Annotated in this window: 30 protein-coding genes, 6 tRNA genes, 1 rRNA gene and 1 other RNA gene; 32 read left to right on the forward strand and 6 right to left on the reverse strand. The window is 71.8% G+C overall.

The genetic code is table 11. The annotated features are described in order from the left end of the window. Positions 1-1,299 (forward strand): 16S ribosomal RNA (locus VGR37_02275); the annotation flags it as partial. Positions 1,300-1,380: 81 nt separating this feature from the next. Then, a tRNA-Ile gene (locus VGR37_02280) sits at positions 1,381-1,454 on the forward strand. Positions 1,455-1,666: 212 nt separating this feature from the next. On the opposite strand, the gene VGR37_02285 is transcribed toward VGR37_02280, so the two are convergent. Next, a complete protein-coding gene (locus VGR37_02285) occupies positions 1,667-4,228 on the reverse strand; it encodes a BamA/TamA family outer membrane protein (protein ID HEV2146224.1) in 2,562 nt (853 codons plus the stop codon). Between the two features lie 157 nt (positions 4,229-4,385). Continuing rightward, positions 4,386-8,483 carry an MEDS domain-containing protein gene (locus tag VGR37_02290; GenBank protein ID HEV2146225.1) on the reverse strand — a complete coding sequence of 1,366 codons (4,098 nt, stop codon included), beginning with the start codon at positions 8,481-8,483 and terminating at the stop codon, positions 4,386-4,388. A 471-nt stretch (positions 8,484-8,954) separates the two neighbouring features. Here VGR37_02290 and VGR37_02295 point away from each other — a divergent pair, with 471 nt between their 5' ends. From VGR37_02295 to VGR37_02305, 3 genes are all read left to right on the forward strand, one after another. Beyond that, on the forward strand, positions 8,955-9,527 hold the full coding sequence (locus VGR37_02295) for a hypothetical protein (GenBank protein HEV2146226.1): 573 nt from the start codon (positions 8,955-8,957) through the stop codon (positions 9,525-9,527). Positions 9,528-10,241: 714 nt separating this feature from the next. Then, positions 10,242-13,388: a hypothetical protein gene (locus VGR37_02300; GenBank protein HEV2146227.1), complete on the forward strand. Its 3,147-nt coding sequence runs from the start codon at positions 10,242-10,244 to the stop codon at positions 13,386-13,388. Between the two features lie 11 nt (positions 13,389-13,399). Beyond that, the gene (locus VGR37_02305) at positions 13,400-15,118 is read left to right on the forward strand and encodes a hypothetical protein (protein ID HEV2146228.1); all 1,719 of its coding nucleotides are present in this window, start codon (positions 13,400-13,402) and stop codon (positions 15,116-15,118) included. Positions 15,119-15,148: 30 nt separating this feature from the next. On the opposite strand, the gene mrdA is transcribed toward VGR37_02305, so the two are convergent. Then, positions 15,149-16,990, reverse strand: a complete 1,842-nt coding sequence (gene mrdA / locus VGR37_02310) for a penicillin-binding protein 2 (protein HEV2146229.1) — start codon at positions 16,988-16,990, stop codon at positions 15,149-15,151. Positions 16,991-17,271: 281 nt separating this feature from the next. Here mrdA and VGR37_02315 point away from each other — a divergent pair, with 281 nt between their 5' ends. Continuing rightward, positions 17,272-17,697 (forward strand): hypothetical protein, encoded by a 426-nt coding sequence (locus VGR37_02315; GenBank protein HEV2146230.1) that lies wholly within the window; start codon positions 17,272-17,274, stop codon positions 17,695-17,697. Between the two features lie 109 nt (positions 17,698-17,806). Here VGR37_02315 and VGR37_02320 read toward each other — a convergent pair whose 3' ends face one another. Further along, positions 17,807-20,107, reverse strand: a complete 2,301-nt coding sequence (locus VGR37_02320) for a CDC48 family AAA ATPase (protein ID HEV2146231.1) — start codon at positions 20,105-20,107, stop codon at positions 17,807-17,809. A 161-nt stretch (positions 20,108-20,268) separates the two neighbouring features. Between VGR37_02320 and VGR37_02325 the strand changes: the two genes are divergently transcribed. The 6 genes from VGR37_02325 (at position 20,269) to VGR37_02350 (ending at position 23,956) form a co-directional block, all read left to right on the forward strand. Beyond that, positions 20,269-20,931 carry a dienelactone hydrolase family protein gene (locus VGR37_02325; protein ID HEV2146232.1) on the forward strand — a complete coding sequence of 221 codons (663 nt, stop codon included), beginning with the start codon at positions 20,269-20,271 and terminating at the stop codon, positions 20,929-20,931. A gap of 110 nt (positions 20,932-21,041) precedes the next feature. Beyond that, positions 21,042-22,067 carry a trypsin-like peptidase domain-containing protein gene (locus tag VGR37_02330; protein ID HEV2146233.1) on the forward strand — a complete coding sequence of 342 codons (1,026 nt, stop codon included), beginning with the start codon at positions 21,042-21,044 and terminating at the stop codon, positions 22,065-22,067. 151 nt (positions 22,068-22,218) lie between these two features. After that, positions 22,219-22,626 carry a hypothetical protein gene (locus VGR37_02335; GenBank protein ID HEV2146234.1) on the forward strand — a complete coding sequence of 136 codons (408 nt, stop codon included), beginning with the start codon at positions 22,219-22,221 and terminating at the stop codon, positions 22,624-22,626. Then, on the forward strand, positions 22,623-23,357 hold the full coding sequence (locus tag VGR37_02340) for an ABC transporter ATP-binding protein (GenBank protein HEV2146235.1): 735 nt from the start codon (positions 22,623-22,625) through the stop codon (positions 23,355-23,357). Before VGR37_02335 ends, VGR37_02340 begins: the two co-directional genes overlap by 4 nt. Before the next feature lie 114 nt (positions 23,358-23,471). Further along, complete coding sequence (locus tag VGR37_02345) at positions 23,472-23,660, forward strand: hypothetical protein (protein ID HEV2146236.1); 189 nt, start codon at positions 23,472-23,474, stop codon at positions 23,658-23,660. Continuing rightward, positions 23,645-23,956 carry a type II toxin-antitoxin system RelE/ParE family toxin gene (locus VGR37_02350; GenBank protein HEV2146237.1) on the forward strand — a complete coding sequence of 104 codons (312 nt, stop codon included), beginning with the start codon at positions 23,645-23,647 and terminating at the stop codon, positions 23,954-23,956. The genes VGR37_02345 and VGR37_02350 overlap by 16 nt, the downstream gene beginning before the upstream one ends. Positions 23,957-24,093: 137 nt before the next feature. On the opposite strand, the gene VGR37_02355 is transcribed toward VGR37_02350, so the two are convergent. Further along, positions 24,094-27,726: an ABC transporter permease gene (locus tag VGR37_02355; GenBank protein ID HEV2146238.1), complete on the reverse strand. Its 3,633-nt coding sequence runs from the start codon at positions 27,724-27,726 to the stop codon at positions 24,094-24,096. Positions 27,727-28,109: 383 nt separating this feature from the next. Further along, on the reverse strand, positions 28,110-31,835 hold the full coding sequence (locus tag VGR37_02360; GenBank protein HEV2146239.1) for a carboxypeptidase regulatory-like domain-containing protein: 3,726 nt from the start codon (positions 31,833-31,835) through the stop codon (positions 28,110-28,112). Between the two features lie 237 nt (positions 31,836-32,072). Between VGR37_02360 and VGR37_02365 the strand changes: the two genes are divergently transcribed. The 20 genes from VGR37_02365 (at position 32,073) to VGR37_02460 (ending at position 46,160) form a co-directional block, all read left to right on the forward strand. Further along, the gene (locus VGR37_02365; protein HEV2146240.1) at positions 32,073-32,780 is read left to right on the forward strand and encodes a response regulator transcription factor; all 708 of its coding nucleotides are present in this window, start codon (positions 32,073-32,075) and stop codon (positions 32,778-32,780) included. Further along, positions 32,777-34,540, forward strand: coding sequence for an ATP-binding protein (locus VGR37_02370; protein ID HEV2146241.1), 1,764 nt, complete (start codon positions 32,777-32,779; stop codon positions 34,538-34,540). Before VGR37_02365 ends, VGR37_02370 begins: the two co-directional genes overlap by 4 nt. Positions 34,541-34,651: 111 nt before the next feature. Continuing rightward, entirely contained in the window at positions 34,652-35,734 is a 1,083-nt protein-coding gene (locus VGR37_02375; GenBank protein HEV2146242.1) for a porin, read from the forward strand. Between the two features lie 121 nt (positions 35,735-35,855). Then, positions 35,856-36,965: a phosphate ABC transporter substrate-binding protein PstS gene (gene pstS, locus VGR37_02380; protein ID HEV2146243.1), complete on the forward strand. Its 1,110-nt coding sequence runs from the start codon at positions 35,856-35,858 to the stop codon at positions 36,963-36,965. 7 nt (positions 36,966-36,972) lie between these two features. Continuing rightward, a complete protein-coding gene (pstC, locus tag VGR37_02385) occupies positions 36,973-37,968 on the forward strand; it encodes a phosphate ABC transporter permease subunit PstC (GenBank protein HEV2146244.1) in 996 nt (331 codons plus the stop codon). Next, positions 37,965-38,828, forward strand: a complete 864-nt coding sequence (gene pstA / locus VGR37_02390; GenBank protein HEV2146245.1) for a phosphate ABC transporter permease PstA — start codon at positions 37,965-37,967, stop codon at positions 38,826-38,828. Before pstC ends, pstA begins: the two co-directional genes overlap by 4 nt. Position 38,829: 1 nt before the next feature. Continuing rightward, a complete protein-coding gene (pstB, locus tag VGR37_02395) occupies positions 38,830-39,687 on the forward strand; it encodes a phosphate ABC transporter ATP-binding protein PstB (GenBank protein HEV2146246.1) in 858 nt (285 codons plus the stop codon). Continuing rightward, entirely contained in the window at positions 39,684-40,367 is a 684-nt protein-coding gene (phoU, locus tag VGR37_02400; GenBank protein HEV2146247.1) for a phosphate signaling complex protein PhoU, read from the forward strand. The genes pstB and phoU overlap by 4 nt, the downstream gene beginning before the upstream one ends. 209 nt (positions 40,368-40,576) lie before the next feature. Beyond that, positions 40,577-41,518, forward strand: a complete 942-nt coding sequence (locus VGR37_02405; protein HEV2146248.1) for an SDR family NAD(P)-dependent oxidoreductase — start codon at positions 40,577-40,579, stop codon at positions 41,516-41,518. Continuing rightward, positions 41,515-42,168, forward strand: coding sequence for a hypothetical protein (locus VGR37_02410; protein HEV2146249.1), 654 nt, complete (start codon positions 41,515-41,517; stop codon positions 42,166-42,168). The genes VGR37_02405 and VGR37_02410 overlap by 4 nt, the downstream gene beginning before the upstream one ends. Positions 42,169-42,259: 91 nt before the next feature. Next, on the forward strand, positions 42,260-43,273 hold the full coding sequence (locus VGR37_02415) for an isocitrate/isopropylmalate family dehydrogenase (GenBank protein HEV2146250.1): 1,014 nt from the start codon (positions 42,260-42,262) through the stop codon (positions 43,271-43,273). 101 nt (positions 43,274-43,374) lie between these two features. Beyond that, positions 43,375-43,590, forward strand: coding sequence for a hypothetical protein (locus VGR37_02420; GenBank protein HEV2146251.1), 216 nt, complete (start codon positions 43,375-43,377; stop codon positions 43,588-43,590). 1 nt (position 43,591) lies between these two features. Continuing rightward, complete coding sequence (locus tag VGR37_02425) at positions 43,592-43,816, forward strand: hypothetical protein (GenBank protein ID HEV2146252.1); 225 nt, start codon at positions 43,592-43,594, stop codon at positions 43,814-43,816. Positions 43,817-43,916: 100 nt separating this feature from the next. Continuing rightward, the gene (locus VGR37_02430) at positions 43,917-45,101 is read left to right on the forward strand and encodes an acyl-CoA dehydrogenase family protein (protein HEV2146253.1); all 1,185 of its coding nucleotides are present in this window, start codon (positions 43,917-43,919) and stop codon (positions 45,099-45,101) included. A gap of 201 nt (positions 45,102-45,302) precedes the next feature. Beyond that, positions 45,303-45,375, forward strand: a tRNA-Lys gene (locus VGR37_02435). A 21-nt stretch (positions 45,376-45,396) separates the two neighbouring features. Next, positions 45,397-45,470: transfer RNA gene (locus tag VGR37_02440), tRNA-Arg, on the forward strand. A gap of 28 nt (positions 45,471-45,498) precedes the next feature. Next, a tRNA-Leu gene (locus VGR37_02445) sits at positions 45,499-45,582 on the forward strand. Between the two features lie 29 nt (positions 45,583-45,611). Next, a tRNA-Leu gene (locus VGR37_02450) sits at positions 45,612-45,695 on the forward strand. A gap of 17 nt (positions 45,696-45,712) precedes the next feature. Continuing rightward, an RNA gene (rnpB, locus tag VGR37_02455) (RNase P RNA component class A) lies at positions 45,713-46,082 on the forward strand. 4 nt (positions 46,083-46,086) lie between these two features. After that, a tRNA-Arg gene (locus VGR37_02460) sits at positions 46,087-46,160 on the forward strand. Positions 46,161-46,313 lie beyond the last annotated feature (153 nt).

A 46,313-nucleotide genomic window follows, 5' to 3' on the forward strand; every position in this document is an offset into this window, starting at 1 on the left:
GTTGGCGGGGTAACGGCCCACCAAGGCAACGACGCGTAGCCGGTCTGAGAGGACGACCGGCCACATTGGGACTGAGATACGGCCCAGACTCCTACGGGAGGCAGCAGTGGGGAATCTTGCGCAATGGACGAAAGTCTGACGCAGCGACGCCGCGTGCGGGAGGAAGCCCTTCGGGGTGTAAACCGCTGTCACCGGGGAAGAATGCCCAGGGGAGGAAATGCCTTCTGGAGTGACGGTACCCGGGGAGGAAGCACCGGCTAACTCTGTGCCAGCAGCCGCGGTAATACAGAGGGTGCGAGCGTTGTTCGGAATTACTGGGCGTAAAGCGCGCGCAGGCGGCCTTTTAAGTCTCACCGTTCAAGCCCGGAGCTCAACTCCGGTCCGCGGGGGATACTGGACGGCTGGGGACATGTAGGGGCGAGCGGAATTCCGGGTGTAGCGGTGGAATGCGTAGAGATCCGGAAGAACACCGGGGGCGAAGGCGGCTCGCTGGGCATGGTCCGACGCTGAGGCGCGAAAGCGTGGGGAGCGAACAGGATTAGATACCCTGGTAGTCCACGCCGTAAACGATGGGCACTGGGCGCGGGGGGGATCGGCCCTCTCCGTGCCGTAGCTAACGCGATAAGTGCCCCGCCTGGGGAGTACGGCCGCAAGGCTGAAACTCAAAGGAATTGACGGGGGCCCGCACAAGCGGTGGAGCATGTGGTTTAATTCGAAGCAACGCGAAGAACCTTACCTGGGCTTGACATGCTAGAGAAAGCTCCGTGAAAGCGGAGCCCCTCTTCGGAGCTCTAGCACAGGTGCTGCATGGCTGTCGTCAGCTCGTGTCGTGAGATGTTGGGTTAAGTCCCGCAACGAGCGCAACCCCTATCTGCTGTTGCTAACGGGTAGAGCCGAGGACTCTGCAGAGACTGCCGGTAACAAACCGGAGGAGGGTGGGGACGACGTCAAGTCATCATGGTCCTTACGCCCAGGGCCACACACGTGCTACAATGGCCGGGACAAACCGCAGCGAGCCCGCGAGGGGGAGCGAATCGGAGAAACCCGGTCCAAGTTCGGATCGCAGTCTGCAACTCGACTGCGTGAAGCCGGAATCGCTAGTAATCGTGGGTCAGCTACACCACGGTGAATACGTTCCCGGGCCTTGTACACACCGCCCGTCACGCCATGGAAGTCGGGAGCGCCCGAAGCCCGTGACCTAACCCGCAAGGGGAGGAGCGGTCGAAGGCGAGTTCGGTGACTGGGGCGAAGTCGTAACAAGGTAGCCGTAGGGGAACCTGCGGCTGGATCACCTCCTTTCAGAGTATGCCGAGTAAGCTCCTTCGGGAGCAGAAAGGTCACTCGTAAGTCGATCCCACAGACATCCAGATCTTGGTTTCAGGGCCTGTAGCTCAGGTGGTTAGAGCGCACGCCTGATAAGCGTGAGGTCGGTAGTTCGACTCTACCCAGGCCCACTGGCTAAAGCACGGTCACTCCGCGAACTGCGGGTGGCCGTGCTTTTTTTGTTTTCCGACCCTCCCGCGGGTGGAGGAGGCGATCCTCTCGCACCCGCTGGAGCACCCGGGACACGGTGTATAGGCCCACCTTAATTTGCGTTCCACACTTTCGAGGGCGACGGCTTTCCGCGATCTCGCAGTAACGCGCCGCCGCCGGGGAGCACGCTCGTTCAGTTCGGGAGCGCGAGTCCGGCGTAGAGGATCCCCCGCTCCCCGCGGGCGTAGGTGACGGTGAGCGTCCGGCCCAGGGAGGAGAAGAACACCCCCCCGCCCAGCGCGGTGTGCCACCCGCCCTCCGACCGGCCGTCGTGCCAGACGCGCCCCGCGTCCGCGAGCGCGACGACGCCCAGGTCTCCCCGCGTAACGAGCTCCAGGCGGGTGAGCACCTGTCGCAGCTCCGCCGTGCCGTGGAGCGCGGCGTCCCCCGCGAAGCGGTGCCGCGAGTACCCGCGCAGCGTCTCCGACCCGCCGACGAAGGCGGCGTACTGGAAGGGGAACCGGCCCCACAGCTTCTCGCCCCCGGCGCGCAGCGCCAGCGTGGGCCCGCCCTCCAGGGGCGAAAGGTACCCGGAGGCGACCGCCCCCACCCTGCCGAACCCGGCCGCCGTTCCCCCATCCGCCTCCGCGACCAGCGGGAACACCGCGCCCCCCAGCTCCGCGCGGAATCCCTCCCGCGCCAGCGCCGGGTCGTCCACCTGCTCCACGACGACGCCCGCCCGCGCTCCCGCGGCGGCGAAGGCGCGTGCGCCCGGGGGAGAGAGGCTCGCGGCCGGGGTGCCCTCGTCCACCTCCGGGTCGGTGTAGCGCGCCTCGCCGCCCAGGGTGAGCGCCACCGCGTCGCCGAGCGGGAGCACGAGACCGGGCTGCAGGAGGAGCTGTCGCGACCACACCACGTAGTCTTCTGGCTCCAGCCGGGCCCCGGTGCGGTTGCCGAAGCCGTAGAAGGCCGCCGCCTCCAGCCCGGTGGCGGACGCGAGAAGCCCGGCCACCGCGTCGCTTCCCGTGCGGCGGAAGCGGCCCAGGTACTCGACCCCGAAGCGGGAAGAGTGGAGCGGCGCCCAGAGCGCCCGCACGGACTGCAGGGATGCCCAGGGGTGGCGCCGGAAGCCGTAGCGCGTCCGGGTGGGTCCGCCCCCCACCACCAGCTCCGCGAACGGGCGCCAGCTCACGAACGGGGTGAAAGGCGAGAACTCCGCGCCCCAGTCGCGCAGCGGGTCGGCGCGCGGGTCCAGGCTCTTTTCGGGCCCGCGGTACTCGCGCGTGTCCACCGCCGTCCCGGGGCCGCGGGCGAACCGGTTGTCCCCCCTCGCGTCGTGGAACACGGTGCGGCCGCTCCGTCCGCGGTCCACCAGCCGGTCGTCGCCCCCGCCGCCGACGATCCGCACCAGGATGTCCGACCCATCTCCCTCCACCACCGCCTGGTCGTCCCCGCCGTGTAGGAAGAGGCGGACCTCCTCCGTCTCGCCGGGGAGAAGGAGGCGCTCCCGGTACGGCTCCCCCCGGGGCTCCGCTCCCGCCCAGATGCGCACCCGCACGGCACCGCCGGGGAGCCGTTCGACGAGGGCGTAGTCCTGCTCGTCGGTCCCCCGGATCTCGGGTGCGACGGCGAGGCGCGCGTAGAGAGTGCGCGCGGCTTCGGGGAGGGCGTCGCGGCGGGCGCGGAGGATGCGCCGGAGGTCGGCTCCAACGATCCCCTCGTACTCCGGCGGGAGCCGGTCCACCGCCTCGTCGATCACCAGGTCGGTGAGCGTGCCCCGGAGCGCGAGCGCCGCGGAGTCCCAGGCGCTCCCGGGAAGCGCCCCCAGAAGCAGGCGGTCCAGCACCTCCGCGTTGTACACCAGGCCGGAGATGGTCCCCCTGTACTGCTCCGTGAAGCGGTTGGCCTGTGGGACGAACCTGCCGGCCGGGCGGACCAGCAGCCCGTCGTAGTCCACCAGGACGTAGTCCCGGTCGCGGGGGATGGGGCGCCAGAGGTGGCGGTCGCCGCCCAGCTCGAAGCGCGCCCAGCGCCACTGGTCGGCGTGGCGGTCCCAGTCGCCCAGGAAGAGGTCCACGAGGCGGGCCGTCAGGTACTCGCGCTCGGCGAAGCGGTGCCGCGGCGTTTCCTCCAGCGCCTCCAGGAAGTCCTCCGTGCCTTCCACCTCCACCGCCCCCGGAATGCCCGGAACGCGCCCCTCCACCTCGTCGGGACGCTCCTCCAGGAGCCCCAGCTTCCCCGCGAAGAGCGCGCGGTGCTCCCCCAGTGCGGGGGCGTCCGGCATGACGTACAGGCGCGGGGACGCGTGCAGGAGCCCCGCCGCGTCCAGGATCCGGTCCGCCACCAGCGCCCCGGCCGGGTTGAGCGAGGAGACCTGGTCCTGCATGACGTCGTGGACGAGCGTGTGCTTGAGGTCCGGGCCGTAGCTGCGGCCCGGGTCCTTGTCCACCAGGCGGAAGCGGTACTCGCGTCCGCCCGGCGCCATCAGCACGAGCGAGATCGTCTGGTTGCCGCCGCCCAGCTCCGTGGGCGTGAGCCCCCCGAGGGTGTCGAGCGGGAGGACCGGTATGCGGACCGGCGTGGTCCAGAGGTCCCGGTACGAGCGGCCCAGGAGCGCCTCCTCGAGACTGCCGGCCGCGTATCGCGCCCCGGCCACCACGGTGGCGGTGTCGGCGCGGGCCCCCTGCGCCGCGAGGGACGGTCCGCCGGCCAGGACGAGCGCCAGGCCGCAGGACAGGGCTCGATCTAGTCTCATGATCGCAGTGTCTCCTCCCAGGCCGCGCACGCAGGTGGACGTTTCGTCTAGCCGGAAAAGCCCCGTGGCGGGCGTACGGGAGGGGTGCAACACGCGTTCCCGGCCCCGCCCGGCGCATGGACAGCGGAGGTCCGCGCGGGGATCTGTGACGCCGGCCTCATCTGCGCTCGCTCTCCAGGTTCAGCCGGACGACCAGCCGTCCGAGTGCGTGCGCGCACTCGGTGGAGAACGGCGGGGCGAACGGGACCAGCAGGCGCAGGTCGGAGCGGGTCAGGACCTCGCGGGCTGCACGGGTGAGCAGCACCGGCTCTGCCGGATCGAGCTTTTCGACCGCTGCCCGGTCTTCCGCGAGGGCCACGCGGATCCGCTCGCGGTACATTCCTCCCCGCAACGCCCGGATCCGCTCCCCGAAGCGTCCATCCCTGCAGACGACGGCGAGCGCCCCCTCCCGCGCCTTCTTTTCCGCCGCCGCAACGTGTTCCGGGTTCGCCCGCGTCACGACGTAGGGCTTCCCGAGCGCGGCGGCCACGGCCCGGACGGACGGCCCGTGGTACGTGGTCGTGACCAGCAGGTCCGCCTCCCGGATCTCCGGGGGGAGGCTCCGGAGGTCCAGGAGAGAGTCCGGGCGGTGCGGGGGCAGGCTCTCCAGCGGCACGGCGCGGCATTCCAGGCCGAAGTGCTGCGAGAGCTCGGTGCACAGCTCCAGCAGCGTGTCCTCGTCCGAATCCAGGCACGCGCAGCGGAGCTGCGTCTCGCCCGTGTAGCGCCGGAGCACGTCCGGAAGGCGGGGGATCTTGATGCGGTGCGACCAGGCTTCCACGAGCACAGCGGAGAGCCACTCGGCCGTCTCCCCGAGCGGCGCCGCCGCCCCACGGTGCTGCTCCGCCACGTACATCCCGGAGCGCTCGCGCTTCTCCACCCATTCCTGCTCCGCGAGCCGCGCATAGGACGACACCACGGCGTGCCGGCTGGCGCCGAACTGGTCCGCGATCTCGCGGATGCTGGGGAGGCGGTCTCCGGGGCGGAGAAGGCCGGCGTACACCGAGTGCGCGATCAGCTCCCGCAGCGATCCGACCAGCCCCTCGGCGGACGCATCGCCGGATCCGCTGGCCAGCTCCAGGAGGTCCGTACCTCCTTCCGCTGCCTCGCCCTGCCGGCGTTCCCGCGGAGGTTCCGCCTTCAGCCGCGCCCGGTCGCGCTCCGTCGGAGCGGAGAGTACGGCGATCCGGGCGAGGCGCTCGTACACGGCCTCGTCGGGGTCCTCCGGGCTTTCGGGGGCGACGGGAGCGGTCGCCGGGACGGTGAAGGAGAACTCCGAGCCTTCTCCGAGACGGCTCTTTACCCAGATCCTCCCTCCGTGCGCCTCCACGATCCCCTTCGCGATCGCGAGGCCGAATCCCAGCCCCCCGTCGTGCCTCTCCGTCCAGGAACGCTCGAAGACGTGCGGCAGGCTCTCCGCCGCGATCCCGGTCCCGGTATCCCGCACGGAGAGGCGAACCTCATCGCCGGCCGCCTCCGCGGCGAGGGTGACGCTCCCTCCCTCCGGCGTGTGCCGGACGGCGTTCCCGAGGAGGTTGGAGAGGACCTGCAGCAGCCGCTGCCGGTCTCCGCGGACCAGGGGGAGCTGGGCGGGAACACGCGCTTCCAGCCGGAGGGAGCGGACGCTCGCGAGGGGGCCGACGATGCCGAGCGCTTCGTCGACGAGAGGAGCGACCTCCTGGGGAGAGGGGCGCACCGTGAAGTGCCCCGCCTCGATCCGGGTAACGTCCAGGAGGTCGTGAACCAGGCGAACCGTCTGCTGCGCGGACGAGCCGATCGCCTCCAGCGCGCGCCGCTCTCGCTCCAGCCGCTCCTCCGGCGGGACCAGGAGCGAGAGCATCTCCAGGTGCAGCAGGATGGACTGCAGCGGATCACGAAGCTCGTGCGACACGATCCCGAGCACCTCCTCCCGCGCGCGCACCGCCCGGGTCGCCTCCTCGTGGAGCATCGCGTTCGCGATGGTGAGCGCCGCCCGGTTCGCGAGGTCGCGGGCGAGGGCGAGCTCGTCGGGACCGTGCCGCCGCGCGGAGTCGCTGTACACGAAGGTGGCCGCTCCGAGGGTGCGCCCGCGGGCGACCAGCGGAAGGCAGAGGAACGAGCGCGGCCGGAGCTTCGCGAGGAGCTCCAGGTGCTCCGGCCCCTGGCCGATCTCCGCGAGGGCCGATTCGGCGACGTCGGTTACGAGCACCGGCTCCCCCGTGCGGAACGCCTCCGACGCTCCCTCCGCCTGCTCCCAGGTGGGGGCGAACCGGAGCAGGGCGCGCACCAGCGGCTCCTTTGCGGGATCCACGTGCGCGGCGCCTACCCGGCACACCTCGCCGCTCTCCTCGATCCGGTCCACCAGGCAGTAGTCCGCCAGGACCGGGACGGAGAGCTGCGCCAGCAGCGAGAGGCGGGGGGTGCACTCCAGGGGAGCGTCCAGCAGCCGGGTGCTCGCATCCGCCAGGAAGCGCTGCCGCTCCTCCGACGCCCTGGCCCGTTCCGCCAGCTCCTTTTCCCGGGAGACGGAGAGCACGAGCCGCTCGTTCGCGGCGCGGATCTCGTCCTCGGACAGCCGCTGCCGGGTCACGTCCACCACCACCACGGCGCGCGCCGGACGCCCCTCGAACGTCGTCGGCTGTGTGGTGATCCGGGCGTAGATGAGGCTGCCGTCCCGCTTCAGGTGCCGGGCCTCCCCGCGGGAGATGACGCCCTCGGGCCGCTCGGCGGCGATCCGCCTGAGCTGCTCGACGTCCTCGCGCGGACGGATGTCCTCGAGCGTCATCTGCAGGAACTCGTCGCGGGAGTACCCGTAGTGCTCCACGGCCGCCGTGTTGACGTCCAGGAAGCGGAGCGTCTCCGGCTCGAAGATCCACATCGGCAGCGGGCTGTCCTGGAAGAGGAGCCGGAAGCGCTCCTCGTTCTTCCGGAGCGCTTCCTCGGCGTGCGCCCTGCGCGTGATCTCCCGCTGGGCTTCGCGGTAGAGGCGGGCGTTCTCGATCGCGGCGGCGGCACGCCCGGTCAGCTCCCACGCCAGGGCGACGCTGTCCGGCCCGTGCCGTCGGCCCGAATCCGTGTACGCGAGGGTGACGGCGCCCAGCACCGCGCCGCGGGAGACGATTGGGACGACCAGGAGGGAGCGGACCCCCAGCTCCCGGGCGATCCGGAGGCGCTCGGGGTCGCAGACTCCGGCCTGGAGCACCGCGGACTCGAGGTCGGGGACCAGCTCCGGCTCGCCGCTCCGGAGCACGCGCGCGAGGGCGCCGGTGGGGCTCGGGTCGGGAGGGAGGCGGCCCAGCTCGGTGGTGAGCGCCTCTCCGGCCGGGTCGCGGTGGGCCGTGGCGACGCGGCGGAGCGCACCGGACTCGTCCAGGACGTCCACGGCGCAGCAGTCGGCCACGACGGGGATCATCAGCCGCGCCATGCGCTGCAGCGTCTTCTCGAAGTCCAGGGACGAGGAGAGCACGCGGCCCGCCTCGGCGAGGAAGGCCAGTCGCCGGGTGATCTCCAGCTCCGCCTCTGCCACGCGCGCGCCGACCTCGCGCCGGATCCGCTCCTCGTCGGTGTCCGTGCTGCCGGGTGGATCCAGCCGGCGTGCCGCATCCGCGAGGGGGGCGCCCTGCGGGTACGTCGGGTTGGGCCGGACCTCCCCGTCCACCACCAGGAACGGGTGCGTGTCGACGAGGGGGCGGAGGACCTCCGCGGGGAAGCGGCGGCGGCTGTACATGCACATCGCCGTGATGTGGCCGCTGGCGAACACGAGGGAGTTCGTCATGGCCTCGTACTCGATCAGCTCCGCGAACTCGACTCCCTGGGTCAGCGCCCACGTCATGTCCACGGCGAGGCGGAGCCCCGTGTGCCCGTCCCCGAGCGCCTCCGCCACCAGCCCCCGCAGGCGGTCGCACATGCGGAGCGGATCGAACGGGCGCAGGTTGCCGAAATCCGGTGCGGTGGTCAGGACCAGCGCGCCCCGCTCCCGCTCGCGCTCCACGTCCACGCCGACGGCCCGCAGCGCTTCGGCCACCTGCTCCGTCGTGTGCTCGTCGGCGACGTAGGCGGAGCGCTCGCCGCGGCGCAGGCCCCCCGCCAGGAACTCCGCCGCGGCCGGGAGCGGCTCACCCGGGGAGTCGTAGACCAGGCAGAGGTGCTCCCCCCACGTGAGGCCGGCGATGTTCCCGAGCTGCAGGGGCCCGCGTGCGGCCGCCGACTCGTGGTGCAACTGTACGAGCGTCTGCATGGAGCAGCTCCGTCGGGTATGGTGCGTCGGGGAGCGGTCCGGTCCGGATCCGCCCTGCTTCGAAGGAAACGCGAGCTCCGGAAGGCCGGGCCCGTGACGGTGCCCGATCCACGGCTCCCACGTGGCTGGCAGGCGTGGATGCAACCTTCAGGCGAGAGCCGCACCGCCGGACGAGCGGCTCGGCCCGCGGATTGCGCCGCCTCGGTGGGGGCGGATTGAACCCGGCGGAGCGAGCGGAGTTCCCCGGGGCGCGGCCGGGCGGGCACGTGGACGAATCGGACAGCCTGGCCTCGGCCCGCGCTCTGTCCGGCTCCAGCGGGGTGAACCGTGATCCGCTGCACGCACCTTGCGCAGGACGGTCCGGAGTCGGGCGGGATGTCTGGACCGGCGCACCGACGGAGCCGCCCGGAGTCGCCTGCACCCGCTCACGTGAGTGCATGTGGAGAGGACTACTTTCACAGGAAGGGAGAAATGGCCGACATCGACGTGGAACGCAAATCGGGCTTTCCGTGGCTCTGGGTGATCCTGGGGCTGCTCCTGCTCGCGCTGATCGCCTGGTGGCTCATCCCGGACGAGGAGGAGCCTGTGGCGGTCGCTCCGCCGGTCGCGGAGCAGGGCGTCGTGCCCGCCAACCCGCCGCCCCCGGAGCCGGTGGTGCAGGGCCCGTTCAACACGATCGCCTCGGTTCTCGGCAACCCGAGCGGCGTGATCGGGCAGACTTTCGCCCCCGCCGCGCCGCTGCGCGTGGCCGAGGTCGTGTCCGACCGTGGCTTCTGGGTCGAGGACCAGGGCCAGCGGCTCTTCGTAGTGATCAACGAGGGGGCCATGCCCAATGCGCAGCCGGGCGTGGCCGACGTGCAGGGCAAGCAGGCCGAGATGCCCAACGTGAACGCCGGGGACATGATCCGCATCACCGAGGGCGTGATCCACGACCCGACCTCGCTGCAGCACCTGCAGGGCCCCATCGAGCCCGAAACACGCCGGGTCCTCAGCGGGCTTCAGGTCTTCCTGATCACGGACGGACGCAACATCCAGAAGATGTAGCCATCCGGCGCTGCGCGAACGAGGGGCTGCCGACAGGCGGCCCCTCGTCGCATGCACCGCTCCCGCGACGGAGCGGGAGCCTGCACGACACGGCGATGCCGTGGTCGCTCCCGAAACTCTGCGGGGAGGACCCATGGAGATCCGCAACTGCTCTTTGTCCCCGCGCTGGCGGGCGCGCTAGCACTCGGTGCGTGCGGAGGGGAGGAGGAGGGCGGCGTGGAGATCGCCGGAAACGGCATCAACGAAGATGGGGACGGCCTGGTCGACGAGGCGCCCTGAGGCGGAACCGGACGCGCCGAACGGCGCACCGTGTGGACGAACGCGGTGTCCACCAGCATCCGGTCCAACTCGCCGATCCTTCCGCTGGTTGGCGGCGGCCACCTCCCACCCGCGGTCGGGATCCCCGTCGGCCGCCCTGGCGGGCCGTGCTCCATGACAGATGCGCCGGGGCCGGCGATCTGTCCTACCGCGAGGCACTGCGCCTGCGACTGTCGTCGGCGATGCTCGCCCTTCCCGTGCCGGGGAAGGGTGTGGTGAGGCGGTAGCCCGGGTCGGGGCCGAGGAGGGGGACGGCAGGCAGGGCCGGCGGACGAACCGCTCCCGGCGGCCCTGCCTGCCGTCCCGGCTGCACGCCGCCCGGCCGGCGCCGGACGTCGGGTTCACCGCTGCGTCCCCGGGCGTAGGCTCGGTCACGCTCACACGGAGATGCGCCCCATGACAGCTGTTCGGAAGCGGCTCGCCCGTTCGCTCGCCCTCGCCGCGGCGATCGCATGCGGAACCCTTTCCCCGGCCGGTCCGCTCGACGGCCAGTACTTCGGGCGCAACAAGGTGCAGTACCGCACCTTCGACTTCCGCGTGATGCAGACCCCGCACTTCGACATCTACTACTACCCCGAGGAGGAGGCCGCCACGCGCGACGCGGCCCGGATGGCCGAGCGCTGGTACGAGCGGCTGTCGAGGATCCTGGACCACCGGTTCACGGAACGGCAGCCGCTGGTGCTGTACGGGAGCCATCCCGCGTTCCAGCAGACCACCACGCTGCGCAGCGGGATCGGCGAGGGGACGGGCGGGGTCACGGAGGGATTCAAGCAGCGCGTGGTGATGCCGCTTACCGGCTCCTACCAGGAAACCGACCACGTGCTGGGCCATGAACTGGTGCACGCCTTCCAGTACGACATCTCCGGGCTGGGACGCTCGCGCGGCAACATCTCCGCGTCAGCGCGGGCGTTCGGGGAAGCGCCGCTCTGGTTCACCGAAGGGATGGCCGAGTACCTCTCCACGGGCCCGGTGGACCCGCACACCGCCATGTGGCTGCGCGACGCCGTGCTGTCGGGGAACGTCCCCACGATCGAGCAGCTTTCCACGGACCCGCGGTTCTTCCCCTACCGCTGGGGGCACGCCCTCTGGGCGTACGTGGGCGGACGCTTCGGCGACGCCACGGTGGGGCAGATCCTGCAGGCGGTGGGGCAGGGGATCCGGTTTGACCAGGCCTTCGAGCGGGTCCTGGGGGTCCCCCTGGACCGCCTCTCCGACGACTGGCACGTGGCGATCCGCCGCGCCTACCTCCCCCTCCTCGCGGAGCGTCCCGAGGCCCGCGAGGTGGCGCGCCCGCTGATCACCCAGCGCGGCGAGGGGGGGAGGCTGAACCTGGGCCCCTCGGTCTCCCCGGACGGGCGGTACGTCGCCTTCCTCTCGGAGCTGGACTTCTTCGACGTGGAGCTCTTCCTGGCGGACGCGGAGACGGGGGAGGTGATCCGCCGGCTCCAGAAGGGGACCGCCTTCGACCCGCACTTCCAGAGCCTCCGCTACATCAACTCCGCGGGCGGGTGGGCCCCGGACAGCCGCCGCTTCGTCTTCAGCGCCCTGAAGGGCGGGCAGGACGTGCTGGTGATCCTGGACGCCGTCCGGGGCGACGTGCTCCGCGAGGCGCGGGTGCCGGGCGTGATCGAGATCGCCACTCCCGTCTGGGCCCCGGACGGCCGGACCATCGTCTTCTCCGGGATCAGCGGCGGGGTGTCGGACCTGTACGCCTACGACTACGAGACGCGCGAGACCCGCCGCCTGACGCAGGACCTGTTCGCCAACCTGCACCCGAACGTCTCGCCGGACGGGCGCACGGTGGCCTTCGTGACCGACCAGGGGCCGGGAACCGACCTCGGGACACTGCAGTACGGCGGCTACCGGCTCGCGCTGCTGGACCTGGGGACCGGGCAGACGCGCGTCCTCCCCGCTCCGGGGGAGGGGAGCAGCATCAACCCGGTCTGGAACCGGGATGGGAGCGGGCTCTACTTCGTCTCCAACCGGGACGGGATCCCCAACGTGTACCGGGTGGAGGTCGCCAGCGGCCGGCTCTTCCAGCTCACCCGGCTCTTCGGCGGGGTGAGCGGGATCACCGACATCAGCCCGGCCATCTCGGCGGCGCGCAGCGCGGACCGGCTCCTCTTCACGGCGTACGAGAAGAACGGGTACAACGTCTACGCGCTGAACGGAGCCGACCAGCTCGCCGGCACCCCGGTCGCGGCCGTGGCCGGGCGCGTGGGGGAGCCCCCGCTCCCCGCCGTCCTTCCGCCGGTGCCCCGGCCGCAGGAGGCGGCCTTCAACCGGGTCGCCACGATCCTGGCAGATCCGCGCTTCGGGCTGGCGGCGCCCGGCGCTCCGGCGGAGTGGCCGGTTCGCCCGTACCGGCCGACGCTGACGCTCGACTACCTGGGGCAGCCGCAGGTGGGGTACGCCACCGGCGGGGTCACGGGGCAGGGCGGGCTGTACGGCGGGATCTCCGCGCTCTTCAGCGACGTGCTGGGCTACCACACCCTCGCGGGGACCGTACAGGCCAGCGGGCAGGTGGACGAGCTGGGCTTCTCGGTCTTCTACCTCAACCAGGAGCGCCGCTTCAACTACGGCGCGACCGCGGAGCGCATCCCCTACATCTCCCTCAGCCAGAGGGTGTTCTTCGACGAGGGGCAGAACCTGGTGCGGAACCAGGTGCTCCGCTTCCGCACCTTCAACACCGCCCTCAAGGGGCTGACGCAGTACCCCCTGTCGCCCGCGCAGCGGGTGGAGTTCAGCGGGGGATACCGGCGCATCGCGCAGGACGTGCAGGGCATCGAGGTGGTCGGCCCGCCCGTCATCCGGAACGGCGAGATCGTGAGCTTCGATCCCGTCGAGCGGCGGGAGTTCGAGCCGGAGGGCGCGGAGGCGGCGTACAACCTCGCCGAGGCCTCGGCCGCGCTGGTCTACGACAACTCGCTCTTCGGCTACACCTCGCCCTTCGCGGGGCAGCGCTACCGGTTCGAGGTCACCCCCACGGCGGGGAGCCTGAGCTTCCTGCAGGCGCTGGCCGACTACCGGCGCTACCTCTGGCTGCGCCCGTTCGCGCTCGCCTTCCAGGGGCTGCACTTCGGGCGCTACGGCGCGGACGCGGAGGGCAGCTTCTACCCGCTCTTCCTCGGGCAGCCCTCCCTGGTGCGCGGGTACTACGGCCTGCTCGGCGACTGCCGCGCCGACCCGCAGGCGTGCGACGAGGACGTGGTGGAGCTGCTCTTCGGGAGCCGGATCGGCGTGGCGAAGGCCGAGCTGCGCCTCCCCGTGCTCGCGCAGGTCCGGCTGGGGGGCGGGATTCCCCTCCCGCCGATCGAGGGCTTCGCCTTCGCGGACGCGGGGGTCGCCTGGGCGCAGGACCTCTCGCCTGCCTTCGGCCGGGGGCCGCAGCTGGACGACGGCGACCGGGGCTTCGTGACCAGCGCCGGGGTGGGCCTGCGGATCAACCTGCTCGGCTACGCGATCGCCGAGATCGACTACGTGAAGCCGTTCGAGTGGGACCGCGGATGGCACTGGCAGTTCTCCCTCCAGCCCGGCTTCTGAGGAGGCGCGCCATGAGGACCTGCATCCTCGCCGCGGCGCTCCTGCTCGCCGCGTGCGACGAGGGGCCCGCCTCCCCGGCGCTGCAGCTCCGCGTGGCCGAGCTGTTCCGGGAGGGCACGGCGCTCGAGGTGGGCGGGGTGCTGACGCTGACCGCGGCGGAGGCCGGCTCCATCATCCTCCCCGGATTCGCGGACGGGGCGGAGTACGTCTACGTCCCCTTCAACGCCTCGGAGTCTGCGACCGCGCAGCTGGAGCTGCAGGTCCAGGGGACCAACGTGCTCCCGCCCACGGGCGCTTCGGCCTCCCGGGCCGCCGGGCCGAGCCGGGCCGCGATCCCGCTCCCGGGCGATCCGCCGGAGGACGCCCGCTGGCACCTTCGCCTGCGGCAGCGCGAGAGCCGCGAGCTGACCCCCCTCGTCCGCGCGGCCGCGGCCGCTCCGGACTTCTCCCGCGCGGCCGCGGGGGCGATCCCCGCCGCTCCGGCGCTGGGAGACGTGCTGGAGATCAACGCCAACGCGGAGCAGCCCTGCCGCCAGCCGGACCTGCGGCGCGGCCGGGTGGTCGCGCTCAGCGGGCGGGCCGTCGTGGTGGAGGACCTGGCCAACCCCTCGGGCGGGTTCTCCGAGGCGGAGTACCGCAACGTGGCCCAGGTCTTCGACACGCTGATCTACCCGGTGAGCGTTCGCAACTTCGGGGAGCCGCGCTACGCCTCGTTCATCGCTCCGCAGGAGCGGATCATCCTCTTCTACACGCGGGCGGTGAACGACCTCACCGCGCCGGGGTCGAACTCCTACGTGGGCGGGTTCTTCTTCGGGCGCGACCTGTACCCGCGCCAGCCGCAGGGCCGCTTCGAGGCGTGCCCGGCGAGCAACCAGGCGCCGATCATGTACCTCCTGGCGCCCGACCCCCGGGGCGAGGCGGGGTCGGTGCGCAGCAGGGACTTCGTGCTGCGGGTCACGCTGGGCACGGTTGCGCACGAGTTCCAGCACCTGATCAACCAGGCGCGGCGGCTCTTCGTCACTGCGGGGGCCCAGCCGTTCGAGGAGGTCTGGCTGAACGAAGGGCTCAGCCACATCGCCGAGGAGCTGATGTTCTACCACTCCACCCGGCTCGGCCCGCGCGAGAACATCGGCCCGGCGGCCCTGGTGACGCCGCACGTCCTGCAGATGTTCTTCACGTACCAGGTCTCCAACTTCGGGCGCTACATCTCGTACCTGGAGAACCCGGACACCACCGCGCTCATCGGCGTCGACGACCTCCCCACGCGCGGCGCGAGCTGGGCGTTCCTCCGCTACGCGGCCGACCAGGAGCCCGGGGAGGATGCACTCTTCTTCCGCCGGCTGGTGGACGGGGTGGGGAGCGGGGTGCCCAACCTGGCGCGGGCGCTCCCGGTCAGCCCCATCGACCTGATGCAGTCGTGGACCGTGTCGGTATTCACCGACGACGCGCTCCCGGGCGTGGTGTTCCCCCCGCTCTACCAGCAGCCGAGCTGGAACTTCCGGTCGGTCATCACCGGGTTCAAGAACGCCCAGGGGACCCCTCTGCACCCCGGCTACCCGCTCCGGGTGAGCGCGCTGACCGCGCAGGAGCAGACCTTCCGGCTCAAGCCCGGGGGAGCGGCCTTCCTCCGCTTCCGCGTGCCGGCGGGGGAGGAGGCGGTGATCCGGACCACCGCGGGCGGGACCGTCCCCGGGGAGCGCCTGCGGATCTCGGTGGTGCGGATCGACTGAGCGGCGGCCGTCCGCACCACCCCGCCGCGCTCAGAACTCCGCCCAGCTCGTCCGGCCGGCCCGCAGCCGCTCGATCAGCGTCGGGGCGCGGTCCACGGGGAGGCCGTGCTTCCGGTCCAGGTAGAACTGGGCGGCCTTTGCCGCGATCGGCGCCACGTCGCTCCCGTGCAGCCCGTGCTCCACGATGGCGACGACCACGACCTCCGGCGCCTTCCCGGGCGGGCCGGCGAAGCCGGCGAACCAGCCGTGGTCCTCGCCCTGTGAGTTCTGCGCCGTCCCGGTCTTCCCGTACAGCTTCCACCGCTCCAGCGAGGAGAGGTACGCGGTCCCGCCCTTCTCCGTCACCCTGGCGAGCCCCGCCCAGAGGGCCTCCATGTCCTCCCGGGACAGGTCCAGGTCGATGGCGCCCGGCCCCCGTCCGGCGCCCTCGCGCGCCACCAGGTGCGGCTCCGGCGCCTTCCCGTTGCCGGCGACGGCGCTGTAGAACTGCGCCACCTTGAGGACCGTCTGCGCGTTCGGACCCTGCCCGATCGCCAGGCTGAGCACCTCGGAGGGCGTGGGGTCCCAGCCGAACCGCTCCCTGTACCACCGCGACCCGGTCGGGAAGGTGGGCGTCTTCTCCCCCGGCAGGTCGATCCCCGTGGGGCGGTTGAAGCCCATCGCGGTCCCGGCCTGCGCGAGGCCGTCGAGCCCCAGCCGGATGCCGAGTTGGTAGAAGTAGACGTTGCACGAGTGCTGGATCGCCCCGAGCAGGTCCAGCGAGCCGAACCCCGGCGGCCCGTACCAGTCGCCGAAGTAGCGGCCCCCGTAGCGCATCCCGCCGTTGCACGGGATGGGCATCTCGGTGCCGGCCGTGATCAGGTCCTTCTCCAGCCCCGCCGCGGCGGTCACCAGCTTGAAGGTGGACGCGGGGGGATAGAGCGCCCCGATTGCGCGGTTCAGGAGCGGCTTCGTGCTGTCCTGCCCGAGCGCGCGCCAGAGGTCCGCCGGGATCCCGCCCACGAAGTCGTTCGGGTCGAACGAGGGGTTGCTGTACAGCGCCAGCACCTCGCCGGTCGAGGGCACCATCGCCACGACGGCGCCGCGCATGGTGTCCGGGAAGATCTCCCGGACGTACTTCTGCAGCCCCAGGTCCAGCGTGAGCTTCAGGTCCTTCCCCGGGACCGGCGCCACGGCGCCGACCGCGGAGCGGGGGGCGACCACCCGGCCCATGGCGTCCACCTCGACGAACCGGGAGCCCTCCTCGCCGGAAAGGCTCAACTCGTGCTGCTTCTCGATCCCCGCCTTGCCGATCGAGCGCCCCTGCTCGTATCCGGCGCGTCTGTACTCGGGACGCGCGAGATCCTTCTCGTCGGCCTCGGCCACGTAGCCCACCACGTGCGCCACGGCCGGTCCCGCCGGGTAGTGGCGCCTCGGCGTCTCCGTGACGATCAGGTTCGGGAACGCGGACCTGCGCTCCTCGATGGCCGCGACCTGTGCATAGGTGGCGTCGTCGCTCACGTCGAGGAGCGCGTGGGGCCTGGCCTCGCGCTTCTCCATCAGCCGCGCGACCTCCGCCCCGGACAGCCCCAGGAAGGGAGCCAGGTCGCGGAGCGTGCGCCGGACGGTCGCCTCCTCCGCGGGGAGCAGCTTCACGGAGTATGAGGTCACGCTGGTGGCGACGATCTCGCCGTTGCGGTCCGTGATCGTCCCCCGCGGGGCGGGGACCGCGATCGGCTGCAGGCGGTTCTCCTCGGAGCGGGTCGCGTACTGCTCGCCGTGCACGACCTGCGTCTGAAAGAACGCCGTCAGGAACACGGAGATCACCAGCGAGATCATGAACGCCGCTCCGAGCGTTCGCCGCCCTCGCGTATCCGGTCCGGGGAGCTTCATTGCTGCACCTCCTCTCTCGTTCGGCACTCAGAAGTATCTAAAGATAGGCCGTGCAAGGAGATGCGTGCACCGGAAGAAGATGAGGAATTGATGAAATCACGGCCCTCGCGCGGCGGCTGCGGCGCGCCCGCCGCACGGAACGGCTGACAGTGCGCCCCCGTCCCGCGATCTGTCATCCGGGCGGGGGGCCGCAACCCCCCGCGACGCGGCGGCTGGTCCCGCTGTTGCTTGGGAGTGAGCCGTAGCGGACGTGCAGGCGTTTCGACCCGAGGTGAGGAACCATGGAGACGACCATCGACACCTACAGCATCACGGCTGGAGAGAAGACCACCGCGTGGATCCTGCTCGGGGTGGCGATCGCCGCGAACGCGGCCGGCTACTTCCTCAACTGGTTCGGCCAGATCCCCTGGTACGACGACGTCGTCCACGGGTACACCATCTTCGCGCTCACGCTGGTCCTGGCCCTCTACATGTACGGCGCGTCGCTCACCGGGGCCGCCGACCACGGCTTTCTCCTGGTGCTCACGGTGGCGAGCGTCGGCCTCGCCGTCGGGGCGCTCTGGGAGGTCGCGGAGTGGGCGTACGACCAGTGGTTCGCCCGGAGCAACGCCATCCTGGGGAAGCGCGACACGATCCTGGACCTGGTATGGGACAGCATCGGGGCGCTCGTGGCGGGGGTGATCGCGGCGGCGATGGCGAAGAACTGAGCCCGCGGCCCGTCCACCGTGCGCCATCGTCGGGATCGGGAATCCTGCCGCAGGGAGCCTCCACCTCGAGGCTCCCCGCCGCTGCGCGCTTCCGGCCCGGAGGCTCCGCTCAGTCCGCCGCCACGGGCGCCGACGCGACGGTGAAGCCGATCCGGCCGCGGGGGCTCTCGCGCTTGAGCTGGTCCAGCAGCTCCTCGTACTCCTCCTCCATCTCCGGAGTCACTGAGGCGCGCGTCTCCTTCAGCGCCGCCTCGAAGAAGCGCATCGGCACCTCGTCAGTCTGCAGGTTCTCGCGCAGCGCCTGCAGCCCCGCGCGCCGGACCAGGTCCTCCAGGTCGGCGCCGGTGTAGCCGCGCGTCCGGTCGGCGAGCGCTTCCAGGTCCACGTCGGCGCCCAGCGGCACGTCCTTCGTGTGGATGCCCAGGATGCGCAGCCTCCCCTCGCGCTCCGGAACGGGGACGTACACCAGCTCGTCGAAGCGGCCGGGGCGGAGCAGCGCCGGGTCCAGCAGCGTGGGGCGGTTGGTGGCGCCGATCACCACCAGCCCCTGCAGCTCCTCCAGCCCGTCCATCTCCGCCAGGAGCGTGTTGACCACGCGCTCCGTGACCGCCGGCTCGCCCAGCCCGCCGCCGCGCTGGGGGGCCAGCGAGTCGATCTCGTCGATGAAGATCACCGTGGGCGCCACCTGCCGCGCCCGCTGGAAGAGCCGGGAGACCTGCTGCTCGGACTCGCCGTACCACTTGGAGAGCAGGTCGGAAGACTTGGCGGCGATGAAGTTGGCCTCCGCCTCGCGCGCCACGGCCTTGGCGAGCATCGTCTTCCCCGTCCCCGGGGGGCCGTAGAGGAGGAACCCCTTGGCCGGGCGGATCCCCAGGCGCCGGAACGACTCCGGGTGCAGGAGCGGGAGCTCCACCCCCTCGCGCAGCGCCCGCTTGGCCTCCTCCAGCCCCCCCACGTCGTCCCAGGTGACGTTGGGGACCTGGATCATGATCTCGCGCATGGCGGAGGGCTGCACCCGCCGCTGCGCGTTCAGGAAGTCGGCGCGGGTGACGGTCAGGTTCTCCAGGACGTCGGCCGGGATCTCCTTCTTGTCCAGGTCGATGTTGGGGAGGTTGCGGCGCAGCGCGTCGATGGCCGCCTCGCGCGCGAGGGCGGAGATGTCCGCGCCCACGTAGCCGTAGGTGATCCGCGCCAGCTCGTCCAGGTTCACGTCCTCGGCGAGCGGCATCCCGCGGGTGTGGATGGAGAGCACGTCGCGCCGGCCGGCGGTGTCGGGGACGCCGATGACGATCTCGCGGTCGAAGCGCCCCGGGCGCCGCAGCGCCTCGTCGATGGCGTTCACCCGGTTGGTGGCGCCGATCACCACCACGTTCTGCCGCGGCTCCAGCCCGTCCATGAGCGTCAGGAGCTGCGCGACGATGCGGCGCTCCACCTCGCCCGTGACCTCCTCGCGCTTGGGGGCGATGGAGTCGATCTCGTCGATGAAGACGATGGAGGGCGAATTCTGCTGCGCCTCCTGGAAGATGTCCCGCAGCCGCTGCTCGGACTCGCCGTAGTGGCGTCCCATGATCTCCGGGCCGGCGATGTGGAAGAACTGCGCGTCGGCCTCGTTGGCGACCGCCCGGGCGAGCAGCGTCTTCCCCGTCCCCGGCGGGCCGTGCAGGAGCACCCCCTTGGGCGGGTCGATCCCCAGCCGCTGGAAGAGCTCGGGGTGCTTGAGCGGGAGCTCGATCATCTCCCGCACCTGCTCGATGGTGTCCCCCAGCCCGCCGATGTCGTCGTAGGTCACGTCGGCGCGGCGGGGCTCCTCGGCCTCCACGTACTCCGGGAGCAGCTCGATCTCCGTCTCGGTGTCCACCTGCACCACGCCGCGCGGGTTGGTCGCCACCACCCGGAGGCGGATCTCCTGCAGCCCGTAGGCGCTCTGCTGCAGGAAGCTGCGGATGATGTCCTCGGGGTACTGGCTCCCGTCGGTGGCGCGGCTGGGCGCGCCGCGCTGCACGGAGGTGGAGATCACGTCCCCGGCCACCAGGGGCCGCCGGAAGAGGGTGCGGCGGAGCGCGTCGCCGGAGCCCATGAGCCGCAGGTTCTTCTGCGCGGGGGCGATGGTGACGCGCCGGGCGGGCTTCACGTCGGCGCGGCGCAGCTCCACGTGGTCGCTGATGCTGACGTCGGTGTTGACGCGCTGCAGCCCGTCCAGCCGGACGATGTCCAGCCCGTCGTCCTCCGGGTACGGCGGGAGGGCGATCACGGCGGTGGAGCGCTTCCCCATCACTTCCACGATCTCCCCCTCGCGGATCCCGAGCTCCTTCAGGATGCGGTGCCCGATCCGCGCCCCTCCCGTGCCCACGTCCTGCGTCTTCGCGCCCGCCACCTGGGCGCGCACGTTCTCCCGCTCGCTCTCTGCCATTCCGCCCGCCCCCGTTTTCGTATTGCGAATCGGCGCTCCCGGTGCGCCGCGGCTGGAGCGCCGGATGGCGCAAGATCCATGCGTGGGGTGCGCATCTTGCGGCGTCGTCGGCTCCCGCGGCGGCCGGCTGCGCCGCGTCCACCTGCGGGGGGAGGGGGTACATGGCGGGTACGGAGGAGGGACGGGGCGGCGGAGCGGGGCCGGGGGAGGAGCCGTTCCGGCCGGTGACTCTGGAGACGGCGGGCGGACCGCTCTCGCTCCGCTACTACCCGGCGGCGGGCGCACGCGCCGCCGCCGTGTACGCTGGCGGGGTGGGCGGCGGGTGGGACACGCCGTCGCAGGGGCTCTACCCGCGGCTCTCGGAAGAGCTGGCGCGGGAGGGGATCGCGGGAGTGCGGGTGCGCTTCCGCCACCCGACCGTGCTGGACGAGGCGGTGGCGGACGTGCTCGCCGCCGCCCGCTTCCTGCGCGAGGAGGAGGGGGTCGGCACGCTCGGGCTGGTGGGGCACTCCTTCGGCGGGGCGGTGGTGATCCGCGCGGCGGCGGAGGAGCCGGCGGTGGCGACGGTGGTGACGCTGGCCACCCAGGGGTACGGGACGGAGCCGGTGGCGCGCCTGGGGCCGCGCTGCTCGATCCTGCTGGTCCACGGGACGGGGGACGAGGTCCTCGCCGCCGCCAGCTCGCAGCACGTGCACGCCCTGGCGCGGGAGCCCCGCCAGCTCGTCGTGTACCCGGCGGCCGGGCACGGGCTGGACGAGGTCGCGGCCGACGTGTACGACGACGTTCGGCGGTGGCTCCGGGCGGCGCTGCGCCCGGAGGGGTGAGCGCTGCAACCTTCCGGGCCTCCGCGGGTTCCTATCTCTGTGCGGCGTGCACGTCCGCCCGCGGCGGACGCCAGGGGAACGGGACCGAGAGCAGAGGTGCGAAGGAGATGATGAAGACCGTGCGAAGGGCGTCGGGGGTGGCCGGGGCGGCGCTCGCCCTGGGCGTGGGGATCGGGGTGGGGCAGGGGCTCGTGGGCGCGGGGGGGATCCTCCCCGCGTGGGCGGACGAGGTGGTGCAGCAGGGGAGCGACGAGCAGGCCGTCATCCGGGTGGCGCGGCAGGTGTCCCCCGCGGTGGTGGGGATCGCGGCGGGCCAGGCCTCCGGCTCCGGCGTGGTTATCCGCCCGGAGGGGATCATCATCACCAACGCGCACGTGGTGGGCAGCGCGCGCCGGGTGGAGGTGAGCCTGGCGAGCGGGGAGCTGGTGATGGGGCAGGTCCTCGGCCGGGACCGCAGCATCGACATCGCGGTGGTCCGGATCCCGGCGCGGCAGAACATCGCCGTCGCCCAGGTGGGCGACTCGGACCGGCTCATCGTGGGCCAGTCCGCCATCGCCATCGGCAACCCGTACGGGCTGGAGCGCACCGTCACCTCCGGGGTGGTCTCGGCGGTGAACCGCAGCCCGCGCGGCCTGGAGCTGGGCGGGCTGATCCAGACCGACGCGGCCATCAACCCCGGCAACTCCGGCGGGCCGCTGGTGGACTCGCGCGGCAACGTGATCGGGATCAACACGGCGATCCTGGGGCAGGGCACCGGCCTGGGTTTCGCCGTGCCCATCAACATGGCGACGGACATCGTCCAGCAGCTCCTGGCGGGAGGGGTGATCCGCCGGCCCTACTTCGGGATCAGCTACGTGGACGTGGAGCCGGAGGTGGCCGCGTTCTACCGGCTCCCGGTTCAGCAGGGGGTGATCGTGGTCCGCCTGGACCCCCGCTCCCCGGCCGCACGGGCGGGGATCCGCCCGAACGACATCGTCACGCGCATCGACGACGACCAGATCCAGCGCGGCGGCGACTTCCAGCGGGTGCTCCGCTCGCGCCGCCCCGGGCAGACGGTCGCGGTCACGGTGGTCCGGCCGAACGGGAGCACTTCGCGCGTGAACGTCCGCCTGGACGAGGTGGAGGTGCAGGGGTAGGCGCATGGAGGGAGCGGATGCGCGAAGGGGCGGGCCCGGTCCACGGGCCCGCCCCTTCGCATCTGCGGTCTTTCGCGTGAGGGCCGCGCGAGGTAACTCTTCGGGTGACGATCCCAGCCTCGTTCGCCCACACCCATATGGAGCGCCCACCATGCCGAAGGCCGGGCCCCTGCTCGTTGCCCCGTTTCCGGGGCTCTACCTCCGGCGCTCCGTCACCTACTGGGTGCTGCTCCACCTGACGCTCGTCGTCCTGAAGCTGCTTTTGGCCTACTATTCCGGCGAGCCGGTGAACCCCGCCGAGCTGCTCCCCGGCGGCAATCCTCTGGTGGTGGTTCTCGTGGTGGCGCTGGGGATGCTGGAGGCGCGCCGCCGGGACGAGGACCTGTTCCTCGCCAACCTCGGCTACGGCTGGCCCACCATCGCCGGGTACATGGCCGTTCCCGCGGCGGTGCTCGAGGCGGCCTTCACGGTGGGGCGGTTCGGGTGGGGCACGGCTGCGGCGTACCTCGCCCTGCCGGGCGCGGGGGTGGAGACGGTGCTCGCGGGGTGGTGGCGATGACCCCGGACGCCGTGCTGGTGGCCGACTGCATCGGCAAGCGCTTCGGCGACCGGAAGGTGCTCTCCGCGGCCACGCTGCACGCGGAGCGCGGAGTGGTGACCGCGCTGGTGGGGCGCAACGGGTCGGGGAAGAGCACCCTCCTGCGCATCATGGCGGGGCTCCTCGCGCCCGACTACGGCGTGCTCCGGTACTGGGGCCGCCAGTACACTCGCACCCGCCTGGCCCGGCTCGCGCGCGAAGGGCTCTTCCTCCTCCCGGTGGACCGCTGCACCCTGACGCGCACCCTCACCCTCCGCCAGCACCTGGACGCCCTGCGGCGCCGGTTCGCCCTCCCGGCCTGGGACGACGTCGTGGAGGAGCTCCGGATCGCCCACCTCCTGGACCGCTCGGTGGTGGGCTACTCCGGGGGCGAGCGGCGGCGCGCCCAGCTCGCCCTGGCGATGGTCCGCGCCCCCGAGTGCCTCCTGGCCGACGAGCCGTTCCTGGGGCTCACCCCGGCGGACACGGAGGCGCTGGTGCCCGCCTTCCGCGCGCTCGCACGGCGGGGGACCGCCGTCGTGCTCACCGGGCACGAGGTCCGGTACGTCCTCGCTGTTGCGGACCGTGTCACCTGGATCACGGCGGGGACCACCCGGCTGCTCGGAACGCCGGAGGCGGCGGAGCGCGACTGGGCGTTCCGCCGCGAGTACCTGGGGATCGGGGCGAGACAGGTGGTGGAGCGCGGCGTGTGAGCTGGGTCGAGGCGCGCACAGGTTCAGCTCGTGTCTGTCGCGCGAGGATACCCTAGCCGCTACATTCGAACACAGCAACGTGCTTCGTGGACCCGACTCGGAGGAGGCTCGCGCATGGTCTCGGTAAAGGACGAGGTCTCATCGCTCTTGCGACGGCTGCCGGAGGATTGCTCGCTGGAGGACATCCAATACCACCTCTATGTTCTGGAGAAGGTTCGGCGTGGCCTGGCACGCGCCGACGCCGAGGGGGCAATCGAGCAGGAGGAGGCCGAGGCCCGTCTGGGCAAGTGGCTCACCGAGTAGTCTGGTCCCCGGCCGCGCTGGAGGACGTCGAGGCGATCGCAGAGTACATCGCCCGCGATTCGGCGCAGTATGCGGCGGCTGTCGTTCGCAAGTTCCGCGATACTGCCCGCTCGCTTCGCGAGTTCCCCCGCTCGGGTCGCTCCGTGCCCGAGTTCGAGGACGAGTCCATCCGAGAAAAGCTCGTCTACAGCTACCGGCTGATCTACCGAATAGAGGCGGGCCTCGTGACCATCGCAGCCGTTGTGCATGCCAGACAGTCCTTTGAAACGGGAGTGGGTCGGCTCGGACGCGCGTAGGCCCGCCTGACGAATGCACTGTGGAGGTGCAGCGATCCCAGCAGGGGGGATCTGCGGATGCGCGGAGCGGCGGGCCCGGTGAATGGACCCGCCGCTTCGTTTTCGAGCGCCGTCCGCCCATGCGCGTGGATGCGCCCTCAGCGCTCGACCTCCACCTCCTCGACGTTGTCGAACCTCTCCAGCTCGATCAGCAGGTGATAGGGATCGATGCCGGCGTCGGAGGGCTTGCGCGGCACCGTCACCGTGATCGTCTGCTCGCCCGAGCGGATGCGATGCTTCCGCAGGTAGAGCGTCTCGCCGAACTCCGCCCCCTGCTGCGTCGGGGCGAAGACCCCGACCTGCACCCATTCGTTCATCGGCACCTCCGTCTCCACGCCCGCGGGGTCGACGGTCACCTTGCGCGCCCGCACGCGGAGCGTCACCAGCCAGCTCCCCGCCGCGGTCTGCCTCGCCGTGGCCCGCTCCGTCCGGAGGTCCCAAACAGTGTTCGCCGCGAAGAGGTCGTGCAGCAGGTGCCGGAGCGAGTCCGGCGTGACCGCCTGGAGCTCCCGGTAGAGATCGAGGGAGGTCGCCAGGGGCGGCGCTCCCGAACGATGCTTCTCGATCAGGCGCCGGAACGCCAGGTTCACCCGCTCCTCGCCCATGTACTCGCTCATCGCGAACAGCGCGGCGGGGCCCCTGCGGTAGGCCGCGTACGGGTCCATGGCCCGGAGCAGCGGGACGGTCTGACGGATGGGCGGGATGGGAGACGGCTGCCGGAAGAACCGCCGGAGCCGCTGCAGGTGTTCACGCCCGTAGGTTTCTTCCACGACCCCCATCGCGGCGTACCACGCGAAGCTTTCGGACAGCAGCGGGGCTCCCTCGGCGAAGGCGTACGGGACTCCCCACTGGTGCGCCATCTCGTGCGCCATGACCGCGAACGGGAGGTCCAGGCCCCGCGGGTCGTCCGCTGGATCGAGGCGGGTGAACCCTTCCGCGTAGTCGATCGTGGCCGCCTCGGCATGCGCTCCCATTCCAGGACCGGGCTTCTCGACGAGCCGGATGACATGGCCGTGGGGGTACGGACCGAACGCACGCGTGTAGGAGTCCAGCGACGCGCGTACGCTGAGGAGCATGCGGTCCAGGTTCGCGGCGTGCTGCGGGTGATGGTAGACCTGGATCGCGACGGGCTGCCCGGAGCCTGCGGGAGGGGTCCACCGTTCCTCGTGCACCGCGTAGCGGGCGGAGAAGAAGGCGTACTCGTTCCCGATCGGGGCGTCCGTCGCAAAGTGGAAGTAGCGGCGCCCGCCTTCCGTCCACGTGCGGCGCAGCGTCCCCGGCGCGACGGCGGTCTGGTCCCCTTCCGTTCCCACCACCGCTTCGAAGGCGATGCGCTCGGCGCCGGACGTCCCCGCCTCGCCGGTGACGTCCTGGACCGCTTCCGCGTCGGCGGGAGTGGGGACCTGGCGGCGCGGAGCGAGCCCGTGCGCCCGCCAATCCCCGGCGTTCCTCAGTTCGCGACGTGGCTGGTAGCCGATGGCGGGCAGCCAGTCGTGGTTCGTGAAGTAGGTGCCGTTCGCGACCACCGAGGCATCGATTCCGCTGCTACGGAACCCCCGTGGTGCGAAACGCACCTCGAAGTGGAGCCGCAACGAGTCGCCTGGCTGGAGCGGCGTTTCCAGGGCGTAGATCCCATGGCCGAGCTCCTCGTCCGCGAGCACGCGAGCCGCCGGGCGATCGAAGGCGACCGCTCCCGTCTCGACACCGGGAGCAGTGGCCAGATGGATGGAGTCGATCGGCATCGCCCCGCGGTTCACGAGTCGATACGTGCCGCGAATGTCGGCCTTTCGCTGATCGGGGTGGATCTCGACGTGCAGGTTGGCCGCGGCCAGCCGAGGCTGCGGGACGTCCGCATACCGAGCGTAGCGCCGCTCGTACTCGGCGCGCCGCTCCCTCACCTGCGAGGCGGTGCGGTACTCGTTCAGCACGTTGGTGTTGTAGAAGATGAACCCGCCCAGCGTGAGGACGAGCCCCGCCGCCGCCGCCGCGGCCCGGGCCGTCGGGCGCGTGAACCGGCCGCGCGCCAGCCGGAGCCGCACCCGCAGGCCCCTCTCCATGCCCCGGACCCAGAGCAGCCTCGCGACCACCGCGAGCAGCAGCGCCCACGCGGCCCAGTAGAGCATGAACCACCGCCACGGCCCGAGCGACGGGCCGAACCCGCGCATGTCCGTGTAGAACCAGCCCGGAGCGGACCCGTAGACGAGCAGCCTGTGCTCGATCCCGAGCCTGGCCGCAAAGAGGATGGATGCGTAGGCGAGGAGGGCCGCCACGAGGCCGACGTACTTCTGGCTCACCGACCCCTGCACCACCAGGGCGAGCAGGGCGAAGAGGAGGTACTCGGGAAGCTGGAGCCCGAACAGCACCTGCAGATAGAGGCCGATCTCGAACTCGTGATACCCCAGGCGCAGCTGGACGAGCACCCCCACCAGCGTGAGCAGAGCCATCCACACGACCAGGACGAGGCCGAGCCCCAGGAACTTGCCCAGGACGAGGACCCATTCCGGCACCGGCGCCACGTCGGTGATCTCGCTGAGACCGGCTTCGCGTTCCCGCCAGACCAGCTCGCCGGCGTAGAAGGCGGTGAGCAGCGGGATGATCACCCACGGGGTCATGGGATTCGTGAGGCGGGCCGTCAGGAAGGTGAGGACGAACTCGGTCCGGGGCAGCAGCGGCGTGCCCATGTACTCCATGGCCTCGGGCAGGACCACGACCGCGGCGGCCGCGATGGCGGCCAGAAGGACGAGACCGCCCCGGCTCTTCGCGATCACCCGGAACGAGTCCCAGGCGATGGCGAGCGTCTGGCGCGCGTAGAGCGCCGGGCCGAACGTCCCCCGGACCTGCGGAACGGAGATCGCGCTCCTCGCGACGTCGCTGCCCGGGGGTGAGGGGGCGTGCGCATCCCGCCGCCGCGCGAGGCGGCTCCACCAGGGGCTCGCCGTCAGGTGCTCGAAGCGAAAGCGGACGTAGGTGAACGCGAGCGTCCCCAGGCCGATGCCGAGCCACAGCAGGCGGCTCCGGAGCGGCACGCCGTGCAGCGCGACCAGACGCGTGTTCTTCTCGATCGGCGTCCATCCCAGCATCAGGTCGTCCGTGAGGAACCGGTTGCCGAAGACGTCGAACAGCGCCTCCAGATCCTCTCGCTGCAGAAAGCCGATCACGGCGAAGAACCCGCCGTAGGCCACGAGCAACAGGAGCACACCGCCCAGGTAGCTCGCGACGGCCCGGCGGCCCAGCGCCGCGAACGCGAACTGGATCGACGTGCCGATGAAGGCGTTGGGCAGCGCGAGGAAGCCGTAGGCCGTGAGGTAGGCGGCCGGCCGAAACGGGCCGATCACCCCGGTATCCACGCCGGGCGAGTAGACGGCGAGCATCACGCCCACCGGCACGGCGAGCAGGATCAGCGCATGGAGGGCGAAGGCGGCGAGGAACCGCCCTCCCAGGTACTTGGCCTTGCTGACGGGGGCGGTGTAGGTGAGGGGATGCATCCCTGTCTCCACGTCGCGCGCGGCCACCTCGCCCGTGACCCCTGCAGCCACCACGAGCCAGAACAGGCTGCAGAAAACAGTGGTGGACGCGATGACGAATGGCGAGTTGATAAAGAAGTCGGCGTAAAGGAAGTTCCCCCGTACGAACAGGAGCGCGACCACGGCCAGGGCCGCGAACGGAAGCCAGGTCGAGAGACGGCGTGCCTGGCAGGTGAGCTCGAAGCGGAAGATCTCCCGGAGCTTCATGGCGGGTAGGTCTTCGAGACGTTGCGGATGTGCTGGTTCATGATCGGTCGATGCCCCGTGGTCGTTGGTCGGAGGTGTCGCTGATCTTCGGTTCGTCATCGCACCTTCGGCGGGGTACGCTCCCTTGCAGCGCGATCTGTTGCAGCTTTGGGCAGTCAACCCTCCGGACCTGCGCCCGCGGCACGAAGTACTTTGCATTGCAAAGTTCGTGCGCGCAATCGGTCAGCTCGGGCCTCCGAGCCCTCCGGTCGAAGGCGCGCTCGTCGGCGGCGCGCGCCTCCGCCGTAGGCGATACCGAGTCCGGATCAAGCGCGCGTGATCGGCGGGGGGAGGCACCCGATCACCCCCTCCCGTGTACCCGGATTCGGTATGAGCGGAGGTCCTTACCCCCCGCCGCGCCCGCCCCCGAACCCGCCCTGGAACGGGTTCCGCAGCGCCGCCGGAACCTTCCGCCATTGCTCCGGCGTCAGCGTCTTCCGCACCTCCTCCAGCGCGTCCCGCACGTTCTGCCGGCCCGTGTTGAGCTGCGGCCCGATGCGCTGGAAGATCGCGCCCGGCTCGTTCCCCGTGGCGGCCGTCTGCACCGCGTCGCGCACCGCGCGCTCAATGGGCTGGTTGCGCACCCGGAGCGAGTCCGAGATCTCCGCGATCCGCGCGGCCTGCTCGTCGCTGAGCCCCAGCGAGTCGCGGAGCGAGAGGATCACCGGGAGCGGGTTGGGGAGCACCCGCGCCAGGATGGCATCCGCGTCGATCCCGCGGCCGGGGCCCTCGCCCCGCTCCCCGCGGAACCCGCCACCGCCGCCCCCTCCGCCGAAGCGCCCACCCCCACCGCCGCCGCCCCCGCCGAACCCGAGCCCCGCCAGCCCGCCGCCGCCGGGGTTCCGCCCCACCGTCAGCCGCCCGGAGAGCTGCACCGCGAAGGGCGAGCCCACCGCGAAGCGGCGCTCCCGCTGCTGGCCGAAGCGCTCGTTGACCTCGTAGCGGAAGCGCTGCGCCGCGGGGTCGAACCCGCGCGGGTAGAGGAGCGTCTCGTCCACCCGGCCGCGCCCGGCGTCGCCCCAGCCACGCAGGTTCCCCTGACCGTTCACGAGGAGGTCCAGCCCCGCAGGGACGTTGCTGGCGTCCAGCGACACCGAGAGGCGCCGCCCGATCCGGGGGAGATTGGGGCGGAGGGTGGTCCGCAGGTCCAGCGACCGCGTCCAGGGGCCGCGGCAGGAGTTGCGGCCCGCCACGCTCCCCGCCTGCTCCTCCAGGCACTCCCGCACCGATCCGGGGACGCTCGCCAGCAGGCGCGCCATCCCGTCGGCGAGCGCCGTGTCCGGTGCGGTGGCGGGGGCGAAGACGAAGGCCGCGTCGTTGCGGGCCCCGTCGCCGTTCACGTCGCCGCCGACCATGGGGGTGAAGGGCGTGCCCGAGGCCGTCCGCCCGATCAGCGTCACCTCCAGCCAGGGGCGCACCGGCATCCCCGCCTGCAGGGTGAAGGAGTGGCGGCGCTCGTAGTCGCTGGTGCCCCAGTCCGGACGGTTCGGGTCGCCCCCCGTGGGCGCGCTGGCGAAGCCCTGCTGCGCGGTGCAGCAGGAGAAGGACGACTGGTCGCGCGCCCGCATCAGCGTGTACGAGCCCTGGAAGAACACCCGCGGCGGGAGGAGCCCGTTCAGCGCCAGCGTGAGCTGCGACGTCCGGGAGGCCAGCTCCGAGTCCAGCGCGAACACGTGCCCGAACTCCGGGTGCACCCGCGACCCCAGGAACGACACCTCCCCGGTCGCGGGGGCGATCGCCGCGGGGGAAGCGTATACGGGACGGCCGCCCTCAGCCGCCAGGGTGAATGCCGGCGTCCTCGCCAGGTTCAGGTCGCGCACGCCGAACAGGTTGACGCCGCGCACCCAGCTGGCGTCCGCCGAGGCATTGAGGCCGGGGCGGAGCTGCGCCGAAAAGCCCAGCGAGCCCCGCCAGGAGCGCGGCGCCCCGAAGCCGTCCTCGAAGAGCGTCACCGTGGGTCGGCGGCCCGAGTCGCGCGGAGCGCCCGTACCCCCGTCCGCGCAGGTGGTGGGGATGCGCGACGGGTCCTCCAGGTACGCCGGCCAGTCCGGCGCCGGGACCGCGGCCCCGATGCACACCAGCTGCGACGCCCCGGCCGAAAGGCCCGTCTGGTCCAGCGCCCCTGCGTACAGCGCGAAGGGCGCCCGCCCACGGAACTCCCCGATCCCGCCGCGGACGATCCGGAGCGGCGCCCCCTGCTCGTTCAGGCGCAGCGAGAACCCCGCGCGGGGGCTCACGTGCACCTCCGTGGGGATCCGGTCCGTGCGCCGGCCGAAGAGCGCCTCCACCTCCGGGTTGTGCTCCGGCTCTCCGGCGAAGCGCGAGCCCTCCAGCCGCACCCCGTAGGTGAGCTGCAGCGCCCGGCTGGGGCGCCAGGTGTCGCCCAGGTAGAGCGCGGCGTTCAGGCCGCCGCCCTCCGTCTCCCGCTCCGCGAGCGAGCGGGTGAACGACGCCGGCCGCCCCGCCGCGAAGTCGTCCAGCGAGTTGAAGGTGAAGGCGCCCAGCACGTTGCTCCCGATCCGCTGCCGGAAGTCGGTGAAGTTCACCAGCGCCCCCGCCTTGATCCGGTGCGTGTCGCGGAACAGGAGCGACAGCTCGTCGCTCACCTCCACCGTCCGCTCGCGCGTGGTGGTGGGGAGCGAGCGGTCGCCGCCGAAGGAAAGCTGCGACACCCCCCGCGTCCCGTCCGGGAGGAGCGAGGTGACCCGCACCCGCCCCTCCGGCACCTCCGCGAAGGAGGTCAGGTCGCGGCGGTCCTCGTTGATCGAGGCGCGCAGCTCGTTGATCCACCCGCCGCCGAAGCGCGAGGTCAGCGTCGCCATGCCGCCGCCGCCGCCGGAGCCCACCTCGCCGCCGCCCTGCTTCAGCTCCAGGAAGCCGATGCGGGTGCTGTCCTGGGTGTAGGAGCTGAGGTTCCCGCGCACCATCAGCGAGTGCCGCTCCGAGAGGGTCCAGTCCACGCGGCCCAGGAGCGAGAGCGCGTCGCCCACGCGGCGGTAGGCGCCCGTCTGCCCGTCGGTGGCGACCCCGTACTCCGCCCCCAGGATGGAGAGGAAGCGCGCCACCGAGTCGCGGCTCACCCCCAGCGTCTCCAGCACCGCGGGGTCCGAGGGGGTGAGCGCGAAGAGGTCGTCGCTGCGGCGCTGCACCGCGCCGGAGACGAAGTAGAAGAGGCGGTTCCGGACGATGGGCCCGCCGTAGCCGCCGCTGAAGCGGTTCTGGGTGAAGGAGCCGGTGAGCGGCGAGACTCCCGCGTTCCCCGCCAGCAGCGGGTCGCGGAGCTGGTAGGTGAAGGTGCCGCCGGGCTGGTTGGTCCCGCCGCGGGTGGTGATCGCCACCTGCCCACCCGCGAACTGCCCTCGCGACACGTCGAACGTGGTGGTGACCACCTGCGTGGCGCGCGTCCCCTCCTGCGGGATCCCCAGCGGGGAGCCGCCGCCGGCCTGGCCGCCGGTGAGCGCCGAGGCGAAGGAGGCGCCGTCCAGCGTGACCTGGTTCAGCGAGGCGCGCTGCCCCGCCACGGAGAAGGCGCCCCGCTGGTCCAGCGAGTCGCCCTGCGTGACCGCCACCACGCCGGGGGCGAGCACCGCCAGCGAGGCCGCGTCCGTGTTCTCCAGTGGGAGGCGGCTCGCCACCTCGCCGGAGATGACGCGCTCCTGCGCCGCGGTTTCCCCGCGCCCCGGGGGAGGCGCCCGCTGGCCGCGCACCTCGATCCCCTCCAGCGCCACCGGCGCCTCGCCCAGGCGGAGGTTTGCCACCAGCACGTCCTCGTCCGCCTCGCGCGCCAGCACGGCCACGGCCTCGCCGAAGCCGGCGCGCGACACGCGGATTTGGTAGCGCCCCCCGCCGTCCGGGAAGGCGAGCGTGTAGACGCCCTGCTCGTTGGTGGTGGTCGTGCGGGTGATCCCCGTCTCGGCGGAGGTGGCCTCCACCCGCGCCTGGTCCACCGGGGCGCCGTCGGGGCCGGTGACCCGGCCGCGGAGGATGTCCGTCGTGACCCCCACCTGCGCCAGCAGCGTGGCGGGGGCGAGGAGGAGGGCGAGCAGCAGCGGCAGAAGGCGGAGCGGCATCGGTCGCGGTCACGGGTGAAGGAGGAGAGGTCCCCAACCATACACGCGGCCCGCCGGAAACGTTGGGCGGCACCCCCGCCTGTAACGGAGTCGTATCGGTTCGGTACCGTGCTCGCATGGCCCGCGGAGCGCATTGCGACCCGGGTCCGCCGCGGGTAACGTGAATGCTCGCATGCAGAGAGCCCGAACGCTCCGCGCCCGTTGCGGGGCGCCCGGGCCACCACCCGCCATGGATCCATGAGCGCACACATCCTGGTCGTGGACGACGAGCCGGACATCTCCGCGCTGGTCGCCTACCACCTCGCGCGCGAGTCGTACCGGGTCCGGACCGCCGCCGACGGGGTGGAGGCGATCCGCGCCGTCGAGACCGAGCGCCCGGACCTCATCGTCCTCGACCTGATGCTCCCCGGGATGTCCGGGCTGGACGTGCTCGGCGAGCTCCGCCGCCGCGGCGAGACGCAGGACGTCCCGGTGATCCTCCTCACCGCGCGCCGCGAGGAGCAGGACCGGATCGAGGGGCTCAGGCTCGGCGCGGACGACTACCTCGCCAAGCCCTTCTCCCCGCAGGAGCTGGTGCTGCGGGTGGGCGCGGTGCTGCGGCGCGTCCGGCAGGCGCCCCCCGCCGCGGGCGGCAAGGTGGTGCGCGTGGCCGCCTTCACCGTGGACACCGGCGCCGCGCGCGCCGAGGTGGACGGACGCCCCCTGGACCTCACCCCCACCGAGTACAAGCTCCTCCTCACCCTGATGGAGCGGCGCGGGCGGGTGCAGAGCCGGCGCCAGCTCCTGGAGGCGGCCTGGGGCGTCACGGCCAACATCGCCACGCGCACGGTGGACATGCACGTCCAGCGGCTGCGCAACAAGCTGGGCGGGGAGGCGGACTGGATCGAGACGGTGCGCGGCTTCGGGTACCGCTTCCGCACCGAACCGCCGCCGGTCCGCGCGTGAGCCGGCCGGCGCGCCTGGGCGTCAACCTCAAGCTCTTCCTCAGCTACCTGGCCCTGATCGCCGCCACGGTCGCTGCGCTCACGGCCGGCGTGGGGTTCACGCTCCGGCCCCGCCTCACCGAGATCGTGGCGAACGACCTCCGCCGCGAGCTCTCGCTCGCCCTTGAGCTCCACCGCCAGGGCGTCGGCGTCCCCCCGGACCGCCTCGCGGACCGGCTGGGGGCGCTCAGCGGCCGGCGCGTCACCCTGATCGCCCGCGACGGAACCGTGGTGGGCGACTCCGAGGTGGCGGAATCGGCCATCCCCCTGCTGGAGAACCACGCCGACCGCCCCGAGGTCCGTGCCGCGCTCCGCGGCCGCCTGGGACGGTCGGTGCGCCGCAGCAGCTCCGTGGGGGTGGAGCAGCTCTACCTCGCCGCCCCCGGCGCCCGCGGCGAGGTCGTCCGCCTGGCCGTTGCGCTGGCGGACGTGAATGCCACGGTGCAGCGGGTGCAGCGCGGCGTCCTGGCCGCCGGCGCGCTGGCGATGGTGGTCGCCGGGATCCTGTCCTACGCCCTGAGCGTCGCGGTCACCCGCCCGCTGCGCCAGGTGGCCGCGGTCGCGCGCGACCTGGCCCGCGGCGACCTGTCCCGCCGGGTGCACGTCCGCCACCGCGACGAGCTGGGCGAGCTGGCGCAGGTCCTGGACACGCTCGCCGCGGAGCTGCAGCGGCGCATGGGGCAGCTCGAGGGCGAGCGCGCCGAGATGCACGCGCTGATCGAGTCCATGGCCGAGGGCGTGCTGGCGCTGGGGCCGGACGGCCGGGTGCGCCGCGCCAACCTGGCCGCGCGCCACATCTTCGGGCTGCGCGAGGAGTTCCACGGGCTGGTGCCGCACGAGGTGGCGCGGCGCCCCGCCTTCCTCAAGCTGGTGGAGCGGGCGCGCGCCGGGGAGGCGGTCTCCGCCACCGAGCTCGCCCACGACGGCCGGCACCTCCTCGCCACGGCCCAGCCGCTCGCCGACGGCGGCGCGGTGCTGGTGTTCCTGGAGGTCTCGGAGCTGCGCCGGCTGGAGGACGTGCGGCGCGATTTCGTCGCCAACGCCTCGCACGAGCTGAAGACCCCGCTCACCGCCATCCGCGGCTACAGCGAGACGCTCCTGGACGAGAACCTCCCCCCGGAGCTGCGGCGCCGGTTCGCGGAGGTGGTGCGGGCCAACGCCGACCGCCTGCAGCGGCTGGTGGACGACCTGCTCGACCTGTCGCGCATCGAGTCGGGCGGGTGGCTCGCCCAGCCGGAGGACGTCGCGGTGGCCGAGGCGGTGGAGGAGGCCTGGGCCGTCCTGGAGGAGAAGGCCCACGCCAAGGGGGTGGCCCTGGGGATCGAGGTCGCACCCGGGTGCGACCACGTCCACGCCGACCCCTCCGCACTCCACCAGGTCCTCACCAACCTCTTCCACAACTCCCTACGCCACACCCCCCCCGGCGGCAGGGTCACGGTCTCCGCCCGACCCGCGCCGGAGCGTCCGGGCCCTCCCGGGCGGCGATGGGTCCAGCTGGAGGTGGCCGACACCGGGAGCGGGATCCCGGCGGTGCACCTGCCGCGCATCTTCGAGCGCTTCTACCGGGTGGACGACGCCCGCTCCCGCGCCGAAGGGGGGACGGGGCTGGGGCTCGCCATCGTCCGGCACCTGGTGGAGAGCCACGGCGGGACGGTGGAAGCCGAGAGCGAGCTGGGGCGGGGGACCACGATCCGCTTCACCCTGCCGGCCTGTAACGAGTAGGTCACGCGTCCGGCCACCTCGTTGATGCCGGGGCGAGCCTCCTGTAAAGTTCCGCCGCCCGGAGCACCTCCCGGGCGGCGGTTCGTTCTCTCACCTGTACCCCGTCGCAGCATGGCTTCGTGCACGTCCCGCGTCCGCGCGCCGTCCCTGGCCGCCGTCCTCCTCCTTGCGGCCGGCGCCGCCGCGGCGCAGCAGGCGCCCTCCACCGTCTTCAGGGCCAGCGCGCTGGAGGTCTCCATCGGGGGGCGGGTCCAGACGCAGCTCAACACGACCACCGTCGACTCCGTGCCCACCGCCGAGCTCGCGCTGCGCCGCGTGCGCCTGGAGGCGAACGTCCGGGTCAACGAGGTGGTGAGCGCCAAGATCCAGCCGGAGTTCGCCGGGAGCCGGGTGAGCCTGCGCGACGCGTACGTCCTCTTCGGCTTCCACCCGGCGCTGCAACTGCTCGCCGGGCAGGCGAACCGCCCCTTCGGCATCATCCAGCCCACCAGCTCCACCCGCATCATCCCCGTGGAGCGGGGGGTGCGGATCCGCGGGGTCCGCAACGCGCTTGACGAGCACAACCTGGTCACCGACCTCGGCTACGCGGACCGCGACGTGGGGCTGCAGCTTCTCGGCGCGCCCGCGGGGGCCCCGCTGGGCCTCTCGTACGCGCTCGGCGTCTTCAACGGCCCGGCGCGCGCCGCGGTGCCGGAACTGGACAGCTACCAGCTCGCCGCCCGCGCGGCGGTCCGCCCCGCGGAGCGGCTCCGGACGGGGCTCTCCTGGAGCCGGCGCGACTTCCTCGTGGTCGCTCCCACCGACGGCCGCGAGCTGGCGGCGGGCCAGGCCTGGGCGGTGGACGTCGAGTACGGGACGTACGGCCCCGGGCTGCACCTGGTGGGAGAGGCCGCCTTCGGCGACGTCAACCCCCGGGCGGACATCGACTTCACCGGCGCGCAGGCGTGGCTCGCGTACCGGACGCGGGCGTTCGGTCCGAGCCTCACGCACCTTGAGCCGCTCTTCCGCGTCAGCTACGGCGACGTGGACGCGCCCCCCGGGCTGACCGTGCCGCGGGGCGGGACGCTGCTCACGCCCGGGATCAACCTGTACTTCGGGCCGCTGAACCGGATCATGCTCAACTACGACGTCTGGATGCCGGAGCAGGGAGACGCGGTCGGGAGCTTCAAGGCCCAGTTCCAGGTCGCGTTCTGAGGCGGCCGGAGGGGGCGCAAGAGTTACGATGCGGCGGGCGCCGTGTTACGGGACCGTGACACGGCGCCTCTACGTTCCGGTGTTCTCGATCCACGACTCCCTCACACGGGACATCCGAACGATGAAACGATTCTGGACTGGAGCTCTGACCCTGGTCCTGTTCTCCGGACTGGCGGCGTGCGGCGGCAGCGAGGGCGGGGCCACCCCCGGCGCGATGGCGAAGGGCGCCGACGCGCCCGCAGGCACGGTCGCCCTCACCGGCGCGGGCGCCACCTTCCCCTATCCCATCTACTCCGCCTGGTTCGACACGTACGGGCGCGAGAACCCGGTGCGCATCACCTACGGCTCCATCGGCTCGGGCGGCGGGATCCGCCAGGTGACCGAGGGGACGGTGGACTTCGGCGCCTCCGACGCGCCTATGAACGAGGAGGAGCTCGCCAAGGCCCCCGGGATGCTGCACATCCCCACCGTTCTCGGCGCGGTGACGGTGGCGTACAACCTCCCCGGCGTCCAGCAGCCCATCAACCTGAGCGGCGAGGTGCTGGCGGACATCTTCCGCGGGCAGGTCAAGAAGTGGAACGACCCGCGGATCGCGCAGCTCAACCCGGGCGTTAGCCTCCCCGCGCGTGACATCCTGGTGGTGTACCGCACCGACGGGAGCGGCACCACCTACGTGTTCACCGACTACCTCTCGGCGGTGAGCCCCGCGTGGAAGCAGCAGGTGGGGACCGGGAAGTCCGTGCAGTGGCCCACCGGTCTGGGCGCCAAGGGGAACGAGGGCGTGGCCGGGCAGGTGAAGCAGACCGAGGGCGCCATCGGCTACGTGGAGCTGGCGTACGCGCGCCAGGCCGACCTCCAGACCGCCGCCGTGCAGAACCGGGCCGGGCAGTTCGTGCAGCCCTCCGTGGAGGCGACCACCGCCGCGGCCGACGGGCTGGCGCAGAAGCTCGGGCCGGAGTCCGACTTCCGCGTCTCCATCGTGAACCCGGAGGGGGCGCAGGCGTACCCCATCGCCTCCTGGACCTACCTCCTGGTCCCGCCGCACATGGAGGACTGCGCCAGGGCCAACGCGCTGGCGAACGTGGTCCGCTGGAGCCTGACCGAGGGCGGCGACGCGGCCCGCAAGCTCCACTACGCGCCGCTCCCCGAGCCGGTCCGCGACCGGGTGCTGCAGAAGCTGGGGACCGTGACCTGCGGCCCCGACCGCCAGCCCGTCGGCGCGGCGAGCTGACGTGGCAATGCAGCCAGTTCCGGAGGAGATCGGCGTCGTCGCCGGGCCTCCTCCGCAGCACTTCCCGCTCGCCTTCGCCGGCAGCGGCCGGGGGAACGTCGCCGACCGCGTGTACGGCGGCGTTCTCCTGGCAATGGGGCTCGCCATCCCCCTGCTTCTGGGCTTCCTCCTCTTCCGGGTGGGGGCCTCGGCCTGGCCGGCGATCCGCGCCTTCGGCTGGAGCTTCCTCGCCAGCAGCGAGTGGAACCCGGTGGCGGGGGAGTTCGGCGCGCTCCCGTTCATCTTCGGGACGCTCGCTTCCTCGCTCCTGGCGGTGCTGATCGCGGTGCCGCTGGCGGTGGGGCTCGCCATCTTCCTCACGGAGCTGGCGCCGCGCTGGCTCGCCACGCCCATCGCCTTCGGCACCGAGCTGCTGGCGGCCATCCCCAGCGTGGTGTACGGCCTGTGGGGGATCTTCGTGCTGGTCCCCTGGCTCCGCTTCAACGTACAGGAGCCGCTCGCCCGCGCCTTGGGCGACACCATCCCGCTCTTCCGCGGGCCGGCCTACGGGGTGAGCGTCCTCTCCGCCGGGGTGATCCTGGCCATTATGATCGTCCCCTTCATCTCCGCGGTGTCGCGCGAGGTGCTCGCGGCCGTGCCGCGGGTGCAGCGCGAGGGCGCGCTGGCCCTGGGCGCCACCCGCTGGGAGATGACCTGGCAGGTGGTGCTCCCCTACGCCACGCCGGGGATCATCGGCGCGGTGATCCTGGGGCTGGGCCGCGCCCTGGGCGAGACCATGGCCGTGACCATGGTGATCGGCAACCGCCCGGAGATCTCCGCCTCGCTCTTCGCGCCCGGCTACACCATGGCGAGCGTGCTGGCGAACGAGTTCGCGGAGGCGTCCAGCGACCTGTACCTGGCCGCGCTCATGGAGATCGCGCTGATCCTGTTCGGCATCACCATCGTGGTGAACACCTTCGCGCGCCTCCTGGTGTGGCGCGTGGCGCGCAGGGGGGGGCGGTGAGCGCGCCGGCCACGCTCACCTGGCGCGACCGGCGCCGGCGGAGCACCAACCTGGTGATGCTCGCCCTCACCGGGGTGGCGGCGTTCCTGACGGTGGTGCCGCTGCTGCTGATCCTCTTCCACCTGCTCACGGCGGGGCTGTCGTCCATCAACCTGGACTTCTTCACCCAGCGCCCTGCCCCGGTGGGGCAGGAGGGCGGGGGGATGGGGAACGCCATTCTGGGGACCGTGATCCTGGTGGGCGTGGCCGCCGCGCTGGGGCTCCCGGTGGCGGTCGGCGCCGGTCTCTTTTTGGCCGAGTCCGAGGGGAGCCGCCTGGCGAACGGGATCCGCTTCCTCACCGACGTGATGAACGGCATCCCCTCCATCGTGGTGGGGATCTTCGTGTGGGCCTGGATCGTGGTCACCATGGGAGGGTTCAGCGCCCTCGCGGGCGGGGTGGCGCTCGCCATCATGCTCCTCCCCATGGTGACGCGCACCACCGAGGAGATGGTGCGCCTCGTCCCGCGCGAGCTGCGGGAGGGCGGGCTCGCGCTGGGCTTCACCCGCTGGCGCACGACCCTGGGGATCGTGCTCCCGGCGGCGCGGAGCGGGATTCTCACCGGGATCCTGGTGTCGCTGGCCCGCATCGCCGGGGAAACGGCGCCGCTCCTCTTCACCGCCTTCGTGAACCCGTACTGGAGCTGGAGCCTCGGCGAGCAGATCGCCGCGCTCCCGGTGCAGATCTTCCTCTACGCCACCTCGCCCTTCGAGGAGTGGCACCGGCTCGCCTGGGCCGCGGCACTGGTGCTGATCGGCCTGGTGCTCGCCGTGAGCATCACCGCCCGGTTCCTGATCCGCAGTCCCTACAAGGACCGATAGCATGACCGAAACGTCCATCAAGGCGCACTCCATGGCCCAGTCGCACACTCCCGCGCCCGCGGCGGAGCGCCCGCACGCGCGGCGGCCCGAGGCGGCCGACGTGGCGCCCGCGGTCGAGGCCCGCGACTTCTCGTTCTGGTACGGCGGGACCCGGGCGCTGAACGACATCACGCTCACGGTCCCCGAGCGGAAGGTCACCGCGCTCATCGGCCCCTCCGGGTGCGGGAAGTCCACCTTCCTGCGCTCCATCAACCGCATGAACGACCTGATCGCCGGGACCCGGCACGACGGCGACATCCTCATCCACGGCGCGTCGGTGTACGACCCGGGCGTGGACGTGGTGCAGCTGCGGAAGCGGGTGGGGATGGTCTTCCAGAAGTCCAACCCGTTTCCCAAGTCCATCTACGACAACGTGGCCTACGGGGCCCGCGTCAACGGCCTCGCCCGGGGGCGCCGCGAGCTGGACGAGCTCGTGGAGCGCTCGCTCCAGCAGGCGGCCATCTGGGACGAGGTCAAGGACCGCCTGGACCGGAGCGCGCTCGGCCTCTCGGGCGGGCAGCAGCAGCGCCTCTGCATCGCGCGGGCGCTGGCGGTGCAGCCGGACGTCCTCCTCATGGACGAGCCGGCGAGCGCCCTGGACCCCATCGCCACGCAGAAGATCGAGGAGCTGATCTACGAGCTGAAGCGCGACTACACCATCGTCATCGTGACCCACAACATGCAGCAGGCGGCGCGGGTTTCCGACTTCACCGCGTTCTTCTACATGGGCGAGCTGGTGGAGGTCGGGAAGACGGACGTGATCTTCACCAACCCCCGCGAGGACCGGACCGAGGCGTACATCACCGGGAGGTTCGGATGAGCCCGCTCACCGGGGTCCGCCACTTCCACGAGGAGCTGGCCCAGCTCAAGGGCCGGCTCCTAGAGATGTCGCACCTGGCCGAGGAGCTCGTCCGCACCGCGGTGGAGGCGCTCCAGGAGCGCGACGAGGCCAAGGCGCAGTCCGTGGTCCTGGCCGACCGGGAGCTGGACGCGCTGGAAGTGGAGGTGGACGACGCCTGCATCCACCTGCTGGCGCTGCAGCAGCCCATGGCCCGGGACCTCCGCCTGATCACGATGGCGATGAAGATCTCCAACGACCTGGAGCGCGTGGGCGACCACGCCGTGAACATCGCCGAGGCGGTCCCGCACCTCGCCGGCCGGCCCTTCGCGCAGTTCCCGGAGATCGAGGAGATGGCGCGCCTCGCCCGGGAGATGCTCTCGGACGCGCTGGACGACTTCGTCCGCGGCGACGCCCAGGCCGCGCGCGAGGTGTGCCGGCGCGACGACCGGGTGGACGCGCTCCACGAGTCGCTCTTCCGGATCCTGCTCACGCACATGATGGAGGACCCGCGGCGGATCGGCCCCTCCATGTCCATGTTCCTGGTGAGCCGCAACCTGGAGCGCATCGCCGACCTGGCGACCAACATCGCCGAGGACGTGGTCTTCCTGGTGGAGGGGCGCACCATCAAGCACCACGCGGAGGACGGCGGGATCCGCTGAGCGCCCCCGCCGTCCGCCGGCGAGCACTCCCGCGCCCGCTCCCCCGTCCGGGGGAGCGGGCGCAGAGTTTGCGGCCCAGTGGGCTCCGGCGGCCCCGGCTGTGCCCGCTGCGCGCCGCGAGCGCGCTTGCCGAGCACCCTGGCGCGCGGTACAATCTCCGGCTGCGCCCGGCCCCGAGGCCGCGCAAGACACCGCGAACCCCACCGTCCATGCAGCGTTCCCCCGGACCGTCGCGCCCTGGTACCGAGGGCGGCGAGCCCGCCGCGTCCTCGTCAACGCCCACGCCTACGCCCTCGCCGCTGCAGGACATCGTCGTCGCCGACCCGGTGGAGATGCTGCTGGAGGAGGTGGTGGAGGAGACGCAGCCGCAGGGGCTGAAGTACGGCTCGTCGTTGCGGGGCCGCGTCGCCATCGTCACGGGCGGGGCCACGGGGATCGGGCGGGCGATCGCGCTGGAGCTGGCGCGGCACGGGGTGCACGTGGCCTTCAACTACTTCTCGTACGACGAGAGCGGCGAGATCGAGGAGGAGGCCGCGCGCACCGCCCGCGAGATCGCGCAGCTCGAGGTGGGGTGCCACCACGCCGAGTGCGACGTGCGCGACTCCGAGGCGGTGGGCGCATTCGTGGAAACGGTTCTGGAGCGCTTCGGCGGGCTGCAGATCCTGGTGAACAACGCCGGGATCGGGCGCGACGGCGCGCTCTGGCGGCTGACCGACGAGAAGTGGCGCGCGGTGCTGGACACCAACCTGACCGGTACCTTCAACATGATCCGCGCGGTGTCGCCGCACTTCCGGAAGCAGGGCGACGGCAAGATCGTGAACCTGTCCTCGGTGCACGGCCTCCGCAGCGAGTTCGGGCTCGCCAACTACTGCGCCTCCAAGGCGGGGATCCTGGGGCTGACCCGCTCCGCCGCGCTGGAGCTGGGCCGCAGCAACGTCAACGTCAACGCCGTGGCGCCCGGGTACATCCGCACCACCCGCCTCACAAACGGTGTCCCCGCGGAGATCCTGGACGACGCGCGCGAGCAGGCGGTGCTGGGCCGCCTTGGCGACCCGCAGGACGTGGCGAACGTGGTCGTGTTCCTGTGCTCGGAGCTGGCCCGCCACATCACCGGCGTGGTGATCCCGGTGGACGGGGGCCACCTGCTGTGAGAAGCCACCGGCGCCGCCTCGCACTTCGCACCTCGCACTTCGCACTTGCCGTCCTCCTCGCCGCCTGCGCGCCGAAGCCCGCGGCGGCCCCGGACGCGCCCGCGCCGACGCCGCCGCCCGCGGCAAGCGCACCGGCGCTGCGCCTGGCCGGGCAGAAGGTGCTCGTCCTCCCCGTGCAGGCCGTGAACGGGCTGTCGGGAGAGGCGCAGGACCGGCTGGAGCGGGAGCTCCTGTTCGCGCTGGGAGACCGGGAGCCGCGGGCGACCTGGATCGCGCCGGAGGTGCTGGAGCGGGCGCTGCGGCGCTCCCCCGGCTTCGCGGGGAGCCCGCGCGCGGTCCCGGGCGACCCCATGATGCACCACCGGGAGCGCCGCGTCGTGGAGCCGCTCGCGGGCGAGCTGCGGCGCTACGCCGCGCTCACCGACGTGCGCCTGGTCCTCCTCCCCCGCGCCGCGGCATGGGTGCGGGCGGACGGGACGGATCCGGGACGCGTCCGCATCTCCGCCGCGCTGGTGGACGCGCGCAGCGGCGACCTGGTATGGTGGGGGGAGGCCGAAGGCGACCCCCGCCCCGAGGCCGACACTCCAGCGCTGGCGAGCGCCGCGGCGGCTCTCGCGGCACGCATCGCTGCACCCGGCGCGCAGCCGTGAGGGCGCGGCGGCGCTGGAACGACCCTTGCCCACAGCGCTCCCGGCCGGACCCTCCGGTCCGCCGGGACGCATCACGTCAGAGCACGCTTTCATGGCCCAGACCGTAACCCTGATCCCCGGCGACGGGATCGGACCGTCGATCACCGACGCCACCGTCCGCCTGGTGGAGGCGGCCGGCGTCTCCCTGCAGTGGGACCGCCGCGAGGCCGGGATGGCCGCCCTCAGCGCCCACAACACCCCCATCCCCGAAGAGACGCTGGATTCGGTGCGCGCCACCCGGGTGGCGCTCAAGGGGCCGCTGACGACCCCGGTGGGGACCGGCTTCCGCTCCATCAACGTCGCGCTTCGCAAGGAGTTCGACCTGTACTCCAACGTCCGCCCGGCGCGCACCATCGTCCCCGGGGGGCGCTACGAGGACATCGACCTCGTCCTGATCCGCGAGAACACCGAGGGGCTCTACAGCGGCGTGGAGCACTACGTCGGCATCGGCAGCGACCCGCGCGCGGCGGCAGAGTCGGTGATGATCGTCACCCGCTTCGGGGTGGAGCGCATCGTCCGCTACGCCTTCGAGTATGCCGTCTCCCACGGGCGGAAGAAGGTGACGCTGGCCCACAAGGCCAACATCCTGAAGTACACGCAGGGGCTCTTCCTCGACATCGGGCGCGAGATCGCGAAGGAGTACGAGGGGCGCGTGGAGTTCGAGGACCGGATCATCGACGCCACGGCGATGATGCTGGTGATGGACCCGTACCGCTTCGACGTGATCGTCTGCGAGAACATGTTCGGGGACATCCTCTCCGACCAGATCGCGGGGCTCGTCGGGGGGCTGGGGCTGGCGCCCGGCGCCAACATCGGCAAGGACGCCGCCATCTTCGAGGCGGTGCACGGCTCGGCTCCGGACATCGCGGGGAAAGGGATCGCCAACCCGTCCGCGCTGATGCTGGCCGCCATCATGATGCTCCGCCACCTGGGGATGACGGACCAGGCGGACCGGATCCAGGCCGCGCTGGAGGCCACCGTCCGCGAGGGCGACTCCACCACCCCCGACCTGGGCGGTACCGGGAGCACCGACAGCTTCACGGACGCCATCATCCGCCGCCTGTGAGCCCCGACGCCCCGCGCGCCGCCTGTGGCCGGTGCGGCCACGAGGTCTCCCAGGGGAGGGAGCACCGGAGCGGGCTGTGCGCGGAGTGCCGGGCGGCCGTGGTGCGGAGGGCCACTCCGGTGGCGCTCGGGGTGGCGGTGCTGTTTGCGCTGGCCTACCTGGCGGTCGCCACCTGGGCGGGGGCGCTCGCCTCCACCCACTTCGTGATCTTCTGGCTGGCGGTGGGAGCGCTGCTGGTCTTCGGTGCCTTCAAGGTGGCCCGCCGGGTCGCCTTCGACCTGTTCCGCGCGCGCGCCATGCGCACACCCCGGAGCTAGCATGCGCGACTTCCTCCGTTCCCCCTGGATCAGCGTCGCGGTCGCGGTGCTCGGGGGACTGTCGCTGGGGCTCGGAATCGGCCGGCTCATCAACGGCTTCACGCTGGTGGCCGCCGTCTACGCGCTGCTGGGGGTGATCCTCCTCTGGTGGGCCATCTCCGAGTCCCGCAAGGCGCGCCCGGACACCCCCGAGAGCGAGACGGACGGGTCGCACACCATCGAATAGCCGCACCGCGCCGCGGCTTGCCGCGCCTCGGCGGAATCCCGTATACTACCGGGATTTCGTCGTTTCGCCGTTTCCGCTTCAGCCTTCAACCGTCCGTTCAATGGCCAAGTTCCAGGGCGTGGACTACTACGACATCGACTCCCTGCTCACCGAAGAGCAGCGGATGATCCGTGACACCGTGCGCGAGTGGGTCGACGACAACCTCATGCCGGTGATCAACGACGCCTACATCGGCCGCTACCTCCCCAAGCAGCTGATCCCCGGGATGGCCGAGCTGGGCGTCTTCGGCGCCAACCTCCCGGAGGAGTACGGGTGCGCCGGCCTGGACAACGTCTCTTACGGCCTCATCATGCAGGAGCTGGAGCGGGGCGATTCCGGGATCCGCTCCTTCGCCTCGGTGCAGGGCGCGCTCTGCATGTACCCCATCTACGCCTTCGGCTCGGAGGAGCAGAAGCGCGAGTACCTCCCCCGCATGGCCGCCGGGGAGGTGATCGGGTGCTTCGGGCTCACCGAGCCGGACTTCGGCTCCAACCCCGGCGGGATGCTCACCCGGGCCCAGAAGACCGACGACGGCTGGGTGCTCAACGGGGCCAAGATGTGGATCACCAACGGCTCCACCGCCGACATCGCCATCGTCTGGGCCAAGACCGGGGACCTCGAGGACACCAAGTCCATCCGCGGCTTCGTCGTCCCCACCGACACCCCGGGGTTCACCGCCCGCGACCAGAAGGGGAAGCTCTCCCTGCTCGCCTCCGACACCTCGGAGCTGGTGCTGCAGGACGTGCGCGTCCCCGACTCCGCGCTGCTCCCCCAGTCGGGCGGCCTCAAGAGCCCGCTGATGTGCCTGACCCAGGCGCGCTACGGGATCGCCTGGGGCGCCGTGGGCGCGGCCATGGCCTGCTACGACGAGGCGGTGAGCTACGCCAGGAACCGGGTGCAGTTCGCGGGGAAGCCGATCGCGGCCACGCAGATCCAGCAGACCCGCCTGGCGGAGATGCTCACCGAGATCACCAAGGCGCAGCTCCTCTGCTGGCGCCTGGGCAACCTCAAGGACGAGGGCGGCATGCGCCCGGAGCAGGTGTCGCTCGCCAAGCGCAACAACGTCGACATGGCGGCCGAGGTCGCGCGCGAGACCCGGCGCCTCCTGGGCGGCAACGGGATCCTCGTCGAGTACCAGGCCATGCGCCACATGGCGAACCTGGAGTCCGTCTACACCTACGAGGGGACGCACGACGTCCACGGCCTCATCCTGGGCCAGGACATCACCGGGTACGCGGCCTACTAGCCGCCGCGGCGGCGGCCCGCCCGTGCTCCTGCGCGGGCGGGCCTTTTGGGGTGGGGCAGGGGTTGTGTGATGGGGGCTCCGGTGTTACATTGAATGGCTTGCGGGAAGACGAAAACGCGCGAAATGGCGCGGGTTTCGGGGGACCGCGGGAGGTTGACAGGAGGGGCGGGGCCGGTTAGGTTTCCCGTCCTGATCGATGACGCACCGATAGCTCAACTGGCAGAGCAGGGGACTCTTAATCCCAAGGTTGTAGGTTCGATTCCTACTCGGTGCACTGAAAATCGGGGTCGTTTTTGCGCCCGTAGCTCAGCTGGATAGAGCGTCTGACTACGGATCAGAAGGTCGGGAGTTCGAATCTCTCCGGGCGCACCTTGCTGGAAAAGACCGCGGATCGCGCGCTCCTGTGGCGGAATTGGTAGACGCGCTAGATTCAGGATCTAGTGGGCGTAAGCCCGTGGAGGTTCGAGTCCTCTCGGGAGCACTGATCGCGGTTTGCAGGGCGGGTCGGATGCCCAGGTGCTGAAATTGGTAGACAGGCCAGACTAAGGATCTGGTGCCGGAAACGGCGTGGAGGTTCGAGTCCTCTCCTGGGCACTGCTTGTTTGACAACACGGGAGGCGAGTGAGGATCGCGGCACCTCCGGGTGTCGAGGAAAGTCCGAGCTCCACAGGGCAGGGTGCCGGCTAACGGCCGGGCGTCGCAAGGCGACGGAAAGTGCAACAGAGAGCATACCGCCGATGGCTCCGGTCTCCGGAGCACAGGCAAGGGTGAAAGGGTGCGGTAAGAGCGCACCGCGCTCCTGGCGACAGGGGCGGCATGGCAAACCCCACCCGGAGCAAGGCCAAATAGGGGATGAGGAGCTGCCCGCTCCGTCGAATCCCGGGTAGGCTGCTAGAGGCCGGCGGCAACGCCGGCCCCAGAGAAATGGTCCTCCTCCGCTCCGGCGGAGAACAGAACTCGGCTTACACCGCCTCCCGTTGAACGCGCGCCCGTAGCTCAGCTGGATAGAGCGTTGGCCTCCGGAGCCAAAGGTCACAGGTTCGAATCCTGTCGGGCGCACTGTAGAAGATGAACATGAGTCATCCCGAACTTTGGAAATGAGGTAGGAGCGAAGTTCGGAGACTCAGGCAGAGGAAGCAGATTGCAGCCCGAATGCGGTAGAGCGGAGTCGAGACCTCTCGGCTCCGCTTTCCTGTTCTGGGGCAGAAGCCT

The organism is Longimicrobiaceae bacterium (assembly GCA_035936415.1).
In the GTDB taxonomy this organism is placed as follows: domain Bacteria; phylum Gemmatimonadota; class Gemmatimonadetes; order Longimicrobiales; family Longimicrobiaceae; genus JAFAYN01.

What these genes read in the sequence shown, in the direction of transcription:
- VGR37_02430 (HEV2146253.1), top strand. Translation starts at nt 43,917, where the DNA reads ATGGCCAAGTTCCAGGGCGTGGACTACTACGACATCGACTCCCTGCTC.
- VGR37_02360 (HEV2146239.1), bottom strand. Translation starts at nt 31,835, where the DNA reads ATGCCGCTCCGCCTTCTGCCGCTGCTGCTCGCCCTCCTCCTCGCCCCC.
- phoU (HEV2146247.1), top strand. Translation starts at nt 39,684, where the DNA reads ATGAGCCCGCTCACCGGGGTCCGCCACTTCCACGAGGAGCTGGCCCAG.
- VGR37_02320 (HEV2146231.1), bottom strand. Translation starts at nt 20,107, where the DNA reads ATGGCAGAGAGCGAGCGGGAGAACGTGCGCGCCCAGGTGGCGGGCGCG.
- VGR37_02330 (HEV2146233.1), top strand. Translation starts at nt 21,042, where the DNA reads ATGAAGACCGTGCGAAGGGCGTCGGGGGTGGCCGGGGCGGCGCTCGCC.
- VGR37_02325 (HEV2146232.1), top strand. Translation starts at nt 20,269, where the DNA reads ATGGCGGGTACGGAGGAGGGACGGGGCGGCGGAGCGGGGCCGGGGGAG.
- VGR37_02355 (HEV2146238.1), bottom strand. Translation starts at nt 27,726, where the DNA reads ATGAAGCTCCGGGAGATCTTCCGCTTCGAGCTCACCTGCCAGGCACGC.
- VGR37_02315 (HEV2146230.1), top strand. Translation starts at nt 17,272, where the DNA reads ATGGAGACGACCATCGACACCTACAGCATCACGGCTGGAGAGAAGACC.
- VGR37_02305 (HEV2146228.1), top strand. Translation starts at nt 13,400, where the DNA reads ATGAGGACCTGCATCCTCGCCGCGGCGCTCCTGCTCGCCGCGTGCGAC.
- VGR37_02340 (HEV2146235.1), top strand. Translation starts at nt 22,623, where the DNA reads ATGACCCCGGACGCCGTGCTGGTGGCCGACTGCATCGGCAAGCGCTTC.
- VGR37_02295 (HEV2146226.1), top strand. Translation starts at nt 8,955, where the DNA reads ATGGCCGACATCGACGTGGAACGCAAATCGGGCTTTCCGTGGCTCTGG.
- VGR37_02300 (HEV2146227.1), top strand. Translation starts at nt 10,242, where the DNA reads ATGACAGCTGTTCGGAAGCGGCTCGCCCGTTCGCTCGCCCTCGCCGCG.
- VGR37_02415 (HEV2146250.1), top strand. Translation starts at nt 42,260, where the DNA reads ATGGCCCAGACCGTAACCCTGATCCCCGGCGACGGGATCGGACCGTCG.
- pstS (HEV2146243.1), top strand. Translation starts at nt 35,856, where the DNA reads ATGAAACGATTCTGGACTGGAGCTCTGACCCTGGTCCTGTTCTCCGGA.
- VGR37_02290 (HEV2146225.1), bottom strand. Translation starts at nt 8,483, where the DNA reads ATGCAGACGCTCGTACAGTTGCACCACGAGTCGGCGGCCGCACGCGGG.
- mrdA (HEV2146229.1), bottom strand. Translation starts at nt 16,990, where the DNA reads ATGAAGCTCCCCGGACCGGATACGCGAGGGCGGCGAACGCTCGGAGCG.
- VGR37_02345 (HEV2146236.1), top strand. Translation starts at nt 23,472, where the DNA reads ATGGTCTCGGTAAAGGACGAGGTCTCATCGCTCTTGCGACGGCTGCCG.
- VGR37_02405 (HEV2146248.1), top strand. Translation starts at nt 40,577, where the DNA reads ATGCAGCGTTCCCCCGGACCGTCGCGCCCTGGTACCGAGGGCGGCGAG.
- VGR37_02375 (HEV2146242.1), top strand. Translation starts at nt 34,652, where the DNA reads ATGGCTTCGTGCACGTCCCGCGTCCGCGCGCCGTCCCTGGCCGCCGTC.
- pstB (HEV2146246.1), top strand. Translation starts at nt 38,830, where the DNA reads ATGACCGAAACGTCCATCAAGGCGCACTCCATGGCCCAGTCGCACACT.
- VGR37_02285 (HEV2146224.1), bottom strand. Translation starts at nt 4,228, where the DNA reads ATGAGACTAGATCGAGCCCTGTCCTGCGGCCTGGCGCTCGTCCTGGCC.
- VGR37_02425 (HEV2146252.1), top strand. Translation starts at nt 43,592, where the DNA reads ATGCGCGACTTCCTCCGTTCCCCCTGGATCAGCGTCGCGGTCGCGGTG.
- VGR37_02365 (HEV2146240.1), top strand. Translation starts at nt 32,073, where the DNA reads ATGAGCGCACACATCCTGGTCGTGGACGACGAGCCGGACATCTCCGCG.
- pstC (HEV2146244.1), top strand. Translation starts at nt 36,973, where the DNA reads ATGCAGCCAGTTCCGGAGGAGATCGGCGTCGTCGCCGGGCCTCCTCCG.
- VGR37_02335 (HEV2146234.1), top strand. Translation starts at nt 22,219, where the DNA reads ATGCCGAAGGCCGGGCCCCTGCTCGTTGCCCCGTTTCCGGGGCTCTAC.